This is a genomic window from Noviherbaspirillum humi, assembly GCF_900188095.1.
In the GTDB taxonomy this organism is placed as follows: domain Bacteria; phylum Pseudomonadota; class Gammaproteobacteria; order Burkholderiales; family Burkholderiaceae_D; genus Noviherbaspirillum; species Noviherbaspirillum humi.
In genome coordinates this window covers 166,389-224,059 of the sequence record NZ_FZOT01000007.1, presented here as the reverse complement: position 1 = coordinate 224,059, position 57,671 = coordinate 166,389, and the positions used below count along the sequence as shown (strand labels likewise).

Below are 57,671 nucleotides of genomic sequence, written 5' to 3'. Positions count from 1 at the left end.
TGAAGTTCTTTCCGAGCGAGGCCGGGATGTTCAGGCGTATCCAGTCCGGATTGCGCGAGATGAGCGCCAGCACCACGACGGTGGCGAGGTAGGGCAGCATCGCCATGAACTGGGGCGCGACGGCGATGCCGAGGCCCTGCAGATTCAGCTGCAAAATCGTGAAGCCGCCGAAGAGGTAGGCGCCGCCCAGCACCCGCCACGGCTTCCAGCAGGCGAAGGTGGTCAGCGCCAGCGCGATCCAGCCCTTGCCGGCGGTCATGCCTTCCTGCCACAGCGGCGTGTACACCAGTGCCAGGTAAGCCCCGGCGAGGCCGCAGCAGGCGCCGCCGAACACCACCGCCGCCATGCGGATGCGGCGCACGCTGTAGCCCAGCGCATGGGCGGACTCGGGCGATTCCCCGACCGCGCGCAGCACCAGGCCGGTGCGGGTACGCATCAGAAACCACGCCAGCGCCGCACAGAGAAGGAGCGCGACGTAGACCATGGGATGCTGGCGAAACAGCACCGGGCCGAGGAAGGGAATGTCGGACAGCACCGGGATGGCGAACTTGCCGGCGGCTAGGCTGCGGCCGGTATAGGGGATGCCGACGAAGGCCGACAGGCCGCCGCCGAAGATCGACAGCGCCAGGCCGGTGGCGTACTGGTTGGTGCCGAGCCAGATCACCAGCAGGCCGAAGAAGGCGGCGGCCAGCATGCCGGCAGCGGCGCCGGCGAGAAAGCCGAGGGTGACGCTGCCGGTGTGGATGGTGGTGGCGAAGCCGGCGATGGCGGCGACCAGCATCATGCCCTCGGCGCCGAGGTTGAGCACGCCGGTCTTCTCGTTGACCAGCAGGCCGAAGGCGGCCAGCATCAGCGGCGTGCCGGCATTGATGGTGGCGGCCAGGGCCGGCGCCAGCAGGAGCAGGAAGTTATCCATGTCAGTGTCCTCGCGCCGCGCGGTTGCCCATCAGGGCGTCGGCAGCCAGCAGGAAGAAGAGCAGCATGCCCTGGAACACGCCGGTGATGGCGTTGGGCAGGCCGAGCCGGGACTGGGCCAGTTCGCCGCCGATGTAGAACAGCGCCATGATGAAGCTGCCGAACAGGATGCCGACCGGATGCAGGCGGCCGACGTAGGCGACGATGATGGCGGCGAAGCCGTAGCCCGGCGACATCGACGGCAGCAGCTGGCCGACCGGGCCGATGGTTTCGATGGCGCCGGCCAGGCCGGAGGTGGCGCCGGCGATCAGCAGCGTCATCCACAGCGCGCCGCGGCGCGAGAAGCCGGCATAGCGCGCCGCCAGCGGGGCCATGCCGCCGACCCGCAGGCGGTAGCCGGCGAAGCTGCGGGTCATGAACACCCAGGCCACGACGACGGCCACCAGGGCGAACACGAAGCCGAGGTTGAGCCGGGTGGTCTTCACCAGCTGCGGCAGCAGCAGGCCAGGGGAGAACATCTTCGACTGCGGGAAGTTGAAGCCCATCGGGTCCTTCCACGGGCCGGTGACGAGGTAGCTCAGCAGCAGCTGGGCCACGTATACCAGCATCAGCGATACCAGGATCTCGTCGGTGTTGAAGCGGTCCTTGAGCAGGGCGGTGATGCCGGCCCAGACCATGCCGCCCAGGATGCCGGCGGCCATGACGAGCGCGATGGCGAAGGCGCCGCCGCTGCCGGCGCCATGGTCCAGCGCCAGGGCGGTGCCGCCGGCGGCGATGGCGCCGGCCACCAGCATGCCTTCGGCGCCGATGGTCATCACCGAGGAGCGGTAGCAGATGGCGTAGCCGATGGCGCACAGGATCAGCGGCGTGCACTTGACGCCGATCTCGGTCCAGCCGCGCACCGAGCGTATCGGCTCCCAGAAGAAGACGGAGAGCCCGGCGACCGGGTCCTTGCCGAGGAGGGCGAACAGCAGGATGCCGCCGAGGGTGGTGAGGATCAGCGCCAGCACCGGCGCGGCCACGCTCAGCAGCGCCGGCGAGGCGGCGAACAGCGAAGGGCGATTGACGGGCGCGAAGTTAAGCATGGGTTCCCTCCCGGGCGGCGGGCTGCGACGGCAGGCCGTTGTCTTCCAGGCCGCTCATCCACAGGCCGATGCGGTCGCGGGTGGCTTCGGCCTTGGGGATGGCCGCGCGCACCCGGCCCTTGGCAATCACCGCCAGGCGGTCGGAAATCTCGAACAATTCGTCCAGCTCCTCGGAAATGACCAGCAGGGCGCAACCGGCATCGCGCAGGGCGATCAGCTCGGCGCGGATCTGCGCCGCCGCGCCGACGTCCACGCCCCAGGTCGGCTGGGCCACGAGCAGCACCCTGGGTTGGCGCAGCACTTCGCGGCCGACGATGAATTTTTGCAGGTTGCCGCCTGACAGGCTCTTGGCGCTGGCGCCCGGCCCGCCGGCCTTGACGTTGAAGCGGCGGATGATGTCGGCGGCGATCGCGGCGATCGCGCTCTGCCGCACCAGGCCGCGCGACACCGTCTCCGGTCCCTGATGCGAAAGCAGCACATTGTCGGCCAGCGACATCGCCGGCACCGCGCCGCGCCCCAATCTCTCCTCCGGCACGAAGCCGAGGCCGAGCTCGCGCCGGGCAGCGGCATGCAGCCGGCCCACCGGCCGGCCGGCGAGGCGGATGGCGTCGTTGTCGGCGCGCGGATCTTCGCCCGACAGCGCCGCCAGCAGTTCCTGCTGGCCGTTGCCGGAGATGCCGGCCAGGCCCAGGATTTCGCCGGCCCGCAGGTCGAAGGAAATGTCGTTCAGCTCGGTGGCGAAGGCATGGCTCCTGGGCAGCGACAGGCCGCGCACCGAGAGCATCACGTCGCCCGGCGTGCGGCCGGCGCCCTGCACGTGTGGCAGGTCGGCGCCGATCATCATGCGCGACAGGCTGGCCTCGCTTTCCTGGCGCGGATCGCACACCCCGGTCACGCGGCCGCCGCGCATCACGGTGCAGGTATGGCACAGCGCCCGGATTTCGTCGAGCTTGTGGCTGATGTAGAGGATGCTGCAGCCTTCGGCGGCGAGCTGGCGCAGGGTCTCGAACAGCTTTTCCACCGCCTGCGGCGTCAGCACCGAAGTCGGCTCGTCGAGGATCAGCAGCTGCGGCTTGGCCAGCAGCGCACGCACGATTTCCACCCGCTGCCGCTCGCCTACCGACAGGGTGTGCACATGGCGCTTCGGCTCCAGCGCCAGACCGTACTGGGCGGCGGTGGTGACGATGCGCTGTTCCAGCTCCTCCAGTCTGGTGTCCGGCGGCAGGCCGAGGGCGATGTTTTCGGTGACGGTCAGGGTGTCGAACAGGGAGAAGTGCTGGAACACCATGGCGATGCCGAGCTGGCGCGCGGCGGCCGGATTGGCGACCTTCACTTCCTGCCCGTTCCAGATCACCTGGCCCTCTTCCGGCTTGACCGACCCGTAGATGATCTTCATCAGGGTGGATTTGCCGGCGCCGTTCTCGCCCAGCACGGCATGGATCTCGCCTGGCGCCACCTCCAGATCGACCCGGTCGTTGGCGACCACGGCGGGATATCTCTTGGTGATGCCATGCAGCTTCAGTCGGGCTTCCATCGTGTCTTTAGCCTCTCTGGACTTTCGTGCGGTTCGGCTGCCTCAGCTGCCGCGATAGGTGGAGTAGGACCATGGCGACACCAGCAGCGGCACATGGTAGTTCTGCGCGGCATCGGCGATGCCGAAGGCGATGGTGATGCGGTCGAGGAAGCGCGGCTCGGATTGCGGCTCGCCGAGCGCGGCGAAGTAATCGCCGGCTGCGAACGCCAGCTCGTAACTGCCGGCCTGCATGGCCTCGCCCGACAGCAGCGGCGCGTCGCAGCGGCCGTCGGCATTGGTGACGTCGCGCTTGATCAGGCGGAGGTTGCCCGCTTCTCTTATATAGAGCTCGATCGCGACGCCGGCCGCCGGCCTGCCATGGCTGACGTCGAGGACGTGGGTACTCAGTTTTCCCATATGGTTTGCGTAAATCCCGTGATTATTGTTTTGCGCCGCGGCAGAACAGGTTTCTGCCGGTAAAAGTCGGTTTCAGCAGATTCAGCCGACCCGCTGTCTTTCAAGCAAGGCTAAGGGGGCGCCTGCATAAATCGATATGAAAACAGAGATAGTGAACATATGTCAGGTCATATAATGGTAAATGGGCCCGGTGCTAACCTGCAATCACCCTTTCAGTCCTGTCACCATGTCCAATACGATACGCTTTTACCATCGCGGCGCCGTGCAGTCTATAGAGCATCCTGCGCCAACGCAAACCGTGCTGCAATATCTGCGCGAGGATCTCCACTGCACCGGCACCAAGGAAGGCTGCGCCGAGGGCGATTGCGGCGCCTGCACTGTGGTCATCGGCGAGCTTCAGGGCGAGGAACTGCAGCTGCGCTCGGTGAATGCCTGCATCCAGTTCCTTCCGACCCTCGATGGCAAGGCATTGTTCACCGTCGAAGACCTGAAGCAGGCCGACGGCGGCCTGCACCCGGTGCAGCAGGCGATGGTGGAGTGCCACGGTTCACAGTGCGGCTTCTGCACCCCGGGCTTCGTCATGTCGCTGTGGCAGCTCTATCTTTCGCGCGAAGGCGAACGGTCGCCGCCGCAGCGCAAGGAAATCGACAACGCCCTGTCCGGCAATCTCTGCCGCTGCACCGGCTATCGACCGATCATCGACGCCGCCAGGCGCATGGGCGAGCTGCCCGGCGTTTCCTTCGACCGCGCCGCGCTGGCGGCGCAGCTGCGCGCCCTGCGGCGCGACGACATGCTGGACATCCCGGATTCCCCGAACAGGCAAGGCGGTTTCAAGGCGCCGCGCAGCGTGGACGAACTGGTGGCGGCGAAGCAGGCCGACCCCAAGGCCTGCCTGCTGGCCGGTTCCACCGACGTCGGCCTCTGGGTCACCAAGCAGATGCGCGAGCTCGGCAACGTCATCTATCTCGGCCAGGTGGACGAGTTGCGACGCATCGAGGAAAGAGACGGCATGCTGGAGATCGGCGCCGGCGCCTCCCTGGAGGATGCCTACCGGGCGCTCGCTTCCCATTACCCTCGCGAACTCGGCGAGCTGTGGCAGCGCTTTGCTTCCCTGCCCATCCGCCATGCCGGCACGCTCGGCGGCAATGTCGCCAACGGCTCGCCGATCGGCGATTCGATGCCTTTCCTGATCGCCCTCGGCGCCGAGGTCGCGCTGCGCGGCGGCGCCGGCCAGCGCATCCTGGCGCTGGAGAATTTCTACCTCGGCTATCAGAAGAAGGACCTTGGCCCCGATGAATTTGTCGAAGCGGTGAGGGTGCCTTTGCCGAAAGCCGGCCTGCGCTTCCGCACCTACAAGCTGTCCAAGCGTTTCGACCAGGATATTTCCGCCGTCTGCGCCGCCTTCGCCCTGACCATGGATGGCGATGTGATCCGCCAGGCCCGCGTCGCTTTCGGCGGCATGGCGGCCACGCCGTGCCGCGCTGCGCAGGCCGAGGCGGCGCTGTCCGGCAAGCCCTGGAATGAAGCGACGATGGAAGCAGCCTGTGCCGCGCTCGCCCAGGACTACGCGCCGTTGTCGGATATGCGCGCCTCGTCCGACTACCGCATGAAGGCGGCGCAGAACCTGCTGCGCCGCTTCTGGCTGGAAACCCGCGACGATGCGCCGCTGCCGCCGACGGCGGTCAATGCGTTCGCCAACGCCTGAAGGAAACGCCGATGAACAAGACCGTCGAACCCGCCGTGATCGGCAGCGCCGTCTGGCAGGAAGTGGGCAAGCCCCATTTCCACGAATCCGCCGTGCTGCACGTCACCGGCGAAGCCACCTATGCCGACGACGTGCCGGAACTGCACGGCACCCTGCATGCCGCCTTCGGCCTGTCGCAGAAGGCGCATGCGCGCATCGCCGGCATCGACTTTTCCGCAGTCAAGGCCACGCCGGGCGTGGTTGCGGTGATCACCGCCGGCGACATTCCCGGCGTCAACGACTGCGGCCCGATCATCCATGACGATCCCATCCTGGCCGACGGCCTGGTGCAGTATGTCGGCCAGCCGATCTTCGTCGTCGTCGCCGACACCCATGCCAATGCCCGCCGCGCCGCGCGCAAGGCGGTGATCAGCTACCAGGAGCTGCCGGCGACGCTGTCGCCCCGCGCCGCCAGGGCGGCCGAGTCCTGGGTGGTGCCGCCGATGCAGCTGCGCCGCGGCGAATTCGAGCGTGCCTACGCCGCCGCCCCGCGCCGCATCGAAGGCCAGCTCCACGTCGGCGGCCAGGAACAGTTTTACCTCGAAGGCCAGGTTTCCTATGCCATCCCGCGCGAGGGCGGCATGCAGGTGATCTGCTCCACCCAGCATCCCTCCGAGATGCAGCACGTGGTGGCGCATGCGCTCGGCCTGCATTCGCATCATGTGTCGGTCGAATGCCGGCGCATGGGCGGCGGCTTCGGCGGCAAGGAATCGCAATCCGCGCTCTGGGCCACCGCCGCCGCCGTCTGCGCCGCCCGCCTGAAGCGGCCGGTGAAGCTGCGCGCCGACCGCGACGACGACATGCTGGTCACCGGCAAGCGCCACTGCTTCGACTACGACTACGCCGCCGGCTTCGACGAGGAAGGCCGCCTTCTGGCCGTGCAGGTCGACATGGTGAGCCGGGCGGGTTTTTCCGCCGACCTGTCGGGGCCGGTGGCCACGCGCGCCGTCTGCCACGTCGACAATGCCTACTACCTGCCGGACGTGGACATCCGCGCTGTCTGCGCGAAGACGAATACCCAGTCCAACACCGCCTTCCGCGGCTTCGGCGGACCGCAGGGCGCGCTGGCGATGGAGTACATGATCGACAACATCGCCCGCGACCTCGGCCGCGATCCGCTCGACGTGCGCAAGCTGAACTTCTACAACCGCCCCGGCCAGCCGGGACGCGACGTCACGCCCTATGGCCAGCAGGTGACCGACAACGTCATCCACGAACTGGTGGCGGAGCTGGAAGCGACCAGCGAGTACCGCGTCCGGCGCGCGCAGATCCGCGCCTGGAACGCCACCAGCCCGGTGCTCAAGCGCGGCCTGGCGCTGACGCCGGTGAAGTTCGGCATCGCCTTCAACGTCAGCCATCTCAACCAGGCCGGCGCGCTGGTGCATGTCTATGTGGACGGCTCGGTGCTGGTCAATCATGGCGGCACCGAGATGGGCCAGGGCCTGCATACCAAGGTGATGCAGGTGGTGGCCAACGAACTCGGCCTGACGCTGGACCGCGTGCGCGTCACCGCCACCGATACCAGCAAGGTGGCCAACACCTCGGCCACCGCCGCTTCCACCGGCTCCGACCTGAACGGCAAGGCGGCGCAGGACGCGGCCCGCACCATCCGCCGCCGCCTCGCGGAATTTGCTGCCGAGCGCTTCGGCGGCAGCGCTGACGAGGTGCGCTTCGCTGCCAGCCAGGTCCATGTGAACGGGCAGGCGATGGATTTCGCGGAGCTGGTCGGCAAGGCTTACCTGGCGCGGGTGCAGCTCTGGTCCGACGGCTTCTATGCCACGCCCGACCTGTCCTGGGATTCGGCCACCATGACCGGCCATCCCTTCTATTACTACGCCTATGGCGCGGCGGCGTCGGAGGTCATGATCGATACCCTGACCGGCGAATGGAAGCTGCTGCGCGCCGATGTGCTGCACGACGCCGGCCAGTCGCTCAATCCGGCGCTCGACATCGGCCAGGTGGAAGGCGGCTTCATCCAGGGCATGGGCTGGCTCACCACCGAGGAACTGTGGTGGAACGATCAGGGCAGGCTGATGACCCACGCGCCGTCGACCTACAAGATCCCCGCCATCTCCGACTGCCCGCAGGACTTCCGCGTGCGCCTGTTCGACAACCGCAACGCGGCCGACAGCATCCACCGCTCCAAGGCGGTGGGCGAGCCGCCGCTGCTGCTGCCGTTCTCGGTCTTCTTCGCCATCCGCGATGCCATCGCCAGCCTCGGCGATTACCGCATCAATCCGCCGCTGAACGCGCCGGCGACCTCCGAGGAAATCCTGAAGTCGGTGGAGGCGGTGCGGACCGCCGCACGGACCGCCGGAGCCGCATGATGTTTGCCTGGCTGGATGCGCTGCTGGCGCAGGCAGACGCCGCGGTGCTGATAACGGTCGCCTGGGCCGAAGGCTCGGTGCCGCGCGAGGCAGGCGCCAAGATGCTGGTGACGCGCGATGGCGCTTTCGACACCATCGGCGGCGGCCACCTCGAGCAGGAAGCCATCATCCATGCGCGGGCACTGCTCGCCGGCGAAGGCAGCCTGCCGCGCCTGCGCCGCTTCGCCCTCGGGCCGACGCTCGGACAGTGCTGCGGCGGCGCGGTCAGCCTGGCCTTCGACTGCATCGATGACGCTGCCCGTGCAGCCTATCGGCTGCTGGCGCAGCGTCTGCAGCATGGCCATGGCGGCATCCGCGCCAGCCGGGTCGATGAAACCTGCGCGTCCTGTCTGCTGGATGATGCCGGCGTGCCCCTTGCCGGCGCGGCATTTCCTGGATTGCCCATCCAAGCCGGCATCCCGGCAAACGCCGGAACCTGCCTGCATCAGCCAGCCGATGGCAGCCGCTGGCTGATCGATGCCATCGCGCCGCCGCGCGCCCACCTGATGCTGTTCGGCGCCGGCCATGTCGGCGCCGCCATCGTCAATGCCATGGCGGGTCTGCCCTGCCGCATCACCTGGGTCGACGAGCGCGACGACATCTTTCCGGCCACGATCCCGGCCAATGTGCGCGTCGAAGCGACCGACACGCCGGAAGCGCTGATCGATGCGGCGCCGCCCGGCACCAGCTTCCTGGTCATGACCCACAGCCATCCGCTCGACCAACAGCTGTCCCATCGCATCCTGCTGCGCAGCGACTTCGCCTGGTTCGGCCTGATCGGTTCGCGCACCAAGCGCATCCAGTTCGAGCGCCGCCTGCGCGAGCGCGGCATCGCCGATGCGCAATTGGCGCGCATGACTTGCCCGATCGGCCTGCCGGGCATCGCCGGCAAGCAGCCGGCGGTGATCGCCGTCGCCGTTGCCGCCCAGCTGCTCCAGACGTGGGAGCGGCAAGCCTCAATTTCCCCGCATCTCTCCGCCGCACAAGGACAACAGCGCGCATGAACGATTCTTCCCTACCGCGCGGCATCACGGCCTGGCGCGGCAGCCTGCTTTACTTCACCGACGACCCCGGCCGCGCCGAGCATGCCACGCGCTGGCACGAGGACGGCCTCCTGGTGGTCGAGGATGGCCATGTGAAGGCGGCAGGCGACTACGCCGCGCTGGCCGCCACGCTGCCGTCGGAAGCAGTGGTGCAGGACCGGCGCGGCAAGCTGATCCTGCCCGGCTTCATCGATACCCACATCCATTATCCGCAGACCGACATAATCGCCTCTCCTGCGCCGGACCTGCTGCCCTGGCTGAACACCTACACCTTCCCGGCGGAGAGCCGCTTCCGCGATGTAGGCAGGGCGCGCGAGACGGCGCGCTTCTTCCTCGACGAGCTGCTGCGCTGCGGCACCACCAGCGCCATGGTGTACTGCACCGTGCACCCGGAGTCGGTGGATGCCTTCTTCGCCGAAAGCGAGGCGCGCGGCACCCGCATGGTGGCCGGCAAGGTGCTGATGGACCGGCATTGTCCCGACTTCCTGCGCGACACGGCGGAAGGCGGCGTGCGCGAAAGCGAGGAACTGATCCGGCGCTGGCACGGCTGCGGGCGCCAGATGTACGTGATCACGCCGCGCTTCGCGCCCACGTCCACGCCCGAGCAGCTGCAGCTGGCCGGCGAACTGGCGCGCGCCTATCCGGACGTGTTCATCCAGACCCATGTGGCCGAGAGCCAGGAAGAGGTGCGCTGGGTGAAGGACCTGTTTCCGGATGCCCGCAGCTATCTCGACGTCTACGATGGCTACGGCCTGCTGCGCGAGCGCGCCATGTACGCCCACTGCATCTGGCTCGACGACGACGACCGCGGCCGCATGACCGCCTCCGGCGCCGCCGCGGCGCATTGCCCGACTTCCAACCTCTTCCTCGGCAGCGGCCTGTTCAATTTCGAACGCGCCGATGCCGCCGGCATGCATCTCTCGCTTGCCACCGACGTCGGCGGCGGCACGTCTTTTTCCATGCTCTGCACCATGAATGAAGCCTACAAGGTGGCGCGCATGGGCGGCACCTACCTCCCGGCGCGGCGCATGTTCTATCTCGCCACGCTGGGCGGCGCCCGCAGCATGGGGCTGGAAGGCGTCATCGGCGGCTTCGCGCCTGGCTGCGAAGCCGATTTCATCGTGCTCGATCCGAAGGCCACGCCGCTGCTGGCCCGGCGCACCGCGCAGACCGACGACCTGGAAGAACTGCTGTTCGCGCTCGCCATGCTGGGCGATGACCGGGCAGTGGCGGAGACCTATATCAAGGGCGAGCTTGCGTGCGCGCAAACAACACCTGAGCCCTGAATTGGTGAATTCCGGAGCGCTTCGGTCTGAAGATGCCCGTAGATTGCACCAAAAGAAACAAAATCATGGTATTTATCGCAGTCCGTTCTGGCTCGGATCTTGCTGAACCGAAAGCACGGATCGATGAATCGGCCCGGTAGCAAAGCGGTGCCGAGATTGCGTCGACTTGCATGACATCGGTCCCATCGACGCACGCAGATCGACATCCATCGGAAGCATCCGGGGAGGCGGTCTGCGGAGGCCGACACAATATCAACAACCAAAGCAAAGGGAGTAGTAATGCAGAAGTCCATGTTCACCCGCGCCGCCGTGCTGGCCGTGCTGGCCGCGCTGGCAGCCAGCACTGCCGCCAACGCCGCCGACTGGAGCGACACCTCGCTCAGCTATCGCTACGGCACCAACTTCGCCGAGCCGTTCGGCCGCAACGACATCACCAAGAACATCCTGAACCTGTCGCACGCCAGCGGCTACAAATACGGTTCCAACTTCTTCAGCGCCGACATGCTGCTGTCGGACAAGAACGATCCGGCCGCGCCCGGCTCCAGCAACGGCGCGCATGAAGTCTACGTGGTCTATCGCCACACCCTCGACATCGGCAAGGTCACCGGCCGCGACTTCAAGTACGGCCCGACCCGCGGCCTCGGCGCCACCCTCGGCTTCGACCTCAACACCAAGAGCGATGCCGGCTACAACTCCAAGAAGCGCATGCTGGTCGCCGGACCGACCATCTTCTTCGACGTGCCGGGCTTCCTGAACGTCAGCCTGCTGGCCCTGTGGGAAAGCAATGCGCCGCACAACAGCTTTACCAACACCGACGTGCCGCGCTACCGCTACAAGACCCATCCGATGCTGTCCGCCGCCTGGGCCATCCCGTTCAGCGCCGGCATTCCGCTGTCGTTCGAAGGCTACGCCAACTTCATCGCCGCCAAGGGCCGCGACGAGTTCGGCGGCTCGACCGCGCCGGAAACCAATATCGATGCGCAGATCATGTACGACGTATCGCCCTTCATCGGCGCCGGCAAGAACACCTTCCGCGTCGGCCTCGAGTACCAGTACTGGCGCAACAAGTTCGGCAATCCGTACTACGGTGCCGCCGGCTCCGGCGCCTTCGCTCACACCCCGATGGTTCGCGTCGAATACCACTTCTGATTTCGAAGCGAAGACCTGGCTTGATGGAACGGCTGCCGGAGACGGCTTGCCCGTTCCGACAAGGTGTTGGTGAACAAGTAGTGCAGTGCCCGTAATTCGACGCCCCGACAGGCTGAGCTTGTTGGGGCGTTTCCTTTGGCAGCTCGGGCTCTGCCGGAAGGCAAAGCGGCTGCCCCTGGCTAACTGTCGAATACCCCGGGTCATTGGCGCCTTCACCAACTTCATGAAGACAGCGGGCGCCGCCGCCATTGCCTCGCATCCCCGTCCGCCGCAGGGCTGGACGCGGGGATTTCGTTTTTTGGGGCACTAGTCCGGCAGTGCGGAACTGCCGTCCAGGTTCCACAGCTTGTATTGGACCGGGGACTCCTCGAACGCGTTGGTTCCCGTCAGCTGCGCGATGAGTGGCTTCAGGTCGGCGTAATCGAACTGCGCGCACCAGCGCGCCATCTTGGCAATGCTGCACACGAAGCCTTCAGGTTGTCGGTTTCGCGTCAGGTTGCGCGCGCAGTCGACGTATTGTGGGTGAAACAACGTCGGGATGATAATGCGATGCAGCCCGGCCCGGGTGAGCTCGGCGTTCATGACCAGCCGCGACAGCCGGCCGTTGCCGTCGTCGAAAGGATGGATTTCGGATATCAGAAACGCGTAATAGATGGCGCGCGCCAAGCCTTCCGGCACCGACAAGGCCAGCCGCGAACCTTCTTTCATCGTGCCGCGCACCAGCATGGGCTCGACGAACTTGGTATTGCCGGCATAGTTGGGCTCCAGCTTCAACTGGCCCGGATTGGCTTCGGGACGCATCTTCAGCATGTCCGCATGCCAAGCCTGAAGGCCTTCCAGGAAGTCTTCTCCGCACACCGGCGGATTGTTGCGGAACGGCGCGGTGATGGCAAGCCGAAACACCCCCAGCACATCATGCGAATCCTTCGGCCGAGTCGTTACCGGCCGATTGTTCAGCACGATGTCGCAGGCTTCCTCGATGGTGAATTTCGTGCCCTCGACGTAGTTGGAGAAGTAGGACTCGATAAGCGCGCAGTGATGGCGGGCTACGCCAGTCGGCACCCGCTCCTCGATGCGAGGCAGGATGGACGTGCGCAGGTACGCCGCCAGCACCTCAAGGAGCGCCAGCCGCTCGGCGTCGACGGGTGTGCCTTGCGCGACCAACCGTCCGTCCCGGGTACTCAGCTCGCCGCGTGCATGCGAGCCAAGCAAGGCACCAATAATGGTCCGCAGAATCTGCTCTTCTTTTTCCATGCCCAAGGGGTTGGCCAAAGAGGCGGCCTGGTCGCGGATGTCGTTCAACGCCTTTTCGCCGCCGGAGGTCATCACCGCCACCAGGTATTGTTCGACCTTTTCGCGCCCGGCACGCCGCGGCGCGCTCTGCCCGACATTCTCCAGCAGGCAGCGTGTTCGGCCGGCCCAGTGCAGACCGGTGCCCTGCAGCGGCATATCGTAAGGCAGGGGCCCGGGGCCGCGTACTTCCACAATCGTCAGTCCGGGCAAGTCCACCTTCTTCCCGTAGATGGCGGGATGAGACACGGTCACCGTGCCGTCTTCCTGGATGCCCGAAGTCAGGGCGCTGATATAGGAGACCACCCCGCCCGGTACGACCGTGCCGACCAGCTTTTGCCAGTGCTGCCGCACTATCAGACGCAGCTCATCGGGCGCCAGATGTGCTGCCGCATAAATACCCTTGCGCAGCTTCACCAGCTTGCCTGCCTTGACCTCGCGTTGAAGCTTTCGCATCTGAGCAGGAGTAAGCCCGGCGCTCAGCACTAGGTCTCCCAAGGTATCAGCTTGTCGTTTCCCGGCGATAGTATCGGTGAGCAGCATGGGGATTGTCGTTTTATAGCGCAGTATTCCTGCATTGCGTCGTTTTACAGCGAAAATTTTATTATAGACAACAAATGGAGCGCAGTCGCTTTTTAGCGCAAGCTAGGAGTTTGCAGGGGCGATTTGTCGCAATTCAGCGTAATTTGTTCGAATTTTGTCGTTTTACAGCGAAGACTAAGGCAGGCGCAGGTATTCTTGCCGGAATGACAGTTAAGCCTGGCATTGGGCACACGGCTTTACAGAGAGGTCACTGTCCATAATTCGAAGCCCTGACAGGTTTAATTGATGGGGCGTTTCCTTTGGCAGCTCAGGTTTTGCCTCAAGAGATTCCGGTGAATCAGGCCCTTCCCGCCAACACCTTTTCGGATCGGGTAGGGCGGGGGCGGCTTTTTTATTGCGCGTGAAGACGCCGCGCCGCGCCGAGTGGAGAGCGGGAAGCGGAAGACGGGGCAGGGCAACCGGCATGGTCTGCCTGGCGGGAGGATGCAGGAGGAGTCGGCAAGGAAGCTGCAGCCCGGCTGGGGCAACCCCGCGAGGCTGCAGAGGATGAGTCAGCGGTGAATCACAGGAAGCTGCCCACCGCATTCTCCACCGCGCCGCGCACCGAGCCGCTGGCGATGAAGGAGTGCGCCACGGCGATGTCGTCGTGGTACCAGCGGTCGCCTTCCAGGCAGGCCGGGATCTGGCGCCGGATCTCGTCGTAGGCGGCCTGCGTTCCCCTGCCGAGCGCGAAGCCGGGCAGCATGCCCTCGGTCATGGTGAGCGCCTGCGCCGACAGCAGCATTTCCACGCCGACGATGTAGCGGGTATTGGCCAGCACCTGCGCCGCCTTGCGCGCGCACCAGGTGGAGTTGGAGATGTGGTCTTCGGCATTGCCCTTGGCCGGGATGCTGTCGACGCTGCCAGGCATGCTCAGGGTGCGGTTCTCCATCACCAGCGCCGTCATCGAGCATTGCACCACCGGGTAGCCGGTATTGACGCCGCGGATGCCGCTCATCAGGTTGCGCGGCAAGCCCCAGGACAGGGTCGGATCGACAAGGCGGGCGATGCGGCGGTCGCAGATGCTGCCAAGGTCGGTCAGCGACATGGCCAGCAGGTCCATCGCCTGCGCCAGGTACTGGCCATGGAAATTGCCGCCGGAGATGATCTCGAAGCCTTCCTCGACCTGTTCCTTGCGGAAGATGAGCGGGTTGTCGGTGGCGGAGTTGATTTCGCGCTCGACGATGGTGTCGATGTAGCCCAGCGCGTCGTACACCGGGCCGTAGACCTGGGGCGCGCAGCGCAGCGAGTACACATCCTGGATGCGCGGGGTGTAGGGGATGTCTGTGCGGCGCTGTTCTTCCGGCAGCTGCACCGCCCGCGCCTCGTGGCTGGTGCGGGTGGAGCCGGCAAGCAGGGTGCGCACCGCCTCGGCCACCTTGATCTGGCCGACATGCGGCCGGGCGCGGTGGATGCGGGCATCGTAGGCCGACATCTCGGCGCGCATCGCCTCCAGCGTCAGGCCGAGCGAGATGCAGGCATCCGACAGCAGGGCACGGGCATCATGCGCCGCCAAGACGGCAACCGCGAGCGACACCGTGCAGCCGTTGATCAGCGCCGAGGCATCCTTGGCCTTCAATTCGAATTCCACCTCGCCGATGCCCGCTTGGCGAATCGCTTCCGGCGCGCTCATGCGCCTGCCCTGGTACATGACCTCGGCCTGCTCGAAGCCGGCGATGGCGGCGGCGAGATAGGCCAGGGGCGCCAGATCGCCCGAAGCCCCGACCGATCCCTTCTGCGGCATGATGGGATGAATGCCGGCATTGAGGAAGGCGAGCAGCCTGTCCACCACTTCCACCCGCGGCGCGGAGTAGTTGCTGGCGAAGGCATTGGCCCGCAGCAGCATGGTGGCGCGGCTGACTTCCTCGCTGAACGGCTCGCCCAGACCGGCGGCGTGGGCATTGATCATCTGCGTCTGGAACAGGCCGATGTGCTCGACCTTGATGCGGGTGTCCTTCAGCAGGCCGACGCCGGTGTTGAAGCTGTACATCATCGGCGCTTCGTCGTGCATCCAGTTGGCTTCGATGTAGTCGCGGCTTTCCTTCAGGGCCGCGCGGGCGCCGTCGGCCAGCGCAACCTTCAGGCTGGCGTCGCGCGCCACCCGCACGGTGTCGGCGGCGCTGAGGGTGAATCCGTCAATGGCGATCATGGTCATGAAATCTTTCGGTTATTTGGCGCCGGCCTGGTACCAGGCGCCGATGATGGCGCGTTCTTCCTCGGTGATCTGGGTGAGGTTGGCCAGCGGCATGGCTTTCAGCTGCACCGTCTGCACATAGATCTTGTCCTTGTGCTGGCGGATCAGTTCCGGCGTGTTCAGCATCACGCCGGCCGGGGCCGAGGCGAAGCCGGGCTGGGTCGGCCGATCCGAGTGGCAGGCGACGCAGCGCTGGCTGACGATGGCCTGCACCTTCTCGAAGCCTGGCGCGGCGCTGCCGGCCGCAGCCGCCACCGGCGCCGCCGGCTTCGGGGCGATCGCGACGGCAACGGCGAGCAGGATGGCCACGCCGGCGGCGGGATACCCCCAGGCAATGCGGCCCTTGTGCTTCAGGTTGAAGAAATGCCGGATGAGCACGCCAGCCGCCATGATAGCCGCCAGCACCAGCCAGTTCCAGGCATGGTTGTAGGTCATTGCGTAGTGGTTGCTGATCATGATGAACAGCACCGGCAGCGTGAAGTAATTGTTGTGCACGCTGCGCTGCTTGCCGCGCTGGCCGTAGACCGGGTCGGGCAATCCGCCGGCGCGCATGGCGTCCACCATCTTGCGCTGGCCGGGGATGATCACCATCAGCACATTGGCCACCATGATGGTGCCGATCATCGCGCCCACATGGATGTAGGCGGCGCGCCCGCTCAGCAGCTTCGACAACGCATAGGCCACGGCGACGATGAACAGGAACATCACGATGCCGAACAGGCCGTCGCGCTGGCCCAGCGGCGAGCGGCACAGCAGGTCGTACACCGTCCAGCCCAGCACCAGGGTGCCGAGGCCGATGGCCACCGCCTGCCACGGCGCCAGGTCGGCCACCGAGCGGTCTATCATCATGGCGGAGGCGTTGAAGTGGTAGACGATCAGCAGCAGCGCGAAGCCGGTCAGCCAGGTGGAATAGGCTTCCCACTTGAACCAGTGCAGCTCCGCCGGCAGTTCCTTCGGCGCCACCAGGTACTTCTGCGGGTTGTAGAAGCCGCCGCCATGCACCGCCCACAGCTCGCCCGACACGCCTTTCTGCGCCAGATCGGAGCCGGGCGCCGGCGGGCGGATGGTGTTGTCCAGCCAGACGAAGTAGAACGAAGCGCCGATCCAGGCGATGCCGACGATCAGGTGCAGCCAGCGCACCAGCAGGTTCAGCCAGTCGGCGGCGTAAGAAACCAGGTAAGCTTCCATTTCTGTCCCGTAATTAACCCACCCTACGAAGATAAACCGCAGTGCGTCTAATGGTATGGGAAATCAGGTATATTCCACATATCCGATTTCTTATATAACGAAACCCTCAAGCGCTTCATGTCCAACCTGCCGTCCCACATCGACCTGCACCTGATCCGCATCCTGTACATGCTGCTGTCGGAGAAGAACGTGTCGCGGGTGGCGCTGAAGCTGAACCAGCCGCAGCCGTCGATCTCGGCGGCGCTGCGCAAGCTGCGCGAGATGACCGGCGATCCGCTGCTGGTGCGCGGTTCGCGCGGCATGGTGCCGACCCAGCACGGCGAGAGCCTGCTGCGGCCGGCAAAGAAGATCCTGGAGGAAACCGAGCGCCTGTTCGTGCAGAAGCGGCCGTTCGCGCCGCAGGAGGCGGCGCGCACCTTCCACATCGCCGCGCCGGACTACCTCGACAGCCTGTTCCTCCCGAACGTGGTGTCGCGGGTGCGGCGCGAATCGCCCAACAGCCGGGTGGTGATCCACCACATCGGCCGCGACGTCGACTATGCCCGCATGCTGTCCGACGGCGAACTCGACCTGGTGATCGCCAACTGGGACGAGCCGCCGGCCCACCTGCACCTGTCGCGCCTGTTCCAGGACCCGATCGCCTGCGCCATGCGCGCCGATTCCGCCTATGCCAAGCGCACCGGTCCGGAGGAGATGACGGTGGAGGATTACCTGTCCCTGCCGCACGTGGCGCCGTCGCAGATGCTGCCCGGCTATTACGGCGTGATCGAGAGCTATCTGGAGCGCCACAACCTGCGCCGCAACGTGGTCGTGGAATCCGCCTATTTCGGCCAGATGCCCTACATGCTGACGCAGACCGACCTGGTGCTGACCACCGGCCGCCAGTTCCTGCGGCTGTACGAGAGGAGCCTGCCGCTGAAGACCTTCACCGTGCCGATCAAGTTTCCGGCGATGCGCTTCTATCAGCTGTGGCACGACCGGGTTCACCATGCGAGCGAGCACAAGTGGCTGCGCGGGCTGATCAGCGGCGTCGGCAAGGAGCTTCTGGCCCGCGCCTGACCATGCCGAAAGGAAAACCCGTTGTGCATCCTCAAGCCGGATGCGATCATGAACGGCGACAATAAGAGCGCCGAACGCCTATCATCCATGCCCCCGCAAACCGAAACACCGCCCGAAGCCCCGGCTTCCAGCCGCGTCAGCAACGCGTCCAACTCCGTACTCGATCCGCTGAAGCGGCCGGTCTTCCGCATGCTGTGGATCACCTGGCTGATCGCCAACGTCTGCATGTGGATGAACGACGTCGCCGCCGCCTGGCAGATGACGTCGCTGACTTCCACGCCGATCTGGGTGGCGCTGGTGCAGACCGCCTCCACCCTGCCGGTGTTCCTGCTCGGCCTGCCGAGCGGCGCGCTGGCCGACATCCTCGACCGGCGCCGCTATTTCATCACCACCCAGTTCTGGATCGCCGGCGTCGCCTCGCTGCTGTGCGTGGCCATCGCTTCCGGGCTGATGACGCCGCCGCTGCTGCTGGCGCTGACCTTTGCCAACGGCATCGGCCTGGCGATGCGCTGGCCGGTGTTCGCCGCCATCGTGCCGGAACTGGTGCCGCGCGCCCAATTGCCGCATGCGCTGGCGCTGAACGGCATCTCGATGAACGCCTCCCGCATCATCGGCCCGCTGGTGGCCGGCGCCATCATCGCGGCGGCCGGCAGCTTCTATGTGTTCCTGCTCAATGCGTCGCTGTCGGTGGTGGCCGGCTTCACCATCATGCGCTGGAAGCGGGAGCATGTGCCCAGCCCGCTCGGCCGGGAAAAGCTGCTCAGCGCGATGCGGGTGGGCGTGCAGTTCGTCGGCCAGTCGCCGCGCCTGAAGTCGGTGCTGCTGCGCATTTCCATCTTCTTCTTCCATTCCACCGGCCTGCTGGCATTGCTGCCGCTGGTGGCCAAGGGCATCGAGGGCGGCGGCGCCGGCACCTATACGCTGCTGCTGGCATCCATGGGGGCGGGCGCCATCACGGCGGCGCTGTTCCTGCCGCGCCTGCGCCAGATCATTCCCAGCGACCGCGTCATCCTGATGGGCGCGGTGCTGCAGTCGCTGGCCATGGCGGGCGTTGCCTTCGCGCCCAACGTCTACACCGCGGTGTTCGGCATGTTCTGCGGGGGCATCGCCTGGATTTCATCCGCCAACACCCTCAGCGTGGCGGCCCAGCTCGGCCTGCCCGACTGGGTCCGGGCGCGCGGCATGTCCATGTACCAGATGGCCATCATGGGCGCCAGCGCTTCCGGCGCCGCGCTCTGGGGCCAGGTGGCGACGCTCACCAGCGTGCAGACCAGCCTGGCGATCGCCGCCTGCACCGGCGTGCTGGCCATGCTGGCCGCCTACCGGGCGATGGGCGACCGCAGCATCGAGGAAGACTTCACGCCGTCGCGCGCCATCCGCGCGCCGCAGGCGGAACTGCCGCGCGACAGCGGCCGGGTGCTGGTCACCATCGAATACCTGATCGATCCGGCGCGGGCCGATGAATTTCTGGCGCTGATGCAGGAAAGCCGGCGCAGCCGCCTGCGCCAGGGCGCGCTCGGCTGGGAACTCCTGCGCGACATCGCCGTGCCGGGGCGCTATGTGGAACAGGTGATCGATGAATCCTGGACCGAGCACCTGCGCCGGTTCGACCGGGTCACCGCCGCGGACGTCGCCCTGAGGGAGCGCAAGATGGCCTTCCATCTGGCCGACCAGCCGCCGGTCGTGACGCGCTGCCTGATCGAGCCGGTGGGACGGAGCTGAATCGCTATATTCGACTGCTGAAAACGGTTATCAGCAGGCCGATATAATGGGGGCGCTCCTGCCGGCTAAGATTCAACAGCCGGCCCTGCCTTTCCGAAAGGCAGGACGTACGATCGCGACCCTACTCGATATCCCCCATGGATCCCTACAAAGATTATCCCCGCGACCTGATCGGCTACGGGCCGAATCCGCCGCATGCGCAATGGCCGGACGGCGCTCGCATCGCCCTGCAATTCGTGCTGAACTACGAAGAAGGCGCGGAGAATTCGGTGCTGCACGGCGACCGCGCTTCCGAAACCTTCCTCTCCGAGATCATCGGCGCCCAGGCTTTCGACATGCGCCACATGAGCATGGAATCGTTGTACGAGTACGGCTCCCGCGCCGGCCTGTGGCGGCTGCTGCGCATGTTCGAGCAGCGCCGGCTGCCGCTCACCATCTTCGGCGTGGCGATGGCCCTGAAGCGCAATCCGGAGGCGGTGGCCGCCTTCCGCGAGCTCGGCCACGAGATCGCCTGCCACGGACTGCGCTGGATCAGCTACCAGCACATGGATGAAGCCACCGAACGCGCCCACCTGCAGGAAGCGGTGCAGATCATCCGCGAGCTCACCGGCGAGTCGCCGCTGGGCTGGTACACCGGGCGCGATTCGCCCAATACCCGCCGGCTCGTCGCGGAACATGGAGGCTTCGCCTACGACGCCGACAACTATGGCGACGACCTGCCGTTCTGGCTGCAGGTCGCAGTGCGCGAGCCGGACGGCAGCGAAGCGCGACGGCCGCACCTGGTGGTGCCCTACACCCTGGACACCAACGACATGCGCTTCGCCGCCATGCAGGGCTTCAATTCCGGCACCCAGTTCTTCGATTACCTGAAGGATGCCTTCGACGTGCTCTACGCCGAAGGCGACCCGAACGGCCTGAACCGGCCGAAGATGCTGTCCATCGGCCTGCATTGCCGCCTCGTCGGCCGGCCGGCGCGGGCCGCCGCGCTGGCGCGCTTCCTCGACTACGTGCAGTCGCACGACAAGGTCTGGATCACCCGCCGCATCGACATCGCCGAACACTGGCGCCAACATCATCCCTTCGACGCCGCCACGGCGCATGCAGCATGAGCCTCACACTCGACATCCTCAATACCTGCGACGCCCAGGCCTTCACCGAAGCGCTGGGCGGCATCTACGAGCATTCGCCCTGGATTCCGATGCGCGCCGCGGCGAACCGGCCGTTCCGCAGCCTGGATGGGCTCAAGCTGGCGCTGCAGGCGGTGGTGGCGTCCGCCTCCGACGACGAAAAGCTGGGCCTGATTCGCGCCCACCCGGAACTGGCCGGCAAGGCCGCCATCGCCGGCGAGCTGACGCGCGAATCCACCGGCGAGCAGGCCAAGGCCGGCCTCAACCAGTGCAGCCCGGAAGAGTACGCGCGGCTGCATGAACTCAACGCCGCCTACAACCAGCGCTTCGGCTTTCCCTTCATCCTGGCGGTGAAGGGACCGGAGGGCAACGGCCTCACGCGCCAGCAAATCATCGCCACCTTCGCCCGCCGCCTGAAGAACCGGCCGGTGGACGAAATGGCCGAGGCGCTGCGCCAGATCGGCCGCATTGCCGAGCTGCGCCTGAACGATCTGCTGGGAGCGACGCCGGCCTTCGGCAATGCGGTGATGGCGCAGGCGCGGGCGCTCGCCGCCCATAGCGACGATGCCGACGGCCTGACCTGCGCCTACCTCACGCCGGCGCATCGCCAGACCGCGGCGCAGATCGCGCAATGGATGCGCGAGGCCGGCATGACGGCAACCATCGACGCCGTCGGCAATGTGGTCGGCCGCTACGCCGCCGATGATGCTTCCGCGAAGACGCTCATCACCGGGTCCCATTACGATACGGTGCGCAACGGCGGCCGCTACGACGGCCGCGCCGGCATCCTGATCCCGATCGCGGTGGTCGGTCATCTCAACAGGCAGGGCAGGCGCCTGCCTTTTCACCTGGAAGTCATCGCCTTCGCCGAGGAGGAGGGCGTGCGCTACCGCAGCACCTTCCTCGGCAGCAGCGCCGTCACCGGCGGCTTCGATTCGAGCCTCCTGGAGCATGTCGATGCCGACGGCATCAGCCTGCGCCAGGCGCTGCAGGCGGCCGGTCACGATCCGGCGCAGATTCCGGGCATCGCCCGCGATCCGAACCAGGTGCTGGCCTTCGTCGAACTGCACATCGAGCAGGGGCCGGTGCTGCTGGAGCAGAACCTGCCGGTGGGCGTGGTCACGTCCATCGCCGGCAGTTCCCGCTACATGCTGGAGCTCGCCGGCAGCGCCGGCCATGCCGGCACCACGCCGATGGACATGCGGCGCGACGCGGCGGCAGCCGCGGCCGAGATCGTGCTGGCGGTGGAAAAGCGCTGCAGCGGCATCGCCGGCCTGGTCGGCACCGTCGGCATCCTGCAGGTGCCGAACGGCTCGGTGAACGTGGTGCCGGGCGCCTGCCGCCTGTCGCTCGACATCCGCGCCGCCGAGGACGAGGTGCGCAAGGCGGCGGTGGCCGACGTGCTGGCCGAGATCAAGACCATCTGCGGCTGGCGCCAGGTGGAGTACGCGCTGGAACCGATTCTGGAAGCCGCCGCCTCCGCCTGCGCGCCCGGTCTCATGCGCCGCTTCGACGCCGCCATCGAGAAGCTCGGCCTGCCGCTGCTGCGCCTGCCCTCCGGCGCCGGGCACGACGCGATGAAGATGGCGGAACTGTGCGACATGGCCATGCTCTTCATCCGCTGCGGCAACGGCGGCGTCAGCCACAATCCGCTGGAAACCATGACCGGCGACGACGCCGACCTGGCGGCCCGCATCCTGCTCGATTTCCTGCTGGACTTCCATGGCTAAGACCCTGCTCATCAAGAACGCCCAGGTGCTGGTCACCATGGATGCGCAGCGGCGCGAAATTGCCGGCGGCGCCGTCTTCATCCGCGGCAACGTGATCGAGCAGGTGGGTGCCAGCGCCGACCTGCCGCAGACGGCGGACGAGGTGATCGACGCCAGCGGCCGCCTGGTGATGCCGGGCCTCGTGAATACCCATCACCACATGTTCCAGAGCCTGACGCGGGCGGTGCCCGGCGCGCAGGACGCCGAGCTGTTCGGCTGGCTCACGCACCTGTATCCGATCTGGTCCGGCCTCACCGGCGAGATGGTGAAGGTCTCGACCCAGACCGCGATGCTGGAGCTGATGCTCTCCGGCTGCACCACCAGCAGCGACCATCTGTATCTCTATCCGAACGACTGCCGGCTCGACGACAGCATCGAGGCGGCGCAGCAGATCGGCATGCGCTTCCATGCCGCGCGCGGGTCCATGAGCGTGGGCCGGTCGCAGGGCGGCTTGCCGCCCGACAGCCTGGTCGAGGATGAAGCGGAAATCCTACGCGACACGCAGCGCCTGATCGAAACCTGGCACGACCCGGAACGCCACGCCATGCTGCGCATCGTGGTGGCGCCGTGCTCGCCGTTCTCGGTCTCGCCCGACCTGATGCGGGAATCGGCGCGCCTGGCGCGCAGCCATGGCGTCTCGCTGCATACCCATCTGGCGGAAACCGCCGGCGACGTGGCCTACAGCCGCGAGCGCTTCAACATGACGCCGGCCCAGTATGCGGAAGACGCCGGCTGGGTCGGGCACGACGTCTGGCATGCGCACTGCGTCAAGCTGGATGATCACGGCATCGGCCTGTTCGGCCGCACCGGCACCGGCGTCGCCCACTGCCCCTGTTCCAACATGCGTCTGGCGTCCGGCATCGCGCCGGTGCGCAGGATGCTGGAGGCGGGCGTGCCGGTCGGGCTCGGCGTCGACGGCAGCGCCTCCAATGACGGCGCCCACATGCTGGGCGAGGCGCGCCAGGCGATGCTGCTGCAGCGGGTCGGCTCCGGTCCCGATGCGATGACGGCGCGCCAGGCGCTGGAAGTGGCCACGCTCGGCGGCGCCAAGGTGCTCGGCCGCGACGACATCGGCGCGCTCGCGCCCGGCATGGCGGCCGACCTGGTGGCGTTCGATCTGCGCCGGCACAATTTCGCCGGCGCGCTGCACGATCCGGTAGCGGCGCTGGTGTTCTCCGCGCCCGCGGGCGCGGACTTCAGCATCATCAACGGCCGCGTGGTGGTGCGCGACGGCCGCTGCCTGACGCTGGATGCCGGCGTGCTGGTGGAGCGGCACAACCGGCTGGCGGCAGAGTTGGTGGCGGGCTCTTAGAAACGCTTCCCGGCGTCCGGCAGCGGCGCTCGTGGTCGCGTGGATCGGCGCGCCGGTTGCCGCTATGCCACCGGCCGTGACATGGGCTCGACAAAGGCTTGCGATTGGCGCCACACCGGCCGCCGATGCGCCAGGAAAAACCGCAGCATCTCCCGGCTCGCATCCGGACCGCGCGGGTCGGCGAAGCTGCCGGCCGGATCGCCGCCGGACCAGTCATGGCCGGCGCCATGGACGACCCACTGTTCCGCCATCACCCGGCCGCCCTGGTCGATGTACACCGCCTGCGTATAGGCATGCCCCTCTTCCACCTGGCCGTCGCGCAGCTTGATCCACATCTCGGACGACGGCGCGGCCTGATTGGCGATGGCGGCGACGACCTCGTTGCCATTGTCGGGATGCACCGTCCTGTCCATGTCGCCGTGGAAGACGATGGCCGGCACCGGCGGCAACTCCCGCTGCGATTGTTGAAGGCGCCGCGCCCCGTCGAGGTCGAGCCGGGCGCCATGGCGCATCGCCATCATCGCGGAATAGACATCCTGCGCGCGGCGATAGGCGAGGCCCGAATGCACGCCGACGGCGGCATACAGGTCGGGATAGGTATGGGCCATGACGGCGGCCATGGACGCGCCGGCCGACAAGCCGGCGACGTAGACCCGGCGCGGATCGATGGGCTGGCTGCGCATCACCTGCCGCGTGATGCCGGCTATCAGCGCCGGCTCGCCGGCATCGCGCTGCTGGTTGGCCGGGTCGAACCAGTTCCAGCAGCGCATGCGGTTCACCCGGTCGGATTGCGCCGGATAGGCGACGCAGCAGCCCTGTTCCTGCGCCAGTTCGTTCATCCGGGTGGCGATGGCGAAGTCGCGCGGTCCTTGCGCGCAGCCATGGAGCATCACCAGCAGCGGCAACGGCGAATCGCCCGCGCCAGCCGGCACGAACAGGAGATAGTCCAAATGGCCGTGGCGGGCATCGCGGTAGGTCCGCCACAGGAACTGGGCGCCGGGATCGGGCCGGGGAGCGGCATGGTGGGTGGGCGCGGGCGGGCCGGCGGGATCGGCTTCCTCCGGAGCGGGGGCGGGCAATGCCCGAAAGCTCCCGGTCCCTGCCGTTTCCCGGGCCGCGCGCGGCGGGCGGTGTTTCAGAATGAGCTGGGTAGCGTGTCGAAAGGCTCGCAGCATGGTTTTCTCCCCGAGACATATCCGCTGCCTGACGGCAATGCGGATCCCTTCGCGGCGCTTCACTCGCAAGGCGAAGTCGCGCGAACGGTTATGTTGCGATGCAATATCGGGGTATGAGTCCGTCCGCCGCCGCCGGTTCCCGAGATTGCACGTCGCCTCGAACCCGCCTAATGCCGCGCTGGTGGATCGGACATGCATTTCCTCGAATCAAGCATGGCCGCAAGCACATGGCGCAGCGCCTTCATGCCGGGCACCAGGCCTGCACCAGTTTTCGGCTGGCCCGCTTGGCGATGGACATCGCCCGATCGATACGCCCGCTGCGAATCGCCACCGCAGGCATGGCCGACTTCGTCGTCGATGCGCCCGTATCGGTCGCGACGCTGGTCTTCAATGGCAAGCCGTCGTTCCACGATATCCGCCGTCCGGCTCGCCATGAGCGGCGGGGGACGACCTGCTCCCCGTGCTTGGGTTCGGGGAACCGGGTTTGCGCGGTGTGGGGCTTTGCTTCAGAATCGCGGCATGAAAGACGCCGACAAGCTCAACACGGACATCCCGAAGCGCGACCTCATCGAAGGCCTGATGAAGGGCATCGACGTCATCAGCGCCTTCAACGGCGAGGCGCGCCGGATGACGGTGAGCGAAATGGCCAAGACGGTGGGCCTGACCCGCACCGCGGCCCGGCGCTATCTGCTGACGCTGGTCCATATCGGCCTCGCCGCCACCGACGGCAAGGAGTTCTGGCTGACGCCGCGCGTGCTCAATCTCGGCCGCTCCTACCTCGATTCGGCCCATGTGCCGAATGCGGTCGTGCCCTTCCTGCAGCGCCTCACCCAGCAGCTGCAGGAGTCCACCAATTTCTCCATCCTCGACGGACCGGAGGTGGTGTACCTGACCCGGGTGATCGCGCCGCGCCTGGTCACCGCCGGCTTCGAACCCGGCACCCGGCTGCCGGCCTACACCTCCACCGCCGGCAGGGTGCTGCTCTCCACCCTGTCCGACCCCGAGATACGCGCCTATCTGGGCGGCGTCGAGCTGATCGCCTACACGCACATGACGGTCACCGACAAGGACCAGCTGTTCCGGGAGTTGCAGGAGATACGCCATGTCGGCTACGCGGTGACGGAGAGCCAGTATGAACTCGGCATGCGCGGCATCTCGGTGGCGGTGAAGAACCGCCGCGGCGCGCTGATCGGCGCCATCAGCGTGTCGATGAACGTCGCCAGCTGCTCCCGCGAGGAAGCCATCTCGCGCTGCATTCCCGCGCTCCAGGCGACGGCCAACACCTTGATGATGTGGCTTTGACCGTTTTCGGCCTCGGTTTTCCAAGCCTTCCGCCAGACCATCAATCGATTTGCAATCCGTCTCACGGCGTTCAATTTGAGTCTCGGCCGGCAAGTTGCGGCCCGCTCCCACCTGCCTGAATCAAAAAAACAGAGATTTTCGCGAAGCGCGCACTCTTTGCGCGTTTATCGCGCAAACAACGTTTTCCGCGGTTTTCGTCACCTGTCCGATTGCCTATACTTCGCGGCATTCAAGCTCGCATGAAGCCATTTGAAGCGGTTGCCAAGGCGAATGCAGCCATAAAAATATCGATGAACACTGTTTCAGGAGCGGCCGGACAGTGGTCAGTGCGCAGCGAATCGGCCGCTCGCTCAACCAGTCAAGACACCCCCGCAGGAGACACGCTACATGAAGCTTTTTCGCACCGTTGCCGCCAGCCTCGCGCTGCTGCTTCCGCTTACCGCCGCCTATGCCCAGGACATCAAGGAACGCACCATCAAGTTTTCCTTCCTGAATGAAAAGGAGCATCCGCAAGGCCTCGGCGCCCAGAAATTCGCCGACCTCGTGGCCAGCAAGAGCGGCAACAAGATGAAGGTGCGCCTGTTCCCGGGCGGCACGCTCGGCGGCGACCTGCAAACCCTGTCCGCGCTCCAGGGCGGCACGGTCGAAATGACGGTGTTGAACGCCGGGCTGCTGTCCAGCCTGAACAAGGAATTCAGCGCCCTCGACCTGCCTTTCCTGTTCAACGACGCCAAGGAAGCCGATGCGGTGGTCGACGGCCCGTTCGGCAAGCGCCTGTTCGACAAGCTGCCGGAGAAGGGCCTGGTCGGCCTCGGCTACTGGGACCTCGGGTTCCGCAACCTCTCCAACAGCAAGCGCCCTGTCGCCAAGCTGGAAGACATCGCCGGCCTGAAGATCCGGGTGGTGCAGTCGCCGGTCTACATCGACCTCTTCAATACCCTCGGCGCGAATGCGGTGCCGATGCCTTTCCCCGAGGTTTACACCGCGCTGGAGCAGAAGGCGATCGACGGCCAGGAAAACCCGCTGGCGACGATCTACAGCTCCAAGTTCCACGAGGTGCAGAAGTACATCACCATGACGCGCCACATCTACAACCCGCAGGCGCTGTTGATGAGCAAGAAGTTCTGGGACCAGCTCTCCGCCCCGGAAAAGAAGGTGATCGCCGATGCGGCGCATGAAGCCCAGGCTTACCAGCGCCAGGTGTCGCGCGAGAAGGATGCGGTCGCTGCCGAGAACCTGAAGAAGGCCGGCATCCAGATCAATGAGCTGCCGCCCGCCGAGATCGCCAGGATCCGGGAGAAGGTCAAGCCGGTGGTGGCCAAGGCCAGCGGCGACATCAAGGACGCCGTCGCCGAGCTCAACAGCGAGATCGCCAAGGTCCGCAAGTAATCCCGCAGCGCTTGCCGCGCCGGAGCGCGCGGTCGCCTGAATCCCTACGCCACATCGTCTTGGCGCCGCCATGCAGGCGGCGCAAGGAGTCGTCATGCCCATTCGCGACAACAATCCGGAGCCGACCAACCCGCTCGGCATCGATGGCATCGAGTTCATCGAATACGCCACTTCCGAGCCGCTGGCCTTCGGCGCCATCCTGGAAATGATGGGCTTCGCCCAGGCCGCGCGCCATCGTTCGCGCGAAGTGGTGCTGTACCGCCAGGGCAGCATGAACATCATCGTCAATGCCGACCCGGCGGCGCGCGAAGCGATGGGCGCCAATGTGCAGGCAACCGTCCTGTCCGGCGTTGCCATGCGGGTGCGGGACGCCAACTATGCCTATCGCCATGCCACCGACCTCGGCGCCTGGCCGATTCCCACCCGGGCCGGCGCCATGGAGCTGAACATCCCCGGCGTGCACGGCGTGGGCGACTCGGTGATCTACTTCGTCGACCGCTACCAAGATTTTTCGATCTACGACGTCGACTTCAAGCCGGTGCCGGGCGGCGACCGCCGCGACAATGCCATCCCCGGCCTGCACTTCTTCGGCGTGGTGCAAGCCATCCGCGCCGACCGCAGCCGCGAATGGATCGACTTCTACCAGCAGCTGATGGGCTTCCAGGTGCTGCCGGAAGGGAAGTACTTCGGCGTGCTGCCGAAGGGCACGCTGCTGGAAAGCCCATGCCACAAGTTCTATCTGCAGCTGATCGAGCCGCCGGCGGACGCGGTCGACCTGAACTGGGAAGAAGCGCTGATCCGCGTCGGCATCGGCGCGCCGGATGTGCCCGCGGCGACCCGCGCGCTGCAAAAGCGCGGCGTGGTGTTCGTCGACCGCGATCCAGTCCAGCCGAGCGACAAGGGCGCGCTCACGCAGTTGTTCAAGGGCGGCGTCAGCTTCGAGCTGGTGCACAGCCATATCGAAGCCTGAGGCATTTTCCGCGCAAAGGACGAGCATGAACCTCTCACACTTCGGCATGGATACCGTCACCCTGGCCGGCACGCTCGAAGCCAAGCTGGCGGCGTCCAGGGCGGCCGGCTTTTCCCAGATCATGCTGTGGGCGCGCGACCTGGCCGGCCATCCGCATGGCCTCGATGCAGCGGTGCGGCTGGTGAAGGACAGCGGCCTGCGCGTGACCGGCATCCAGGTGATGCGCGACTACGAAGGCTTGTCGGGCCGGCTGCATGACTACAAGGTGGACATCGCCAGGAGCATGCTGAAGATCTGCCATGCGGTGGGCTCGCCGCTGCTGATGATGTGCTCATCCACCTCCAGCCACGCCAGCGGCGACATCGAGGTCATCGCGCGCGACCTGGCCAAGCTGGCCAACCTGGCGGTGCCCCTCGGCGTACGCATCGGCTACGAGGCGCTGTCCTGGGGGCGGCATGTCAACCTCTACCAGCAATCCTGGGAGGCGGTGGACCTCGCCAACCATGCCAACGTCGGCGTGGTGCTGGACAACTATCACATCATCGCCAACGGCGGCACGCTCGACGACCTGGACGACATCCCGGCCAGCAAGATCGCCATGGTCCAGCTCTCGGACTTCATGTGGCGCGAGATCCGCAGCCCCGAGGAGCGCATCGAGACCGCCCGCCACCTGCGGGTGTTTCCGGGCGAAGGCGAGCACTCGCACGAGATCTCGGAGATGGTGCGCAAGCTGTACCGGCTCGGCTATGAAGGCGACTACAGCTTCGAGGTCTTCAACGACGACTACCTGCAGATGCCGCCCGAGGCCGTGGCGAATCGTGCGCGCGACTCGGCCAAGTGGGTGACCGACCAGGTACTGCGGCGCAGCCTGCGGGTGCGGGAGAACCCGGCGGCGCGGGTTGCCTGAGAACGGCGGCGCCAGCCGCAAGATCACAATAACAACATTCGAATCATTGGAATCACGACGAGGAAAGACATCATGAATCGCCTGCTGGATCGCTACTGCCGCCTCATGGAAGCGGTTTCCGCCTTGTTTCTCGCCATCATGGTGCTGCTGGTGTTCAGCAACGTGGTGCTGCGCTACGTCCTGAACACCGGCATCACCGTCGCGGAGGAAGTGTCGCGCTGGCTGTTCGTCTGGATGACTTTCATGGGCGCGATGGTCGCCATGCGCGAGCATGGCCATCTCGGCACGGATTTCCTGGTCGGGCGGCTGCCGGCCGCGGGCAAGAAGGTTTGCCTGGTGCTCGGCCACCTGCTGATGCTGTATGTCACCTGGCTGCTGTTCAACGGCAGCCTGGCGCAGGCAAGGATCAACTGGGATGTGGCGGCCCCCGCCACCGGCGCGCCGATTGCGATCTTCTATGCCTCCGGCGTGCTGTTTTCGGTGTCCACCGGCGTGGTGCTGCTGCTCGACTTGTTCCGTGCGCTGACCGGCCGGCTGTCGGACGACGAACTGGTGATGATCCAGGAATCCGAAGAAGCCGCCGAACTGGAAGCCCTGCTGCGCGAACAGGCCAAGGCAAAGACCTGACCGACCCACTACGAATTACGGAAACACGATCATGACAGTCGGAATTTTTCTCGGATCCCTCCTCGGCGCCATGGCGATCGGCATTCCCATCGCCTATGCGCTGCTGGCCAGCGGCGTGGCGCTGATGTGGCATCTCGATCTGTTCGATGCGCAGATCCTGGCGCAGAACGTCATCAACGGCGCCGACAGCTTCCCGCTGCTGGCGGTTCCCTTCTTCATGCTCGCCGGCGAAATCATGAACGTCGGCGGCCTGTCGGCGCGCATCGTCAAGTTCGCGCTGTCGCTGGTCGGCCACATCAAGGGCGGCCTCGGCTACGTCACCATCCTGGCAGCCTGCCTGCTGTCGGCGCTGTCCGGCTCGGCGGTGGCGGACGCGGCGGCGCTCACCGCGCTGCTGCTGCCGATGATGGTCAAGGCGGGACATGACAAGTCGCGCGCCGGCGGGCTGATCGCGGCGGCCGGCATCATCGGCCCGGTGATTCCGCCATCGATCGGCTTCGTCATCTTCGGCGTCGCGGCCAACGTCTCGATCTCCAAGCTGTTCCTGGCCGGCATCGTGCCCGGCCTGCTGATCGGCGCCGCCCTGTGGCTGACCTGGTGGCTGCAGGTCAAGCGCGAGAACATCACGCCGCCGCCGCGCAAGTCGATGGCGGAAGTGATGGAATCCTTTCGCAGCTGCATCTGGGCGCTGCTGCTGCCGGTGATCATCCTGGTCGGCCTGCGCTTCGGCATCTTCACGCCGACCGAGTCGGCCGTCATTGCCGCCGTCTATGCGCTGTTCGTCTCCGTCGTCATCTATCGCGAAATGAAACTGTCGCAGCTGTACGGCGTGTTCGTGGCGGCGGCCAAGACCACGTCGGTCGTCATGTTCCTGGTGGCGGCGGCCATGGTGTCGGCCTGGCTCATCACGGTGGCCGATCTGCCCAGCAAGATGATCGACATGCTGGAGCCCTTCATGGGCAACCCGACCCTGCTGATGATCGCCATCATGATCCTGGTGATGATCGTCGGCACCGCCATGGACATGACGCCGACGATCCTGGTGCTGACGCCGGTGCTGATGCCGGTCGTCAAGGCGGCCGGCATCGATCCGGTCTACTTCGGCGTGCTGTTCATCATCAACAACTCCATCGGCCTGATCACGCCGCCGGTGGGCACCGTGCTCAGCACGGTCGCCGGAGTGGGGCGCATGAAGATGGACGAAGTCACCAAGGGCGTGATCCCGTTCATGATCGCCGAGTTCATCATCATGTTCGCGATGGTGCTGTTCCCCTCGCTGGTGACGGTGCCGGCCAAGTGGTTCGCCGGCTGAAGATTAGCGCCTAACTCTTAAACCCAATTCTTTTAACAGGGCCCGCGGCCTTCGTGCCGGGGCTGGAGCCCCTTTACGTCCAAAAAGGCTAACCCGTGAACCAACAGAAGTATCTCATCGGCCTGATCGGCGCCGGCATCCAGCAGTCGCTGTCGCCGCGCATGCACGAGATCGAGGCTGCCCAGCATAACCTGCGCCTGCACTACCAGCTGATCGACATCGACCGCAACGGCGGCAGCGTGGACGATCTGCCGCTGCTGCTCACGGCGGCGAAGCTGATCGGCTTTGCCGGCCTGAACATCACCTATCCCTGCAAGCAGGCGGTAATTCCGCTGCTGGACGAACTGTCGGATGAAGCGCGCGCGGTGAACGCCGTGAATACGGTGGTGATCCGCGACGGCCGCCTGACCGGCCACAACACCGACGGCACCGGCTGGGCCTGGGGATTCCGCCGTCAGCTGCCCGAGGCCAATCTGGATCGCGTGGTGCTGCTGGGCGCCGGCGGCGCCGGCGCGGCGGTGGCGGATGCGGTGCTGCGGCTGGGCGCGAAGCACCTCGCCATCGTCGACCAGGATGGCAAGCGGGCCGAGGCGCTGGCGCGGCGCATGGCCGAGCTGCATGGCGCCAGCTGCGTGGAAGCGGGCGCCGGGGCCGAGCGCGCGCTGACTCATGCATCGGGACTGATCCACGCCACCCCGGTCGGCATGGACAAGCTGCCTGGGCTGCCGCTGGACGCGGCGCTGCTGCGTCCGGAGATGTGGGTATCCGAAGTGGTGTACTTCCCGCTGGAGACGGCGCTGCTCAAGGCGGCGCGGGCCATCGGCTGCGCCACTGCCGACGGCGGCGGCATGGCGGTGGGGCAGGCGGTCGGCGCCTTCCGCCTCTTCACCGGCCTGGAGCCCGACGTGGCGCGCATGGATGCCCACCTGCGGTCCATGGTGCGTTCCCGCGGCAATGCCTGATCGATCAAGAAAGAAGAGGGTACCTATGAAAACCATCCTGGTGCTGAACGGCCCCAACCTCAACCTGCTCGGCAAGCGCGAACCCTCCGTCTATGGCCGCCAGACCCTGGCCGACGTCGAAAGCCTGTGCCGGCAGGCATGCGACCAGCATGGATTCGCGCTCGACTTCCGCCAGTCCAATCATGAGGGCCACCTCATCGACTGGATCCATGAAGCCGGGGAGCGGCAGGCCGCGGGCGATCTGCAGGGCGTGGTGTTCAATGCCGGCGCGCTGACCCATACGTCGTTGGCGCTGCATGACGCGATCAAGGGCGCCAGCGTGCGCGTGATCGAGCTGCACATCTCGAACGTGCATGCGCGCGAAGCCTTCCGCCACCACTCCTGGATTTCGCCGGTGGCACAGGGGGTGATGGCCGGCTTCGGCATCCATGGCTATGTGCTCGCGATCCAGGCGCTGGCGCAGCAGGCTTAAAAAGGAATTTCCGGCCGCCGCACCCGCGGTGGCCGGCAGCAGCGATCCGAAACGCATCGTCCGGATCGGGCCGTGTCCTCCGGGCGCGGCTAAGAGATGCAATCGAGGGGAAGGCCGGCATCGCAGCGGTGCCGGTTCACTATTTCATCAAGGGAGAATCCATGAACAAGAAAATCGTCGCGCTGGCCGTGCTGGCTACCTGCGCCACCGGTGTTACCAGCGCCCAGGCGCAAAGCAACATCACCATCTACGGCAGCGTGGACCAATACCTGGGCTATATCAAGAGCAACAGCGGCAACAAGATCATTGGCCTGAACGACGGCTCGCTGCTGCGCAGCCGCATCGGCTTCCGCGGCGTGGAAACGCTGGGCAACGGCTACGAAGCCAAGTTCTGGCTGGAGAACGGCTTCAATGCGGATACCGGCACGGGCGCCGAGTCGTCGGCAAACCGCCTGTTCGACCGCCAGGCCTGGGTCGGCCTGAACACGCCCTACGGCGAATTCCGCATTGGCCGCCAGAACACCGAGATCCTCGCCATCGGCGCGGCGATCGACTACACCGAACGCACCACCTTCGGCTCCATCGTCAACAATTTCGGCGTGCCGTCGCGCTACGACAACGACATCTCCTACCGCACCCCGCGCATCGGCGGCCTGCAAGGTGTGGTGCACTATGCGCTGACGGAACTCGCCGGCCAGAGCGTCGGTTCGCAGGCGGTGTACCAGTTCTCCCTGGACTACACCAACGGCCCGTACCGCGCCGGCTATGCCGGCCTCGGCGCCAATCCGGCTCCTTCCGCCACGGTGACGAACAAGGTCCAGTACCACAACCTGTACGCCAACTATGACTACGGCCAGGGCAAGGTGTATGCGACCTACGTTCGCAGCAACAACGTCACCGCCAGCGCCAACGGCCTGAACGCCGCCGCCATCCTGAGCAACATCGGCACCCCGAGCACCTACGCCGGCACCGATCCGAATGCGCGCCGCTTCTACAACATCTACCAGCTGTCGGCCGACTACCGGGTCAGCCCGCAGCTGCGCGTCGGCGCGCTGTATGGCGTGATCAAGGATCAGTCCGGCGGCAACGCCGGCGCCAAGGGCGGCAACGTCGGCGCGTTCTACGACCTGTCGAAGCGCACCACGCTGTACAGCTTCCTCAGCTACATGCAGAACGAAGCCAATGCCGGCTTCCGCTTCAGCGGCTCGGCCGGCCCGTCGGCCAACCTGGCCGGCGCCGATGTCAACGGCCGCAACCTGACCGGCTTCCAGGCCGGCATTCTGCACCGCTTCTGATCGGCATCAAGCCCTTTCCCTGCGAAGGGGCTTGCGCCGTCATTGGATGACGACTTCCTCCGAGGTCTTCGGGCAGGGCATCGACATGTCTTGCCCTTTTTCTTGCGATGCGCCGGCAACCGACGCACAATGCTGCCATGCAAAGTCGAACCGAATCGCGTCTCTCCCCGTCCAGCCACGCTTCCGCCAGCCACGCCGTCAAGATATCTCCTCTCACCGGCATCGCCTTCATCACCGCTTCCGTCGCCTGCTTCGCCGCACTGGACACCACCACCAAGGTGGTCGGCATGTCGGCCTCGCTGGCCATGGTGCTGTGGTTCCGCTATGTTTTTCAGCTGGGCTTCACCCTGCTCACGGTTCTTCCGCAGCACGGCCTGCGCCTGCCGCGCAGCAGGCGTCCCGGACTTCAGGTCCTGCGCGGCATCCTGCTGCTGATGTGCAGCGTGCTCGCCTTCCTCAGCCTCAAGCTCATGCCGGTCGGCGAGTTCACCGCCATCATCCTGCTGGCGCCGCTCTTCATCACCGTGGTTGCCGCCACCCGGCTGCGGCAACGCATTTCCCCGCTGCGCTGGCTGCTGCTGTTCGCCGGCTTCGGCGGCGCCCTGCTGGTGGTGCGCCCGGATGCCCACGGCCTGAGCTGGAACGTCATCCTGCCGCTGATGCTGGTGGCGGCCAATGTCGGCTACCAGCTGCTGACGAGCGAACTGGCGCGCTCGGACGATGCCGCCACCATGCAGTTCCTGTCGGGCGCGGTCGGCGCGGCCATCACCACCTGCGCCTTGCCGTTCTTCTGGCAGATGCCGGATGGCCGCACCTGGATGCTGTTTCTCACGCTCGGCGTGTTCAGCACGCTCGGCCATCTGCTGCTGATCCATGGCTACAAGAAGGCGCCGGTGGGCCTGCTGACGCCCTTCCTCTACATGCAGATCGGATTCGCGATGCTGGCCGGCTGGATCGTGTTCTCCCATGTGCCGGACAGCCTCGCGCTGTGCGGTGTCGGCGTCATCGCCATGGCCGGCATGGCGGGCACCTGGGTCGCCTCGCGGGAGCAGCGCCGCGTCCGAGCATAGGCGAAGGGCAGGCTCTTATCCGGCGCTCGCCCCGGCTCGTGCCTGGACGATCGAATCAGAACCGGCGTCGCGGCCAGGGGCCCGGGAAGGGGGAGCCGTAGTAGCCGTAGCGCGCCATATCATCCTTCTCGCTCAGTCGCAGCACGCAGTCGCGCCATTCGTTGCTGTTCCGTCCATAGCCCAGCCGTTCGCATGCCGGCCCGTAGGTCTGCATCATCTGCTCCATTTCGCGGCTGGCCTGCTGCGCGCGCTCGGCGGTGGTGGTGCAGCCGGCCAGCAGCACGAGGCCGATGCAGGCGGGAATGGCTCGCTTGCTCTTCATCGTTTTCTCCAGGCGGCACGATCGGCCGCATTCAATTTATGGTTTTGACCATGGCAAATCCAAAAGCTCTCGTGCCCGAGCGAAAGTGATCGAGGGCCCCGTTTGGCGCTTAATGGACTGCAGGCGATCATGCAAGGATGCGGCGACGCCTTACCCCGCGGCAAAGCTTTTGTGAAAAATCAGAGGCGATCGCCTTTTCTTCCCCGTTTCCTTGGTTGTTCGCAAGGCGCTCACTAGATTGAAGGCTGCAAGCGCCTGCGTTCAGCCTGCCTGCAAGCAGGCGGTGCGCGCGCGTTCCTGCTTGCGCCCTGCGTCGATCTTCCCCGGGAGACAACCAATGAGCCGCTTCATCCATGCCGCCATCGCGGCACTGTGCGCAGCCGTCGCCATCAACGGCTGCGGTGGAAACGGCGCCGGCGATGCGCCGAACATCGTTCTCGCGGCGGAGGCCGAAAACGGCGTCGGCACGGCAGCACTGCCATCCCCGAGCGAAACCTCGGCGGTGCCGATTCCGGCCGGACAGATCGAGGCGGCCATCGCGCAGCTGGATGGACTTGCCGCAGGCATCCTCGCCCGGTCCGGCATCCCCGGCATGGCGGTGGCGGTGGTGCATGGCGGCAAGACGGTGTATGCCAAGGGCTTCGGCCTGCGGGAACGCGGCAAGAGCGAAACGGTGGATGCCGACACCGTGTTTCAGCTGGCTTCCGTGTCCAAGCCGATCGGCGCGACGGTGATTGCCAACCAGGTGACGGCCGGCGTGGTGGGGTGGGATACGCCGGTGCAGTCGCGCCTGCCCGGGTTCACGCTTTCCGATCCGTATGTCGGCCAGCAGGTCACCATCGGCGACCTGTATGCGCACCGCTCCGGCTTGCCCGATCATGCGGGCGACAAGCTGGAGGACCTCGGCTATGGCCGAACGGAGGTGCTGCAGCGCCTGCGCCTGGTGCCGCTGGCGCCGTTCCGCATCACTTACGCTTACACCAACTTCGGCCTGACGGCGGGCGCGGAAGCGGTGGCCAAGGCATCGGGCATGGATTGGGCCACGCTGTCGGAGCGGGCGGTGTACCAGCCGCTGGGCATGGCTTCCACCAGTTCGCGCTACGCCGATTATCTGAACCGGCCCAATCGGGCGGTGACGCATCTGCTGGTCGACGGCGGCTACATTCCCGGACCGCCGCGCGACCCGGATGCGCAGTCGCCCGCCGGCGGGGTCAGTTCGTCGGCCAATGACATGGCGAAGTGGCTGCGCTTTCTGCTCGAGGCCGCGACGACGGCCGGTCGGCAGCAGGAACAGCCCTCGGCGCTGCTGCCGGCGATCACGCCGCAGATGATTTCCAGCGTCCCCGCGAATGCCAATGAGCGGGCCGGCTTCTATGGCTACGGCTTCAATGTCGGCACCTCGGCTTCCGGCCGGGTGGTGCTGAGCCATTCGGGCGCTTTCTATCTCGGCGCGGCCACCAGCTTCGCCGCCATTCCCTCGGCCGACGTCGCGATCGTGGTGCTGGCCAATGCCACGCCGACAGGCATGCCGGAAGCGCTGGTAACCCAGTTCACCGACCTGGTCCAGTTCGGCAGCATCCAGCGCGACTGGGAAAGCGCTTACCGCGAACGATTTCAGCCTTATCTGACGCCGGTCGGCTCGCTCGTCGGCGCCGAGCGGCCAACCAATCCCAAGCCGCCGCAGGCGCTGACTGCGTATGCGGGGACTTATCGTAACGATTACTACGGTCCGCTGCAGGTGTTGAACAACAATGGCACGCTGGAGCTGCGCCTCGGACCCAAGCCGACGGTGTACAAGCTCAGCCACTGGGATGGCGACGTCTTCACCTTCCCGCTGCTGAGCGAGAACGCGCCGCGCGGCAGCCTCTCGAAGGTGACCTTCTCGCCGGGCAAGGTCGACCTCGAGTATTTCAACGACGAGGGCCTGGGTGTCTTCGTCCGCTGAACCGGCTGATTCCGGTCAACGCCGGTGCTCGATCAGCGCGGCCAGTTCGGGATCGACCGGAAGCCGGACGAACATCCCGATATCGCTGCCGCCGGTATTCCCGGTCGGGACCACGCCTGCCGCCGAGCCGAGGGCGCCGAGAATGATGCGCAGCGCCTGACCGAAGGCGTCCGACATCGCCCGCCGCCGCAGGGCGATCTTGAGCATCGCCCAATGGGAGCGGATATGGAGGCCGACCCGGCGCTGGCCGAGCACATGCGCGCGTTCCAGGTGGCGCATGGCGAGGCCGAGACGGCCGCTCGCGGCGAGCATGTACGCCGCCGCCATTTCCGATTCGAAAGCGTTTTCCAATTCCGTTTTCATGGCTCAAATGGCAAGTGAAGTATCGACCTGGCAGAGCATCGGGTTTGCCATGGTTGGAAGGTCAAGCGTTTTCGTCGGCTTACTCATTCCGAGCCGCGGAAGCGGTGCGTTTTTATACACATTCAGGCGGGATGAGCGCTTGATATCGTGGAAAGGAGTGGAAATTCCCGTCGCCATCATTCCGGATGGCGGAGGGATAAAGGGCCGACGCGGTTCGACGGACGCGGCGGCGGAGTTGATTCGGGGCATAATGCCGACTTCGAGTATTTCAAACGAGAAAGGCAGAAGCAATGAGTTCCGACAATTCCCGCCCGCGCGAGATCACGCTGCGCTTCCTCGCCGAGCCGACGGATGTCAATTTCGGCGGCAAGGTGCATGGCGGCGCGGTGATGAAATGGATCGACCAGGCGGGATATGCCTGCGCAGTAGGCTGGAGCGGCTATTACTGCGTCACGGTGTTCGTCGGCGGCATCCGCTTCTACAAGCCCATCTTCATCGGCCAGATCATCGAAGTGAAGGCGACGGTGGTGCATACCGGGACCTCGAGCATGCATATCGCCGTCGATGTGTCCGCCACCGATCCGAAGACCGGCGCCCGCAAGCGCACCACCCGCTGCCTGATCGTGTTCGTGGCGGTGGACGGCGCCGGCGATACGGTACCGGTGCCGCCATGGCATCCGAAGACCGAGGAAGACAAGCGCCTGCAGCAATATGCGGTGCGCATCGGCGAGATGCGCAAGGAGCAGGAAGACGAGTGGAAATCGATGGAACTGCTGGAGCTGGCCTGAAGCGGCGGGGCCGGGAAGCGCGGCAATGCCTGACGGGGTTTTGGGCGCTGCTCCCGCTTGCCGCCAAAGCGGTAGAATGGGGCGACCCCCTGTGAGTAGCCGCGCCGCGCGGCGGTTCATCGAAGCGGATGAATAAAGGTGCTGCGATGAGATTGACAACCTATACCGACTACGCCCTGCGCACGCTGATGTACCTGGCGATGAATCGCGACCGTCTGGTCACGATCCAGGACATCGCCGACTCCCATGCCATCGCCAAGAACCACCTGACCAAGGTGGTGCACCACTTGGGCATGCTCGGTTTCGTCGAGACGGTCCGCGGCCGCAACGGCGGCCTGCGCCTCGGGCGCGAACCCAAGGACATCAACATCGGCGACGTGGTGCGCCAGACCGAGACCGATTTCAACATGGCCGCCTGCTTCGATCCAGACGACCAGAACTGCCTGTATTCGAATGCCTGCGCCCTCAAGGGCGTGCTGGGACGCGCCACCAACGCTTTTCTCGGCGTGCTCGACGCCGTCACGCTCGACATGATGCTGCCGCCGCGCCAGCGCCGCGGCGGGGGCAAGGAAATCGAGTTCTATCCGAAGACGCTGGCGCGCAGCGTCTGAGCGGTTCGATTTCGCTTTCGCCCGGCATCCGATGCAGCATCTCTGCAGCGGCATGCTGTCCGATGACCTCTGCGTCAGACTGCCTGCCCGCTACGCCATCCATCCCGCGCCGGCCGTTTCGACCGAGCGCCTGGCATCCGCCGGCAGTGCTTTCGCCACCATCGATCTTCCTTTCCTGTTTTGCCGCCGCCTGCCGGCGCGCGGCGTTCGTCCTCCATGTCATTGGCGACGCCCCGAAGCTGATCGCTGCCCGGATCGACGGCAGGGAAGGCTGAATCGACAGCAACGCCGGCGGGGCTTTGCATTATGATCGGGATGACCATTCCTTCCGAGGCTGCCCATGGACGACGCCCAGCCGCATCTGCGCCAACTGTTCGACCAGCAGCGCGCCGCATTTGCGCGCGGCGCGCCCGACTACACCCGGCGCATGCAGGCCCTGCAAACCCTGCGTGACGGCGTGCGCAGCCGGCAGGAGGAATTGCTGCAGGCGGTGTCCGATGACTTCGGCGGCCGCGCCCATGAAGAAACCCTGCTGCTGGAGCTGTTTCCCCTGTACGACCAGATCCGCCATGCGCGCCGCCATCTGAAAGCCTGGATGAAACGCCGCCGGGTCGGCAGCAGCTGGTTCCTGCAGCCGAGCCGCGCCTTCTACCAATACCAGCCGCTGGGCGTGGCCGGCATCATCGGCGCCTGGAACTACCAGCTGCTGCTCACGCTCGGGCCGCTGGTCGATGCCATCGCGGCCGGCAACCACGTCATCCTCAAGCCCTCCGAAATCACGCCGCGCTCGGCGGCGGTGATCGCCGCCATCATCGTCGAGCGCTTCCCGCCCGACTACGTCGCCTGCATCACCGGCGGAACCGACGTGGCCGGCGCCTTCACCGCGCTGCCCTTCGATCATCTGTTCTTCACCGGTTCCACCCGCGTCGGCAAGCTGGTGATGCAGGCCGCCGCCGAGAACCTGACGCCGGTCACGCTCGAACTCGGCGGCAAGTCGCCGGCGATCATTCATGAGAGTTACCCGATGGCGCAGGCGGCGGAGCGCATCATGAGCGGCAAGCTGATCAATGCCGGCCAGACCTGCGTCGCGCCCGACTACGTGCTGGTGCCGGCCGGCAGGGAGCAGGAATTCGAGCGCGAGGCGCGCCGCATCGCCGCCACCCTGTATCCGCAATACGCGGGCAACGGCGACTACACCCGCATCGTCGGCGAGCGCCATTATCAGCGCCTGCAATCGCTGCTGGATGAAGCGGCGACGCAGGGCGCCCGCATCGTGCCGCTGGGCGCGCAGGAGCGCAGCGCCAGCCCCGCCGACAAGCTGATCGTGCCGACCCTGATCTTCAATGCCGGCGAGGGGACCATGCTGATGCGGGAAGAGATCTTCGGCCCGCTGCTGCCGGTGGTGGCGTATGCCAGCCTCGACGAAGCGCTCGCCTACGTCAACGCGCGCCCGCGTCCGCTGGCGCTGTACTACTTCGATCAGGACCGGCGCCGCGTCGACCATGTGCTGGCCAATACGCTCTCCGGCGGCGTGACGGTGAACGACTGCCTGCTCCACCTCGGCCAGCACAACCTGCCGTTCGGCGGCGTCGGACCGAGCGGCATGGGGCATTACCACGGCTTCGACGGCTTTCAGACCTTCTCCAAAAAGCGCGGCGTGATGGTGCAGTCGCGATTCGCCGGCAATGCCATGCTGCGTCCGCCTTATGGCAAGCGAAAGCGCGGATTGATTGCGGCGCTGCTGCGGCTGGCGTTGCGGTGATTCGCCGGTCTGCCCCGATTGCACGCCGTGGTGCATCGGCGAGAACCGCAGCGCCGGCTGCAGCGGCGCCATCACGACAACGGCAATGCCCCTTGCCGGCGTGCCGGCAGGGGCATGAAGGCCGCGCGCAGGAGCAGCTTTCCCGCCACGGATTCGATCGGCGAGCAAAAAATGTTTGCATAAGTTTCCGTGTGGAAATAATATGCAAGCCTTTCGTTTTCGCCGCGTAGCGCGTTGCGGCGGGATGACGGAATGCGCCATCAGTTTGCCAATAACGTCAGCATGCTCATTGTTTGCATTCGTTTAAAACCTCCCGCCCGCAGGAAAAACAAGGAAGCAGCCCTCCCGGCGCGAAACGAATCGGTCAACAAGGAGATATCGTGCGCATCGCAAATCTGAAAATCGGCACCCGGCTGGCAATCGGCTTCGGCCTCATCCTGCTGCTCATCGCCGCCATGACCACCATCGGGCTGCTCCGGCTGCAGAGCGTGGACGAATCGGCCGAGCACATCGTCAAGAACCTCGTTTACCGTGAGCGGCTGGCCGAGGAATGGCTGCGGCTGACCAGCGTCACCGGCAGCAAGGTGCTCGCAGCGATCAGCAACGCCGACCCGGAAGCCACCCGCAAATACCAGCAATTCGTCGGCTCGCAGCGCGAGCGTATCAGCACCATCCAGAAGGAGATCGAGGGTTTCAGCGATACGCCGGAAGCGAAGCGGCTGTTCGACGAAGTCGGCGTCAAGCGCATCGCCTTCGGCAAGAAGCGCGACGAAGTGCTGAAGCTGAAGGAGGCCGGCGCGATGGATCAGGCGAAGATCATGATCGACGCCGAATTCGAGCCCTCGATCAATGCCTACATCGGCAGCATCCGCGACGTGCTCGAATTCAACAAGCAGCAGATCGACCTGGCCCAGCAATCCATCCAGCAGGCCAACCAGTCGGCGCAGCGCTTCCTGCTGCTGGCCGGCCTGCTGGCGCTGGCGCTCGGCGCCGTCGTTTCCTGGCTGCTCACCCTCAGCATCACGCGTCCGCTCAAGCATTCCCTGTCGGTCGCAGAATCGGTCGCCGACGGCGACCTTGGCCGGGAACATCCAGACACCGTCAGCGAAGATGAAGCCGGCCAGCTGCTGCGCGCGCTGGCGAAGATGCAGCACAGCCTGGAAAGTACCGTGCGCCAGATCCGCTCGGGCACCGAAGCGATTGCCACCGCCTCGAGCGAGATCGCGAGCGGCAACCTGGACCTGTCTTCCCGCACCGAGCAGCAGGCCAGCTCGCTGGAGGAAACCGCGTCCTCCATGGAAGAGCTCACCTCCACCGTCAAGCAGAATGCCGACAATGCCCGCCAGGCCAATACCCTGGCCGTGTCCGCTTCCGAAGTGGCGACCCGGGGCGGGACGGTGGTGTCGCAGGTGGTGCAGACCATGGGTTCCATCAACGATGCCTCGAAGAAGATCGTGGACATCATCAGCGTCATCGACGGCATCGCCTTCCAGACCAATATCCTGGCCTTGAACGCGGCGGTGGAAGCGGCCCGCGCCGGCGAGCAGGGGCGGGGCTTCGCGGTGGTGGCGGGCGAGGTGCGCAGCCTGGCGCAGCGCTCGGCGGCGGCAGCCAAGGAGATCAAGGCCCTGATCGACGACTCGGTGGAGAAGGTCGAGACCGGCAGCAAGCTGGTGGGCGAGGCGGGCAGCACCATGGACGAGGTGGTCAGCAGCGTGCGCCGCGTGACCGACATCATGGCCGAAATCATGGCTGCTTCCGAAGAGCAGAGCGCCGGCATCGAGCAGGTGAATTACGCTATCACCCAGATGGAGCAGGTGACGCAGCAGAATGCCGCCCTGGTCGAGCAGGCGTCGGCCGCGGCGACTGCTATGCAGGAGCAGGCAGCCGGGTTGGCGCAGCTGGTGACGGTGTTCAGGTTGGATTAGGCGCGTAGCAGGAGTTTCGCGACGCATGCATTGCGCCTGAGAAGCCGGGTGCGCGTGTAAGCATGGCGTGGGGCGTAGCAGGGAATTCGCGACGCATGCGTCGCGCCTGCGAAGCCGGGTACGCTTGCAAGCATGGCGTGGGGCGTAGCAGGGAATTCGCGACGCATGCGTCGCGCCTGCGAAGCCGGCCAGGCATGCAAGCCTGGCCGTGGGGAGGCCGAGCCATAAAGGAACTCCCTACCTCTCAGGGGAAGGACTTGCTTTCCCGCGCGACCCCATCCAAGGAGAGAGATTTTCTTCATTGCGCGATCTTGAACTTGGCCGCGCAACCCAACCCTGAATGCGCTTGCAAGCACGTCAGGTTTCTGCACCACCTCCCGCCTTCCCGCATAATCTCCCTACCCCAATACACGCCGCCAACGTCCCTCGGGGCAACACATTGAAAATCATCGCCGAGCGGATGCCTGCTCCTGGCAAGGCCGCGGAAACGAAGCCTCCGCCCAAGCCCGGCGGCGACAATCCCGAACAGGAGACCTCCCATGAAAATCTGCCGCTACGATGACAACCGCCTCGGCGTGATCGTCGGCGACACGGTGCGCGATGTCACCGCCGCGCTCGATGTCATCCCGCTACAGCGCTATCCGCTGCCGCGCCACGACCTGTTGATCGCGCACCTCGATGCGGTGCGAGCGCGCATCGAGGCGCTGATGTCCAATGCGAGCGAAAAGCCGCTGGCGCAGGTACGACTGCTGGCTCCGGTAGCCAATCCCGGCAAGATCGTCGCCGCGCCGGTGAATTACAGAAAGCATCTGGACGAAGCACGGGACGATGCCGGCATCCATCACCAGAATGCGGTGCTGGAAATCCAGAAGGTGGGGCTTTTCCTGAAGGCGACCAGCTCTCTGGTCGGCCCGAGCGAAGGCGTGGCCATCGAGCACCCGGAGCGGCGCAACGACCATGAAGTGGAACTGGTGGCGGTGATCGCCAAGGCCGGCCGCAACATCCGGCCCGAGGAAGCGCTGAGCCATGTGGCCGGTTATGCGATCGGCCTCGACATGACCACCCGCGGCCCGGAGGAGCGCAGCCTGCGCAAGTCCATCGACAGCTACAGCGTGGTAGGGCCATGGCTGGTGACGGCGGACGAGATCGCCGATCCTGCTTCCCTCGACCTTGCGCTGGACGTGAACGGCGAGCCACGGCAGCGCGCCAATACGCGCGACCTGATCATCGGACTGCCGGAATTGATCGCCTTCGCCTCGTCCTTCTACAGCCTGCAGCCGGGCGACCTGCTGTTCACCGGCACGCCGGAAGGCGTCGGGCCGGTGAAGGCGGAAGATGAGATCAGCGCCGAAATCGGCGGCATCGGCTGCATGCGGGTGAAGGTGCGCAGCGCGCGCTCCTGACTGGGTGCGACAAAAACCGGCGCGCAAAAACAAAAGCCGGCTCGATGCGGAGGCATCGCAGCCGGCCGTGAGCGCCGCTTGCCGTTCCCTGTCCATCGGAACGGCAGCGCATGGCGGGTTCGTCAGTCCAGCGTGATGTTGGCCTTCTTGATCACGCCGCCCCAGTAGTCCAGTTCCTTCTTCACCATCGCGCCGAGCGCTTCCGGCGACTGGTAGCGCAGTTCCACACCCTGAGCGGCGGCGCGCGACTTGGTGTCGGGCTGGTCGAGTGCGAGCTTGACCTCTTCGGAAAGCTTGGCGATCACCGGCTGCGGCGTGCCGGCCGGCGCGAACAGCGCCACCCAGGCTTCCAGCTCGAAGCCGGGCAGGCCGGCTTCGGCGGTGGTCGGCACGTTCGGCAGCATGGGATGGCGGCTCTTGCCGGCCACCGCCAGCGCCTTGAGCTTGCCGGTCTGGATGTGCTGGATCACGGAGGGCGGCGTGGTGATGAACATCTGCACCTGGCCGGCGAGCACGTCCTGGATGGCCTGGCCGGAACCCTTGTAGGGCACGTGCTGGATCTCGGTGCCGGTCTGCTGCTTGAACAGTTCGGTGCCGATGTGCGACAGCGAGCCGTTTCCTTGCGAGGCGTAGTTCACCTTGTTCGGGTTCTTCTTCAGGTAGGCGAGCAGTTCCTTCAGGTTGTTCACCGGCAGGGAGGGATGCACGGTGATGACATTGGTAGCCACGGTGACCAGCGCCACCGGCGCGAAATCCTTCGGCTCCCAGGGCAGCTTGGACATCAGGTGGGGATAGCCGGTGTGATAGGCGGAGTAGGAGGAGAGCAGGGTGTAGCCGTCCGGCTTGGAGCGGGCCACGTACTGGTAGGCGATGTTGCCGCTGCCGCCGGCGCGGTTGTCGATGATGACCGACTGGTTCAGCAGCTTGGCCAGCGGGTCGCCCACCAGGCGCGCGGAGGTGTCGACCAGGCCGCCGGGCGGATTCGGCACGACGATGGTCACCGGCTTGGCTGGAAAGGATTGCGCGAAGGCGCTGGCGGCGGAGCAGGCCAGCAGGGCGGCGCAGGCTAGTTTGCGGATCATTTCTTCATCTCCTAAGATTCTCGAATGCTCGACGGATTTGGTTTTGGTTGCGTTTTTCGGCCGTTTCCCGGCTTTGGCAGCGCAAACCGGGACTGCGGGAAGCGTTAATGTAATCCGATATCAGGTTTGCAGCCTTCGTGGTTGACGAAAGCTGATTTAGCCAATCACGACTTTGGGCTGGTCTGAACGGGCTGCACACTTCGACCACTTACTTTGCATTCCAGCCATGAACGACATGACCCAGCAAATTCTCTCCGGCATCAAGGTGCTCGAACTCGGCCAGCTCATCGCCGGTCCTTTCGCCGCCAAGACCCTCGCCGATTTCGGCGCGGAAATCATCAAGGTCGAGACGCCCGGCGACGGCGACCCGCTGCGCAAGTGGCGCATGCTGCACAACGGCACCTCGGTCTGGTGGCAGGCGCAGTCGCGCAACAAGCAATCGGTCTGCATCGACCTGCGCCAGAAGGAAGGCCAGGCGCTGGTGAAGCAGCTGGCGGAGTCTGCCGACGTGATCATCGAGAATTTCCGGCCGGGAACCATGGAGAAGTGGGGCATGGGCTGGGAAGATCTGCACCGCCTGAACCCGAAGCTGATCATGCTGCGCGTCTCCGGCTACGGCCAGGACGGTCCCAAGCGAGATGAACCCGGCTTCGCCGCCATTGCCGAAGCCATGGGCGGCATCCGCTACATCACCGGCGAGCCCGGACGGGTGCCGGTGCGCGCCGGCGTCTCCCTCGGCGACACCATCGCCGGCCTCCATGGCGCGCTCGGCATCCTGCTCGCGCTGTACCAGCGCGATGCGCGCGGCGGCCTCGGCCAGATGATCGACGTGGCGCTGTATGAATCCATATTCAATCTGACCGAGAGCCTGCTGCCGGAATATTCCGCCTTCGGCGCGGTCCGCAAGCCGGCCGGCGGCGCGCTGCCCGGCATCGCGCCGTCCAACGCCTACCGCTGCGCCGATGGCGAGTACGTGCTGATCGCCGGCAATGGCGATTCCATCTTCAAGCGGCTGATGACGGTGATCGGCCGCCAGGACCTGGCCGACGATCCGGCCCTGGCGCGCAACGACGGCCGCGCCGCCCGCGTCGCCGAGCTGGATGCCGCGATCGAAGCCTGGACCGCCGCCCGCAGCATCGACGCGGCCCTGCAGCAGCTCACCGAGGCATCGGTGCCTTCCGGCCGCATCTACTCCGCCAGGGACATCGCCGAGGACCCGCATTACCGGGCGCGCGGCGTGATCGAAAAGGTGCGCTCCGCCGACGGCCTGGAAGTCGACGTGCCGGGCATCATCCCCAGGCTGTCGGGCAACCCGGGCGCCATCCATGCGCGCGGACCGCAGCTCGGCGAGCACACCGACGCCATCCTCAAGGACGCCGGCCTGACGCCGGAGCAGATCGCCATTTTGAAAGAGAAGGGAGTGGTGGCATGAGCGACCGCATCGAAATCAACGAAGTCTCGCCGCGCGACGGCCTGCAGATGGAAAAGGCCTTCGTGCCGACCGAGAACAAGATCGCCTACATCGACGCGCTGTCAGAATGCGGCTTCGCCTGCATCGAGGTGACCTCCTACACCTCGCCGAAAGCCATTCCCACCCTGGCCGATGCCGACGCGGTGATGGCCGGCATCAGACGCGTGCCCGGCGTGCGCTACACCGCCCTGGTGCCCAACCTGCGCGGCATGGAGCGGGCGGTGGCGGGCAGGCCGGACGAGATCAACCTGGTGATGTCGGTCAGCGAGACCCACAACCGCGCCAACCTGCGCATGACGCGCGAGCAGTCGGTCGCCGGCCTGCAGGAAGTGCTGCGCGAAGCGGACAAGATCGGCCTGCCGTGCAATGTATCGCTGTCCACTGCCTTCGGCTGCCCCTTCGACGGCGAGATCGACCCGGCCGAGGTGCTGCGCCTGGCGAAGGCGCTGGCCGATTCCGGCGCCGCCGGCATCACCGCCTGCGACACCACCGGCATGGCGCATCCGGCCCAGGTGAAGCAGGTGTCGGAAATGCTGCAGAAGGACCTGGCGATACCGGTCACCATCCACCTGCACAACACCCGCGGCATGGGCCTGGCGAATGCGCTGGCCGCCTACGAAACCGGCATCCGCCGCTTCGACGCCGCTTCCGGCGGGCTGGGCGGCTGCCCCTACGCCCCCGGCGCAAGCGGCAACGTCAGCACCGAGGAACTGGCGCACATGTTCGCCTCCATGGGCGTGGATACCGGCGTCGATGTCGAGAAGCTGCTCGGCGTGGTGCGCACCCTGTCCGGCCTGGTCGGCCGCAATGTCACCAGCCAGCTGGCCGAGGCCGGCACCCGGCTGCGCCGCTACGCGCCGCCTGCCTGGCTGGCGGAGAAATTCCCGCAGGCCTGACGCGCCATCAGAGGAGACAACCATGGCAACAACGCTCTACGACAAACTGTGGGAGCGGCATGCGGTGCACGTCGAGGAAGACGGCACCACGCTGCTCTACATCGACCGCCACCTGCTGAACGAGGTAATGAGCCCGCAAGCCTTCGAAGGCCTGCGCCTGAACGGCCGCAAGGTGTGGAACATCAAGTCCACCCTGGCGGTGGCCGACCATAACGTGCCCACCACCGATCGCAGCGGCCCGATCGAGGACCCGGTGTCGCGCCTGCAGGTGGAAACGCTCACCAGCAACTGCGGCGCCTTCGACATCGAGGAAATCGGCATGCGCGACGCGCGCCAGGGCATCGTGCACGTGATCGGGCCGGAGCAGGGCATCACCCTGCCGGGCCTGACGGTGGTATGCGGCGACTCGCACACCTCCACCCACGGCGCCTTCGCCTGCCTCGCCTTCGGCATCGGCACCTCGGAAGTGGAACATGTGATGGCGACCCAGACCCTGCTCGGCAAGAAATCGAAGAACATGCGGGTGCGCTACGACGGCGAGCTGGCGCCGGGCGCCACCGCCAAGGACATGGCGCTGGCCCTGATCGGCGAGATCGGCACCGCCGGCGCCACCGGCTATGCGATCGAATACGCCGGCGAGGCGGTGCGCGCACTTTCCATGGAAGGCCGCATGACGCTGTGCAATCTCACGGTGGAAGGCGGCGCCCGCTGCGGCATGGTGGCGGTGGACGACAAGACCATCGATTACCTGCGCGGCCGCGCCGGCGCGCCCAAGGGCGAGCAGTGGGAGCGGGCGGTGAATTACTGGCGCACCCTGAAGAGCGACGACGATGCCAGCTTCGACCGCGAGGTGGTGATCGACGCCAGCAGGATCAAGCCGGTGGTGACCTGGGGCACCTCGCCCGAGATGGTGGCCACCATCGACGGCCGGGTGCCGGACCCGGCGCAGGAAGCCGACCCGGTGAAGCGCGACGGCATCGAACGGGCGCTGGCCTACATGGGCCTGAAGCCGAACACGCCGATCACCGACATCGGCGTGGACGTAGTGTTCATCGGCTCCTGCACCAATTCCCGCATCGAGGACCTGCGCGCCGCCGCCGCCGTGGTGCGCGGCCGGAAGGTCGCCGCCAGCGTGCAGCAGGCGCTGGTGGTGCCGGGCTCCGGCATGGTCAAGCGCCAGGCCGAGGCGGAGGGGCTGGACAAGGTCTTCATCGAGGCCGGCTTCGAGTGGCGCGAGCCGGGCTGTTCCATGTGCCTCGGCATGAACGCCGACCAGCTTCAGCCGGGCCAGCGCAGCGCTTCCACCTCGAACCGCAATTTCGAAGGCAGGCAGGGCGCCGGCGGGCGCACCCACCTGGTGAGCCCGCAGATGGCGGCCGCGGCGGCGATCGCCGGGCATTTCGTGGATATCAGGGAGTGGCAGTAATGGAAAAATTCACCACCCATGCGGGCCTGGTGGCGCCGCTGGACCGTGCCAACGTCGACACCGACGCCATCGTGCCGAAGCAGTTCCTCAAGTCGATCCGCCGCTCCGGCTTCGGCCCCAACCTGTTCGATGCCTGGCGCTACCTCGACATTGGCCAGCCCGACCAGGATTGCAGCGGCCGGCCGCTGAACCCGGACTTCGTGCTCAACCAGCCGCGCTACCAGGGGGCGTCCATCCTGCTGGCGCGCGAGAACTTCGGCTGCGGCTCCTCGCGCGAGCATGCGCCGTGGGCTTTGGCCGACTATGGCTTCCGCGCCATCATCGCGCCGTCCTTCGCCGAAATCTTCTTCAACAACTGCTACAAGAACGGCATCCTGCCCATCGTGCTGCCAGAAGACGAGGTCGAAACGCTGTTCCGCGCGGTGGAAGCCGCGCCCGGCTTTTCGCTCGACATCGATTTGCCATCGCAGACCATCCGCCTGCCGGGCGGCCGCGCCATCGGCTTCGAGGTCGATGCCTTCCGCAAGTATCGGCTGCTCAACGGTCTGGACGACATCGGCCTGACGCTGCGCCATGCGGACAAGGTGAAGGCCTACGAAGCCCGACGCAGGCAGGAAGAGGACTGGGCGTTCTAAGCGTTTAATCGCGGGCCGAGTTGTGCCAGAATGCCGCCATCGCGCGGCGTCGTGCCGCGCCCCTCGGGATCTCGCCTTGAATATCGCTCGCTTCGACCTGGTCACGCTGGAACTGTTCGTCGCCGTCGCCCGCTGCGGCAGCATCACCGGCGGGGCCAACCAGTGCCACCTCGCGGTGGCGGCGGCGAGCAAGCGCATCTCTGACCTCGAGGCCCATCTCGGCGCCAGCCTGCTGTACCGGCATGCCAGCGGCGTCAAGCTCACCGAAGCCGGCCATGTCTGCTTCCAGCATGCGCTCGGCGTGCTGGAAGGCGTGCAGCGCATGTCCGGCGCCATGTCCGACTATGCCGCCGGCGTGCGCGGCCAGATCCGCATCTGGGCCAACACCTCGGCCATCACCCAGTTCCTTCCCGACGACCTGAGCGCCTTCATGCGCCAGCATCCCGGCATCCGCATCGGACTGGAGGAGCGCAACAGCGTGGAGGTGGTGGCGGCGCTGCGCGAGAACCGGGCCGACATCGGCATCTTCGCCGAGCGCACCCGGGCCGACGACGTGGCAGTGTTCGAGTACCGGCGCGACCAGCTGGTGATGGTAACGACCAGGGATCATCCGCTGGCGCAGCGCAAGAGCATTTCCCTGTCCGATGCCGTCGACTACGACTTCGTCAGCCTGGCCGACGCCACCTCGCTCGCGGAGCGCCTGCATGCGGAGAGCATCCGGCTCGACAAGCCGCTCAAGCTGCGCATCCAGGTGCGCAGCTTCGACGCCCTGTGCGGCATGGTGAAGGCCGGGCTGGGCATCGGCGTGCTGCCGCAGCTCTCGGCGCAGCCGCATGTGCGCTCCATGGGATTGAAAATGATCAGGCTGGAAGATGCCTGGGCCAAGCGCACGCTGCTGCTGGCGCTGCGCGACATTCGGGCATTGCCGCTGCCGGTGCGGCTGCTGGCATCCGCGTTGAGTGCGGAAGCGGCGCAGACGCTTGCATCAGCCAACGCTTAACCCCATCCGCCTTCCTCGAGACAAGCGGCCGCTAGCAGCGGTCGGGTCCATTACACGAGTTTCCCTTTCGAAACTTGCAAGCTCGTTTACCTAATATTGCTATCAAAATGGCATCAATGGAGGCTTTTCGCGTCCGACCTGTGTGTTATTTCCGAAACTAATAACCTTTAACCGGTAAGCAAATACCACAAATTGTTGTATCGCAAATTGATACATGTTAATTTCTTGAGCGCAATAAAGGTGGCTTAAAAAAAGAATTCGGGGAGATGTTGATTTGCCCTAAGTGCTGCCGCATTCAATTAATTCACTTAGGAGAAAACATGCCTTCCCCCAAAAAGCCCCTGATCGAGCTCAACTTGGCCAAACCCGTCCTTCCGGCATCGGACCGATCCCTCAAAGCGGGCAAGAAGCGCATGCCGTTCAAGGGCGAGGAAGGCATGGCCGATGTGGCGGAGCATCTGGACGCGGCGCTCGAACCGGGCGCGGCTTTCGCCGATTCCCCCGTCATGCTGGCACAAGCTGAAGCAGCGGTTGTTCAGGCGGTCACTGCCGAGGCGGCGGGCGCGGCCAGTACAGCAGGTGCGGCAGGTGCAGCAGGTGCAGCAGGTGCAGCAGGTGCAGCAGGTGCAGCAGGTGCAGCAGGTGCAGCAGGTGCAGCAGGTGCAGGCGCGGCCGTTGCCGCCAGCGCCCTCCCTGCGCTCGGCGCAGTAGCCGCGGCGGGCGCGGTAGCTGCTGCAGCAGGAGGAGGCGGTGGTTCGACCCCGACGCCGACACCAACGCCAACGCCAACGCCAACGCCAACGCCAACGCCAACGCCAACGCCGACGCCGACGCCAACGCCGACGCCGACGCCAACGCCGACCCCGACCCCGACCCCGACCCCGACCCCGACCCCGACGCCGACCCCGACGCCGGCACCCACTCCGTCGCTCACGATCACGGATGACAAGACCGGCACCGTTAACGGCGGCGATGGCGATGTCACCTACACCTTCACGTTTTCCGAGGCGGTCACCGGATTTACCGCCAGCGATGTCACCGTCGCCAATGGCACCAAGGGCGCTTTCCAGCAGACCGGTGCGACGACCTACACCCTGGTGGTGACGCCGGCGAGCGGCTTCGAAGGCAATCTCACGGTGAATGTCGGGGCCGGGGCGGCAACCGGCGCGGCCGGCGGCAGCAGCCTGGCCGCCGCGCAATCCGTGCAGGCCGTCGATACCAAGCAGCCCACCGTGGCCATCAGCGACGACCGCAGCGGCACCGTCATCTCGGGCGACATTACCTACACCTTCACGTTTTCCGAGGCGGTCACCGGATTCACCGCCAGCGATGTCACCATCGCCAACGGCACCAAGGGCACTTTCCAGCAGACCAGTGCGACGACCTATACCCTGGTGGTGACGCCCGATGCCGGGTTGGAAGGCAACGTCACGGTGGATATCGCCGGCAGTGTCGCCGTCGATGCCGCCGGCAATGCCAATGCCGCCGCCACGCAGGCGGTGCAGGCCGTGGACCTGGTCGCGCCGACGATCAGCTCGATGAGCGCGGCCCAGAGCACGGTCGAACTCGTGTATTCCGGCACTCTCGATGCCGGCCACAAGCCGTCAGCGGGCGATTTCACCGTCAGCGTGAACGGCACCGCGCGCGGCGTGACAGCGGTGGATGTCGTCGGCAACAAGGTGCTGCTCACGCTGGCCACTCCCCTGGCCACCGGCAACACGGTGAGCGTGACTTATACCGACCCGACCTCCGGCGATGATGCCAACGCCATCCAGGACGCGGCCGGAAACGATGCGGCCACCTTCACCAGCGGCCTGGTGGCCGACGGTTATGTGCGCGGCGCCAGCGTCTACATCGACACGAACAACAACGGCGTGGCCGATGCCGGCATTGACTATTTCGTCGGCGTGACCACGGATAGTGGCAATTTCTTCCTCAAGTCGGACGCGCCCAGCGGCACCATCATCGCCATCGGCGGTGTCAACATCGATACCGGCGTGGCGAACACCGTGGCGCTCAAGGCGCCGGCCGGCTCGTCCACCATCAATCCCTTGACCACGCTGGTGCAGGCGGTGGTCGAGCAGCAGGTGGCGGCCGATCCGAACCTCACGGTGGACGCCGCCTTGATTGCCAGCGCCTCCTCCACCGTCGCCGATTCCCTCGGACTGACCGCCGGACTGAACGGCACCAGCCTGCTCAACTATGATCCGATCGGCGCCAACAACGTCGACGCCCAGAAGGCGGCCGCGCAAGTGGCGACGGTGGTGGCGCTGGCATCGGCATCCGATCCGACCGCGGCCAGCACCGTCATCGGCAACATGGCCACCACCCTCCAGGCGGCCGGAAGCAGCGGCACGACCGTCAACCTGGCGGATTCGAGCACCCTGAGCGCGGCGCTGGGCGGCGTCAGTGCCAGCGCCGAAGTGCAGAGCGCCATCGCCGATGCAGCGGCGGCCATCGACAGCGCCACCAATCTGAGCAGCATCACCAGCGCGCAGAGCCGGTACCTCGACACCGTCGCGCCGGCGCAAGCCAGCCTGAACACGGCGGCAGTCACCAATGACACCACGCCGACGGTGCGGGTGAGCTTCAATACCACGAATACCGACGGCAGCGCGGTGATCGCGGGTGACACCCTGGTGCTCAAGGCGGACGGGCAGACGGTCAGCAGCGTACTCACGCTGAACGCCGCGGATATCGCCGCCGGCTACAAGGACGTCGAACTGACCACGGCGCTGACCGACGGAAGTCATGAGCTGAGTGCCGTCCTGACCGATCAGGCGGGCAATGCATCGCCTTCGCCGACAGCCTCGGTCGTCATCGACACGCAAGCGCCGCTGGCGCCGAGCATCGGGACCATCGCCGGCAATGATGTCATCGGCATCGGCGAGCAATCGTCGACGATTTCCGGCGCGGCGGAAGCCGGGGCGACCGTCAGCCTGACCCTCGGCGCCAATACCCGCACCGTCACGGCCGACGGTTCCGGCGCCTGGAGCTATGCACTGACCGGCGCCGACATGACTGCGCTGGGCCAGGGCAACGCCACCGTGAGCGCCACCGCGACCGATGCCGCCGGCAACGTCAGCGCCACGGCCACCCGCGCCCTCCGGATCGACACGGTTGCGCCGACCGCCGCCATCGCCATCACCGGGGCGGGCGACAACGTCGCGCCCAATACCGGCAACGTGGCCGACGGCGGAGCCAGCAACGACAATACGCTGGAACTGACCGGCACCATCAGCGGCGCGCTTGGCGGCGATGAGGTGGTGGCCATCTACGACGGCAGCGTGCGCCTGGGCGCCGCCACCGTGACAGGCAACGGCTGGACGTTCACGACCTCGAGCCTGTCCAACGATTCGCACAGCTTCAGCGCCCGCGTCGAAGATGCCGCCGGCAACCAGGGCAGCGCCAGCCAGTCCTATGTCGTCACGGTCGATGCATCGGTGCCGGCTGCAACCGCAACCATCACCGGCGCCGATGACGATGTGCTGGAATTCACCGGCAACGTCGCAAGCGGCGGCAGCTCCAATGATCCCGCGCCCACGCTCAGCGGCACCATTGCCGGTACGCTTGGCGAAGGCGACCTGGTCGTGATCTACGACGGTGCCGTCAGGCTTGGCTTCGCCACCGTTTCAGGAACGGACTGGACCTACGCCGCCAGCAATCTTGCGGATGGCACGCATCGCTTTACCGCCGTCGTCGAGAACGCCGGCGGCAACCAGGGCACGGCCAGCGGCACCTACCTGCTCACTGTGGACACGGCCGCTCCTGGCACGCCGACCATCGCCGCCGTGGCGGGCGACAACGTCGTCAATGGGAGCGAGCAGTCCGCACTCATTTCCGGCGCGGCCGACGCGGGCAGCACCATCAATCTTTCTATCGGCGGCAATATCCGCTCCGTCACCGCTTCGAGCAGCGGCACCTGGAGCTATGCGCTGACCGGCGCGGATATCACCGCCATGGGCCAAGGCGCGGAGACAATCAGCGTGACCGCAGTGGACGCGGCCGGCAATGTCAGCGCCGCCACTACACGCGAGATTTCGGTTGATACGTCGGCACCGAATGCGCCGACCATCAACGCCGTCACCGCCGACAACAAGATCAATGCCGCCGAACTGGCGACCACGATCAGCGGCAGCGCCGAGGCCGGCGCGCGTATCAGCCTGACCCTGGGCGATGGCAACGTGCGCATCGTCACCGCCGATCAGTCCGGCAACTGGAGCTATGGTTTGCAGGCGGCCGACATTTCCGCGATGGGACAGGGAGCGGAAACCATTCGCGCCGTCGCCGCCGACGCAGCCGGCAATGTCAGCAGCGCCGCCACCCGGGACATCACGATCGATTCCGTGGCCCCGACCATGTCGGCGTTCTCCCTGGCCAGCGTCAGCGACACCGGCACGATCGGCGATGCCCGCTCCAGCGTCACCCAGCCCAGCTTCGTGGTCACTGCCGAGCAGGGCGCCGTTCTCGCCATCGATCTCGGCGACGGCAGCGGATTCCGTGCCTTGGCTCAACCCGGTACCGGACAAGCGCAAACCATCCAGGCGCCGGTTGGCTATGTCCAGGACGGCACTTACCGGATTACGCTGCAGGCGACCGATGCCGCCGGCAATGTCACGCAGCGCAGCGGTTCCTTCATCCTTGACAGCAACGCTCCGGCGATGCCGGTCATCGCTGGCATTCTCGACAACGTCGGCGCCATTACCGGCGCGCTCGGCAACGGCGCCGTGACCGACGATGCCGTGCTCACGATCAACGGCACCGCCGAAGCCTATGCCAAGGTTGAAGTCTTCAACGGTTCCGAATCCCTCGGAACCGTCACCGCCGGATCCAACGGCGCCTGGACCTTCACCACCGCTGCTCTGGCCAACGGCACCAGCTATGCTTTCAATGCGAAGGCGACCGACGCCGCCGGCAATGTCAGCACGGCGACCGCCAGCCGGACTGTCACCGTCGACACCAGCGCGCCGGGAACGCCTGTCATCAACGCGGTGACGGCGGACAACGTCATCAACCAGACCGAACAGGGCTACACCCTGACGGGCACCGCCGAGGCGAATGCCACCGTCAAGCTGACGCTCGGCGGCATGGAGAAGCAGATCACCGCCGACGCCGATGGCGCCTGGAGCTATACCCTGCAGGCGGCGGACCTCACCGCCATGGGCCAGGGCGCGGAAACGATCAGCGCCGTCGCCGTCGACGCAGCAGGCAACGTCAGCGCCCCGGCATCCCGCACGATCAATGTCGACACCATCGCGCCGACCACGCCCACCATCGCCAGCGTCGCTGGCGACAACCTGGTGAGCGCGGCCGAAAAAGCACAGGGCGTGGTGGTCAGCGGCACGGCGGAAGCCGGCGCGACGGTCAATGTGAGTTGGGGCGACGTCACCAAGTCGGTGACCGCAACCAATACGGGCTGGAGCGCGAACTTCGGCGCCGGTGACATGCCGGCCGATGGCGCGAGCAGCATCACCGCCATCGTGGTCGATGCGGCTGGCAACCAGAGCGCCGCGCAAAGCCGAAACGTTCAGATCGACAGCAGCGCTCCCAGCCTAGTCGATGCGGCGGTGAACGGCAATATCCTGGTCCTGACCTTCGACCAGACGCTTCAAATCGATCCGGCACAACCCATCCGGCCTTCGCTGTTCAATGTCAGCACCTCCAACGGCACCGTTACGGTCGGCGCAGTTGATGTCAGCGGAAGCAAGATCACGCTGGTGCTGAACGCCTCCATCCCGAACGGCGCCACCGTCAACCTGTCATACGCCGATCCCACCTCGGGTGATGACGCCGGCGTGGTGCAGGATCCGGTCGGCAACGACGCCGCTTCCCTCAGCAGTGTGGCGGTGACCAACAACAGTGAAATATTCAGTAGCATCACCAAGATCGACTGGACGCGCGAGCTGAGCGATTCGGTGCTGGCGGGAAGCGGCGACGAGATCGTGCTGCAGGTGCACTTCAACGGCCTGGTGGCCATCACCGGCACGCCGCAGCTGGCGCTGACTTTCGTCGACGACAATGGCATCAGCCATACCGCGCAGGCAACCTACCAGCCGTACGAGGGTGCCGGGCAGTACCAGAACTCGATGCTATTCAAATACACGCTGCAGGCTGGCGACGTGGGCAAGTACCATGTCGGCAGCATCAACCTGAATGGCGGCAGCATCACCGAACTTCCCGGCATCGGCGGACTCCCGGTCGACCTGGCGCTCACGCAGTTCAACCTGCCGATCACGGCTGGCACCTACGTCTATGGCGGCGTGGTGGAAGGCGCCACCGGCACGGCGGGCAACGACCTGCTGTTGACGTATGAAACCAACCCGGCCAGCGCGCCCACCAACGGCGTGTATGCCGGAGTGGACGGCGGCGCGGGTGATCGCGTCATCCTGGTGGTGCCGGTGGTGGTGACCGGTGTGAGCCTGGACGTGGCCGGCACCTACAGCCTGCGCTACAACGCCGGCAGCAACACCATCGATGCGGTCAACAGCAGCGGCACGGTGGTCAAGACCATCACCGTACCTACTAGCGCCACCTACCCTGCCAACGTCGAGACCCTGCTGTACCACCTGGTGCTCGACACCGGCAGCGGTTACGAGCCGGTGGACGTGGTGGCCGACATCCGCCTGAGCAAGACGGCGCTGACGGTAGCCGACCCGCTCAATGCCAACGACATTTTCCGCCAGGGCACGCTGGGCGCCGACACCCTCGACCTGTCGACCGACACCAGCACCGGCACGCGTTATCTGGTGCGCGGCGGCGCCGGCAACGACACCATCACCGGCCATGCCGGCTTCGAT

The 57,671-nt window shown here is 66.1% G+C and carries 45 protein-coding genes (1 of these 45 only partly in view); 33 read left to right on the top strand and 12 right to left on the bottom strand.

What is annotated here, in order from left to right; translation table 11 throughout:
- The 4 genes in view from CHB88_RS13045 to uraH are tightly spaced (at most 42 nt apart) and all read right to left on the bottom strand, a layout consistent with a single transcriptional unit that may run on beyond the window.
- Nucleotides 1-916: the 5' portion of an ABC transporter permease gene (locus CHB88_RS13045; protein WP_089399760.1), read on the bottom strand. 17 nt of this gene lie to the left of the window's left edge; the window shows 916 of its 933 coding nt (coding positions 1-916); it begins with the start codon at nucleotides 914-916; the stop codon falls past the left edge of the window.
- Nucleotide 917: 1 nt separating this feature from the next.
- The gene (locus tag CHB88_RS13040; RefSeq protein WP_089399759.1) at nucleotides 918-2,000 is read right to left on the bottom strand and encodes an ABC transporter permease; all 1,083 of its coding nucleotides are present in this window, start codon (nucleotides 1,998-2,000) and stop codon (nucleotides 918-920) included.
- Nucleotides 1,993-3,534 (bottom strand): ABC transporter ATP-binding protein, encoded by a 1,542-nt coding sequence (locus CHB88_RS13035; RefSeq protein ID WP_089399758.1) that lies wholly within the window; start codon nucleotides 3,532-3,534, stop codon nucleotides 1,993-1,995. The genes CHB88_RS13040 and CHB88_RS13035 overlap by 8 nt, the downstream gene beginning before the upstream one ends.
- A 42-nt stretch (nucleotides 3,535-3,576) precedes the next feature.
- On the bottom strand, nucleotides 3,577-3,930 hold the full coding sequence (gene uraH / locus CHB88_RS13030) for a hydroxyisourate hydrolase (RefSeq protein WP_089399757.1): 354 nt from the start codon (nucleotides 3,928-3,930) through the stop codon (nucleotides 3,577-3,579).
- Nucleotides 3,931-4,156: 226 nt separating this feature from the next.
- Here uraH and xdhA point away from each other — a divergent pair, with 226 nt between their 5' ends.
- The 5 genes from xdhA (at nucleotide 4,157) to CHB88_RS13005 (ending at nucleotide 11,518) form a co-directional block, all read left to right on the top strand.
- Nucleotides 4,157-5,635 (top strand): xanthine dehydrogenase small subunit, encoded by a 1,479-nt coding sequence (xdhA, locus tag CHB88_RS13025; RefSeq protein WP_089399756.1) that lies wholly within the window; start codon nucleotides 4,157-4,159, stop codon nucleotides 5,633-5,635.
- An 11-nt stretch (nucleotides 5,636-5,646) separates the two neighbouring features.
- Nucleotides 5,647-8,001: a xanthine dehydrogenase molybdopterin binding subunit gene (gene xdhB, locus CHB88_RS13020; protein ID WP_089399755.1), complete on the top strand. Its 2,355-nt coding sequence runs from the start codon at nucleotides 5,647-5,649 to the stop codon at nucleotides 7,999-8,001.
- On the top strand, nucleotides 7,998-9,044 hold the full coding sequence (gene xdhC, locus CHB88_RS13015) for a xanthine dehydrogenase accessory protein XdhC (protein WP_245844951.1): 1,047 nt from the start codon (nucleotides 7,998-8,000) through the stop codon (nucleotides 9,042-9,044). The genes xdhB and xdhC overlap by 4 nt, the downstream gene beginning before the upstream one ends.
- Nucleotides 9,041-10,369, top strand: a complete 1,329-nt coding sequence (gene guaD, locus CHB88_RS13010; RefSeq protein ID WP_089399754.1) for a guanine deaminase — start codon at nucleotides 9,041-9,043, stop codon at nucleotides 10,367-10,369. The genes xdhC and guaD overlap by 4 nt, the downstream gene beginning before the upstream one ends.
- Before the next feature lie 279 nt (nucleotides 10,370-10,648).
- Entirely contained in the window at nucleotides 10,649-11,518 is an 870-nt protein-coding gene (locus CHB88_RS13005) for an outer envelope protein (RefSeq protein ID WP_176442455.1), read from the top strand.
- Between the two features lie 306 nt (nucleotides 11,519-11,824).
- Here the strand turns inward: CHB88_RS13005 and CHB88_RS13000 are convergent, their stop codons facing one another.
- The 3 genes from CHB88_RS13000 to CHB88_RS12990 form a co-directional block, all read right to left on the bottom strand.
- The gene (locus CHB88_RS13000) at nucleotides 11,825-13,351 is read right to left on the bottom strand and encodes a Fic family protein (RefSeq protein WP_089399753.1); all 1,527 of its coding nucleotides are present in this window, start codon (nucleotides 13,349-13,351) and stop codon (nucleotides 11,825-11,827) included.
- A 562-nt stretch (nucleotides 13,352-13,913) separates the two neighbouring features.
- The gene (locus CHB88_RS12995) at nucleotides 13,914-15,545 is read right to left on the bottom strand and encodes an HAL/PAL/TAL family ammonia-lyase (protein WP_089399752.1); all 1,632 of its coding nucleotides are present in this window, start codon (nucleotides 15,543-15,545) and stop codon (nucleotides 13,914-13,916) included.
- A 12-nt stretch (nucleotides 15,546-15,557) separates the two neighbouring features.
- The gene (locus tag CHB88_RS12990; RefSeq protein WP_089399751.1) at nucleotides 15,558-16,772 is read right to left on the bottom strand and encodes a urate hydroxylase PuuD; all 1,215 of its coding nucleotides are present in this window, start codon (nucleotides 16,770-16,772) and stop codon (nucleotides 15,558-15,560) included.
- Nucleotides 16,773-16,889: 117 nt separating this feature from the next.
- On the opposite strand from CHB88_RS12990, the gene CHB88_RS12985 reads away from it, so the two are divergent.
- The 5 genes from CHB88_RS12985 to CHB88_RS12965 all read left to right on the top strand — a co-directional run bounded on the left by CHB88_RS12985 (nucleotide 16,890) and on the right by CHB88_RS12965 (nucleotide 23,761).
- Nucleotides 16,890-17,831 (top strand): LysR family transcriptional regulator, encoded by a 942-nt coding sequence (locus CHB88_RS12985; protein ID WP_089399750.1) that lies wholly within the window; start codon nucleotides 16,890-16,892, stop codon nucleotides 17,829-17,831.
- 87 nt (nucleotides 17,832-17,918) lie between these two features.
- Nucleotides 17,919-19,553, top strand: coding sequence for an MFS transporter (locus CHB88_RS12980; protein WP_089399779.1), 1,635 nt, complete (start codon nucleotides 17,919-17,921; stop codon nucleotides 19,551-19,553).
- A 137-nt stretch (nucleotides 19,554-19,690) separates the two neighbouring features.
- Nucleotides 19,691-20,662, top strand: a complete 972-nt coding sequence (gene puuE, locus CHB88_RS12975; protein WP_089399749.1) for an allantoinase PuuE — start codon at nucleotides 19,691-19,693, stop codon at nucleotides 20,660-20,662.
- Complete coding sequence (locus tag CHB88_RS12970; protein WP_089399748.1) at nucleotides 20,659-22,410, top strand: allantoate amidohydrolase; 1,752 nt, start codon at nucleotides 20,659-20,661, stop codon at nucleotides 22,408-22,410. Before puuE ends, CHB88_RS12970 begins: the two co-directional genes overlap by 4 nt.
- Complete coding sequence (locus tag CHB88_RS12965) at nucleotides 22,403-23,761, top strand: 8-oxoguanine deaminase (protein WP_089399747.1); 1,359 nt, start codon at nucleotides 22,403-22,405, stop codon at nucleotides 23,759-23,761. Before CHB88_RS12970 ends, CHB88_RS12965 begins: the two co-directional genes overlap by 8 nt.
- A 62-nt stretch (nucleotides 23,762-23,823) precedes the next feature.
- Here the strand turns inward: CHB88_RS12965 and CHB88_RS12960 are convergent, their stop codons facing one another.
- Nucleotides 23,824-24,840, bottom strand: coding sequence for an extracellular catalytic domain type 1 short-chain-length polyhydroxyalkanoate depolymerase (locus tag CHB88_RS12960; RefSeq protein ID WP_176442454.1), 1,017 nt, complete (start codon nucleotides 24,838-24,840; stop codon nucleotides 23,824-23,826).
- A gap of 337 nt (nucleotides 24,841-25,177) precedes the next feature.
- Nucleotides 25,178-25,333 (bottom strand): hypothetical protein, encoded by a 156-nt coding sequence (locus CHB88_RS25170; RefSeq protein WP_176442453.1) that lies wholly within the window; start codon nucleotides 25,331-25,333, stop codon nucleotides 25,178-25,180.
- Between the two features lie 122 nt (nucleotides 25,334-25,455).
- On the opposite strand from CHB88_RS25170, the gene CHB88_RS12955 reads away from it, so the two are divergent.
- From CHB88_RS12955 to CHB88_RS12910, 10 genes are all read left to right on the top strand, one after another.
- The gene (locus CHB88_RS12955; RefSeq protein WP_089399745.1) at nucleotides 25,456-26,238 is read left to right on the top strand and encodes an IclR family transcriptional regulator domain-containing protein; all 783 of its coding nucleotides are present in this window, start codon (nucleotides 25,456-25,458) and stop codon (nucleotides 26,236-26,238) included.
- A 387-nt stretch (nucleotides 26,239-26,625) separates the two neighbouring features.
- Complete coding sequence (locus tag CHB88_RS12950) at nucleotides 26,626-27,627, top strand: TRAP transporter substrate-binding protein (protein ID WP_089399744.1); 1,002 nt, start codon at nucleotides 26,626-26,628, stop codon at nucleotides 27,625-27,627.
- 94 nt (nucleotides 27,628-27,721) lie between these two features.
- Entirely contained in the window at nucleotides 27,722-28,597 is an 876-nt protein-coding gene (locus CHB88_RS12945) for a 4-hydroxyphenylpyruvate dioxygenase (RefSeq protein ID WP_089399743.1), read from the top strand.
- A gap of 25 nt (nucleotides 28,598-28,622) precedes the next feature.
- On the top strand, nucleotides 28,623-29,504 hold the full coding sequence (locus CHB88_RS12940) for a sugar phosphate isomerase/epimerase family protein (protein WP_089399742.1): 882 nt from the start codon (nucleotides 28,623-28,625) through the stop codon (nucleotides 29,502-29,504).
- A 72-nt stretch (nucleotides 29,505-29,576) separates the two neighbouring features.
- Nucleotides 29,577-30,131 (top strand): TRAP transporter small permease, encoded by a 555-nt coding sequence (locus CHB88_RS12935; RefSeq protein WP_089399741.1) that lies wholly within the window; start codon nucleotides 29,577-29,579, stop codon nucleotides 30,129-30,131.
- A 31-nt stretch (nucleotides 30,132-30,162) separates the two neighbouring features.
- Nucleotides 30,163-31,443, top strand: a complete 1,281-nt coding sequence (locus CHB88_RS12930; RefSeq protein ID WP_089399740.1) for a TRAP transporter large permease subunit — start codon at nucleotides 30,163-30,165, stop codon at nucleotides 31,441-31,443.
- 95 nt (nucleotides 31,444-31,538) lie between these two features.
- Nucleotides 31,539-32,405, top strand: a complete 867-nt coding sequence (locus tag CHB88_RS12925) for a shikimate dehydrogenase (RefSeq protein WP_089399739.1) — start codon at nucleotides 31,539-31,541, stop codon at nucleotides 32,403-32,405.
- A 25-nt stretch (nucleotides 32,406-32,430) separates the two neighbouring features.
- On the top strand, nucleotides 32,431-32,877 hold the full coding sequence (gene aroQ, locus CHB88_RS12920; RefSeq protein ID WP_089399738.1) for a type II 3-dehydroquinate dehydratase: 447 nt from the start codon (nucleotides 32,431-32,433) through the stop codon (nucleotides 32,875-32,877).
- A 161-nt stretch (nucleotides 32,878-33,038) separates the two neighbouring features.
- On the top strand, nucleotides 33,039-34,172 hold the full coding sequence (locus CHB88_RS12915) for a porin (RefSeq protein WP_089399778.1): 1,134 nt from the start codon (nucleotides 33,039-33,041) through the stop codon (nucleotides 34,170-34,172).
- A 137-nt stretch (nucleotides 34,173-34,309) separates the two neighbouring features.
- Entirely contained in the window at nucleotides 34,310-35,242 is a 933-nt protein-coding gene (locus tag CHB88_RS12910; protein ID WP_089399737.1) for a DMT family transporter, read from the top strand.
- A gap of 55 nt (nucleotides 35,243-35,297) precedes the next feature.
- Here CHB88_RS12910 and CHB88_RS12905 read toward each other — a convergent pair whose 3' ends face one another.
- Nucleotides 35,298-35,564, bottom strand: a complete 267-nt coding sequence (locus CHB88_RS12905) for a hypothetical protein (RefSeq protein WP_089399736.1) — start codon at nucleotides 35,562-35,564, stop codon at nucleotides 35,298-35,300.
- Between the two features lie 337 nt (nucleotides 35,565-35,901).
- Here CHB88_RS12905 and CHB88_RS12900 point away from each other — a divergent pair, with 337 nt between their 5' ends.
- Nucleotides 35,902-37,509, top strand: coding sequence for a serine hydrolase (locus CHB88_RS12900; RefSeq protein ID WP_089399735.1), 1,608 nt, complete (start codon nucleotides 35,902-35,904; stop codon nucleotides 37,507-37,509).
- Nucleotides 37,510-37,524: 15 nt separating this feature from the next.
- Here the strand turns inward: CHB88_RS12900 and CHB88_RS12895 are convergent, their stop codons facing one another.
- Entirely contained in the window at nucleotides 37,525-37,860 is a 336-nt protein-coding gene (locus tag CHB88_RS12895) for a DUF3703 domain-containing protein (RefSeq protein ID WP_176442452.1), read from the bottom strand.
- A 302-nt stretch (nucleotides 37,861-38,162) separates the two neighbouring features.
- On the opposite strand from CHB88_RS12895, the gene CHB88_RS12890 reads away from it, so the two are divergent.
- The 6 genes from CHB88_RS12890 to CHB88_RS12865 all read left to right on the top strand — a co-directional run bounded on the left by CHB88_RS12890 (nucleotide 38,163) and on the right by CHB88_RS12865 (nucleotide 44,364).
- Nucleotides 38,163-38,660, top strand: a complete 498-nt coding sequence (locus CHB88_RS12890; protein WP_089399733.1) for an acyl-CoA thioesterase — start codon at nucleotides 38,163-38,165, stop codon at nucleotides 38,658-38,660.
- Nucleotides 38,661-38,806: 146 nt separating this feature from the next.
- A complete protein-coding gene (locus tag CHB88_RS12885; RefSeq protein ID WP_089399732.1) occupies nucleotides 38,807-39,271 on the top strand; it encodes an RrF2 family transcriptional regulator in 465 nt (154 codons plus the stop codon).
- A 340-nt stretch (nucleotides 39,272-39,611) separates the two neighbouring features.
- On the top strand, nucleotides 39,612-41,033 hold the full coding sequence (locus CHB88_RS12880; protein ID WP_089399731.1) for a coniferyl aldehyde dehydrogenase: 1,422 nt from the start codon (nucleotides 39,612-39,614) through the stop codon (nucleotides 41,031-41,033).
- Nucleotides 41,034-41,413: 380 nt separating this feature from the next.
- The gene (locus tag CHB88_RS12875; protein ID WP_089399730.1) at nucleotides 41,414-42,961 is read left to right on the top strand and encodes a methyl-accepting chemotaxis protein; all 1,548 of its coding nucleotides are present in this window, start codon (nucleotides 41,414-41,416) and stop codon (nucleotides 42,959-42,961) included.
- 439 nt (nucleotides 42,962-43,400) lie between these two features.
- Nucleotides 43,401-43,523, top strand: coding sequence for a hypothetical protein (locus CHB88_RS25875; RefSeq protein ID WP_281255019.1), 123 nt, complete (start codon nucleotides 43,401-43,403; stop codon nucleotides 43,521-43,523).
- The gene (locus CHB88_RS12865) at nucleotides 43,501-44,364 is read left to right on the top strand and encodes a fumarylacetoacetate hydrolase family protein (protein WP_089399728.1); all 864 of its coding nucleotides are present in this window, start codon (nucleotides 43,501-43,503) and stop codon (nucleotides 44,362-44,364) included. The genes CHB88_RS25875 and CHB88_RS12865 overlap by 23 nt, the downstream gene beginning before the upstream one ends.
- 122 nt (nucleotides 44,365-44,486) lie before the next feature.
- On the opposite strand, the gene CHB88_RS12860 is transcribed toward CHB88_RS12865, so the two are convergent.
- Nucleotides 44,487-45,446, bottom strand: a complete 960-nt coding sequence (locus CHB88_RS12860) for a Bug family tripartite tricarboxylate transporter substrate binding protein (protein WP_089399727.1) — start codon at nucleotides 45,444-45,446, stop codon at nucleotides 44,487-44,489.
- Between the two features lie 235 nt (nucleotides 45,447-45,681).
- On the opposite strand from CHB88_RS12860, the gene CHB88_RS12855 reads away from it, so the two are divergent.
- The 6 genes from CHB88_RS12855 to CHB88_RS12820 form a co-directional block, all read left to right on the top strand.
- A complete protein-coding gene (locus CHB88_RS12855; RefSeq protein WP_089399777.1) occupies nucleotides 45,682-46,878 on the top strand; it encodes a CaiB/BaiF CoA transferase family protein in 1,197 nt (398 codons plus the stop codon).
- Nucleotides 46,875-47,813 carry a hydroxymethylglutaryl-CoA lyase gene (locus tag CHB88_RS12850; RefSeq protein ID WP_089399726.1) on the top strand — a complete coding sequence of 313 codons (939 nt, stop codon included), beginning with the start codon at nucleotides 46,875-46,877 and terminating at the stop codon, nucleotides 47,811-47,813. The genes CHB88_RS12855 and CHB88_RS12850 overlap by 4 nt, the downstream gene beginning before the upstream one ends.
- A 22-nt stretch (nucleotides 47,814-47,835) precedes the next feature.
- Complete coding sequence (gene leuC / locus CHB88_RS12845; protein WP_089399725.1) at nucleotides 47,836-49,239, top strand: 3-isopropylmalate dehydratase large subunit; 1,404 nt, start codon at nucleotides 47,836-47,838, stop codon at nucleotides 49,237-49,239.
- The gene (gene leuD, locus CHB88_RS12840; RefSeq protein ID WP_089399724.1) at nucleotides 49,239-49,874 is read left to right on the top strand and encodes a 3-isopropylmalate dehydratase small subunit; all 636 of its coding nucleotides are present in this window, start codon (nucleotides 49,239-49,241) and stop codon (nucleotides 49,872-49,874) included. The genes leuC and leuD overlap by 1 nt, the downstream gene beginning before the upstream one ends.
- A gap of 76 nt (nucleotides 49,875-49,950) precedes the next feature.
- Nucleotides 49,951-50,874 (top strand): LysR family transcriptional regulator, encoded by a 924-nt coding sequence (locus CHB88_RS12835; protein WP_089399723.1) that lies wholly within the window; start codon nucleotides 49,951-49,953, stop codon nucleotides 50,872-50,874.
- Between the two features lie 320 nt (nucleotides 50,875-51,194).
- Nucleotides 51,195-57,671: beta strand repeat-containing protein (locus tag CHB88_RS12820; RefSeq protein WP_176442451.1), on the top strand; the 6,477-nt coding region annotated here is incomplete at its 3' end.

Coding starts and splice junctions, on each gene's coding strand:
- CHB88_RS13040 (WP_089399759.1), bottom strand. CDS start 2,000: ATGCTTAACTTCGCGCCCGTCAATCGCCCTTCGCTGTTCGCCGCCTCG.
- CHB88_RS13035 (WP_089399758.1), bottom strand. CDS start 3,534: ATGGAAGCCCGACTGAAGCTGCATGGCATCACCAAGAGATATCCCGCC.
- uraH (WP_089399757.1), bottom strand. CDS start 3,930: ATGGGAAAACTGAGTACCCACGTCCTCGACGTCAGCCATGGCAGGCCG.
- xdhA (WP_089399756.1), top strand. CDS start 4,157: ATGTCCAATACGATACGCTTTTACCATCGCGGCGCCGTGCAGTCTATA.
- xdhB (WP_089399755.1), top strand. CDS start 5,647: ATGAACAAGACCGTCGAACCCGCCGTGATCGGCAGCGCCGTCTGGCAG.
- xdhC (WP_245844951.1), top strand. CDS start 7,998: ATGATGTTTGCCTGGCTGGATGCGCTGCTGGCGCAGGCAGACGCCGCG.
- guaD (WP_089399754.1), top strand. CDS start 9,041: ATGAACGATTCTTCCCTACCGCGCGGCATCACGGCCTGGCGCGGCAGC.
- CHB88_RS13005 (WP_176442455.1), top strand. CDS start 10,649: ATGCAGAAGTCCATGTTCACCCGCGCCGCCGTGCTGGCCGTGCTGGCC.
- CHB88_RS13000 (WP_089399753.1), bottom strand. CDS start 13,351: ATGCTGCTCACCGATACTATCGCCGGGAAACGACAAGCTGATACCTTG.
- CHB88_RS12995 (WP_089399752.1), bottom strand. CDS start 15,545: ATGACCATGATCGCCATTGACGGATTCACCCTCAGCGCCGCCGACACC.
- CHB88_RS12990 (WP_089399751.1), bottom strand. CDS start 16,772: ATGGAAGCTTACCTGGTTTCTTACGCCGCCGACTGGCTGAACCTGCTG.
- CHB88_RS12985 (WP_089399750.1), top strand. CDS start 16,890: ATGTCCAACCTGCCGTCCCACATCGACCTGCACCTGATCCGCATCCTG.
- CHB88_RS12980 (WP_089399779.1), top strand. CDS start 17,919: ATGCCCCCGCAAACCGAAACACCGCCCGAAGCCCCGGCTTCCAGCCGC.
- puuE (WP_089399749.1), top strand. CDS start 19,691: ATGGATCCCTACAAAGATTATCCCCGCGACCTGATCGGCTACGGGCCG.
- CHB88_RS12970 (WP_089399748.1), top strand. CDS start 20,659: ATGAGCCTCACACTCGACATCCTCAATACCTGCGACGCCCAGGCCTTC.
- CHB88_RS12965 (WP_089399747.1), top strand. CDS start 22,403: ATGGCTAAGACCCTGCTCATCAAGAACGCCCAGGTGCTGGTCACCATG.
- CHB88_RS12955 (WP_089399745.1), top strand. CDS start 25,456: ATGAAAGACGCCGACAAGCTCAACACGGACATCCCGAAGCGCGACCTC.
- CHB88_RS12950 (WP_089399744.1), top strand. CDS start 26,626: ATGAAGCTTTTTCGCACCGTTGCCGCCAGCCTCGCGCTGCTGCTTCCG.
- CHB88_RS12945 (WP_089399743.1), top strand. CDS start 27,722: ATGCCCATTCGCGACAACAATCCGGAGCCGACCAACCCGCTCGGCATC.
- CHB88_RS12940 (WP_089399742.1), top strand. CDS start 28,623: ATGAACCTCTCACACTTCGGCATGGATACCGTCACCCTGGCCGGCACG.
- CHB88_RS12935 (WP_089399741.1), top strand. CDS start 29,577: ATGAATCGCCTGCTGGATCGCTACTGCCGCCTCATGGAAGCGGTTTCC.
- CHB88_RS12930 (WP_089399740.1), top strand. CDS start 30,163: ATGACAGTCGGAATTTTTCTCGGATCCCTCCTCGGCGCCATGGCGATC.
- aroQ (WP_089399738.1), top strand. CDS start 32,431: ATGAAAACCATCCTGGTGCTGAACGGCCCCAACCTCAACCTGCTCGGC.
- CHB88_RS12915 (WP_089399778.1), top strand. CDS start 33,039: ATGAACAAGAAAATCGTCGCGCTGGCCGTGCTGGCTACCTGCGCCACC.
- CHB88_RS12910 (WP_089399737.1), top strand. CDS start 34,310: ATGCAAAGTCGAACCGAATCGCGTCTCTCCCCGTCCAGCCACGCTTCC.
- CHB88_RS12905 (WP_089399736.1), bottom strand. CDS start 35,564: ATGAAGAGCAAGCGAGCCATTCCCGCCTGCATCGGCCTCGTGCTGCTG.
- CHB88_RS12900 (WP_089399735.1), top strand. CDS start 35,902: ATGAGCCGCTTCATCCATGCCGCCATCGCGGCACTGTGCGCAGCCGTC.
- CHB88_RS12890 (WP_089399733.1), top strand. CDS start 38,163: ATGAGTTCCGACAATTCCCGCCCGCGCGAGATCACGCTGCGCTTCCTC.
- CHB88_RS12885 (WP_089399732.1), top strand. CDS start 38,807: ATGAGATTGACAACCTATACCGACTACGCCCTGCGCACGCTGATGTAC.
- CHB88_RS12880 (WP_089399731.1), top strand. CDS start 39,612: ATGGACGACGCCCAGCCGCATCTGCGCCAACTGTTCGACCAGCAGCGC.
- CHB88_RS12865 (WP_089399728.1), top strand. CDS start 43,501: ATGAAAATCTGCCGCTACGATGACAACCGCCTCGGCGTGATCGTCGGC.
- CHB88_RS12860 (WP_089399727.1), bottom strand. CDS start 45,446: ATGATCCGCAAACTAGCCTGCGCCGCCCTGCTGGCCTGCTCCGCCGCC.
- CHB88_RS12855 (WP_089399777.1), top strand. CDS start 45,682: ATGACCCAGCAAATTCTCTCCGGCATCAAGGTGCTCGAACTCGGCCAG.
- CHB88_RS12850 (WP_089399726.1), top strand. CDS start 46,875: ATGAGCGACCGCATCGAAATCAACGAAGTCTCGCCGCGCGACGGCCTG.
- leuC (WP_089399725.1), top strand. CDS start 47,836: ATGGCAACAACGCTCTACGACAAACTGTGGGAGCGGCATGCGGTGCAC.
- leuD (WP_089399724.1), top strand. CDS start 49,239: ATGGAAAAATTCACCACCCATGCGGGCCTGGTGGCGCCGCTGGACCGT.